This window comes from Pseudomonas boreofloridensis, assembly GCF_030580795.1.
GTDB lineage: Bacteria > Pseudomonadota > Gammaproteobacteria > Pseudomonadales > Pseudomonadaceae > Aquipseudomonas > Aquipseudomonas boreofloridensis.
The window spans coordinates 114,822-171,398 of sequence record NZ_JAUQOQ010000005.1 but is presented as its reverse complement, the minus strand read 5'-3'; the positions used below and the strand labels follow the sequence as shown (position 1 = coordinate 171,398).

Sequence of the window (56,577 nt, the reverse complement as noted above, 5' to 3'; positions counted from 1 at the left end):
CTCGAGCATCTGCCGCGCACCATGCAGCAGGATCTGCTCATGGGCGCGCACCAGTTCGGCCAGACGCGGACACAGCAGCGCCTCCTGGCGAAACGCCTGTTCGGCCAGCAGGAAGTCGCGGCGGTTGAGCAATTGGCGGCTCACATAATCAGCGGTCATGCGCGCCACTTCGTCGGCCAGACGCGCCCGTGACAAGGCGCTGCAATCGCCCTGGGCGAGCAGATGACGCAACACCCCTTCGGTGTTGGCCCACAGCTTGGCCATGTAGGCGGCGCTGCGCTCGACGTACTGGGCGAAGCTGTCGGTGAGCAGGTCTTCGATGTCCTTGAAGTAATAGGTGGTGGCCGACAGGGGCACACCAGCCTCGGCGGCCACGGCGCGATGCCGCACGCCGCGCACGCCGTCACGCACGACGATGCGCATGGCGGCGTCGAGGATCTGCTGGCGGCGCTGCTCGCTGCCCTGGCGACTGGCCTTGCGGCCTTGATACTGGACGCTCTCGGCGACGGCATTGGCCACGCCGGCAGCCCCTTGCTGGGCAGTTGCGGGTGTCACGGGAAGTACCTCACGAAATGCAAGAAAAAGCCGCCTCGGGAGGCGGCTTGATCAGTGGGCTCAGGCTTGCGGGCGCATGTGCGGGAAGAGGATCACATCGCGAATCGACGGCGAGTTGGTCAGCAGCATCACCAGGCGGTCGATACCGATCCCCTCACCGGCGGTCGGCGGCATGCCGTACTCCAGGGCGCGCACGAAGTCGGCGTCGTAGTGCATGGCTTCGTCGTCACCTGCATCTTTCTCGGCCACCTGGGCCAGGAAGCGCTCGGCCTGGTCCTCGGCGTCGTTGAGCTCGGAATAGGCGTTGGCGATTTCACGGCCGCCGATGAACAGCTCGAAACGGTCGGTGACGGCCGGGTTGTCATCGTTGCGGCGAGCCAGCGGCGAGACCTCGAACGGGTACTCGGTGATGAAGTGCGGCTGTTCCAGCTTGTGCTCGACCAGCTCTTCGAAAATCATCACCTGCAGCTTGCCCAGGCCCTCGTGGCCGAGCACCTTGGCGCCAGCCTTCTTGGCGATGTCACGGGCCTTGTCGACATCCTGCAGGTCGGCCGCGGTCAGCTCCGGGTTGTACTTGAGGATCGAGTCGAACACGCTCAGGCGAGCGAATGGCTCACCGAAGTGGAAAACCTTGTCGCCATAGGGCACGTCGGTGCTGCCCAGGACCAACTGTGCCAGCTCGCGGAACAGCTCTTCGGTCAGGTCCATGTTGTCGCGGTAATCGGCATAGGCCTGGTAGAACTCGAGCATGGTGAACTCGGGGTTGTGCCGGGTCGAGACGCCTTCGTTGCGGAAGTTGCGGTTGATCTCGAAGACTTTCTCGAAGCCGCCGACCACCAGACGCTTGAGGTACAGCTCAGGCGCGATACGCAGGAACATGGCCATGTCCAGCGCATTGTGGTGGGTTTCGAAGGGCTTGGCGGCGGCGCCACCGGGAATGGTCTGCAGCATCGGCGTTTCGACTTCGAGGAAGTCGCGCTCGGCGAGGAACTTGCGGATGTGCGAGATCACCTGGGAGCGCACACGGAAGGTGTGGCGAGTGTCCTCGTTGACCATCAGGTCGACGTAGCGCTGGCGATAGCGCTGTTCGGTGTCGGTCAGGCCATGGTGCTTGTCCGGCAGCGGACGCAGCGACTTGGTCAGCAGGCGCACGTCGGTCATCTCGACGTACAGGTCGCCCTTGCCGGAACGCGCCAGGGTCCCTTCAGCGCTGATGATGTCGCCCAGGTCCCAGGTCTTGACCGCTGCCAGGGTCTGCTCGGGCAGGGTCTTGCGGTTGACGTAGACCTGGATGCGCCCGGTCATGTCCTGGATGACCATGAACGCGCCACGGTTGAGCATGATGCGGCCGGCGACCTTGACCGGAATCGCGGCTGCTTCCAGTTCTTCCTTGGTCTTGTCCACGTACTGCTTCTGCAGGTCGTTGCAGTAGCTGTCGCGACGGAAGTCATTGGGGAAGGCATTGCCCTTGGCCCGCTCGGCGGCAAGTTTGTCCTTGCGCAGGGCGATCAGGGTGTTTTCTTCCTGTTGCAGGTCTTGCGATTCGGTCTTCAGGTCGCTCATGTCGTCATTGGTTCCATCAGGTGTTCGTTGCCCCTGTCGGGCAGGCCACGCGATACCGGACCCAGGCCAGGTATCGCGGCGGTGGTGTGCGGTTTACAGGCCCTGCTTGAGGCTCGCTTCGAGGTACTGGTCGAGGTCGCCGTCGAGGACTTTCTGGCAATCGCTGCGCTCGACGCCGGTGCGCAGGTCTTTGATCCGCGAGTCGTCAAGCACGTAGGAGCGGATCTGGTGACCCCAGCCGATGTCCGACTTGCTGTCCTCCAGCGCCTGGGAAGCGGCATTGCGCTTCTGCATTTCCAGCTCGTACAACTTGGCCCGCAGCATTTTCATGGCGGTGTCCTTGTTGGCGTGCTGGGAGCGTTCGTTCTGGCACGCCACCACGGTATTGGTCGGCACGTGGGTGATACGCACCGCCGAGTCGGTGGTGTTGACGTGCTGACCGCCCGCACCGGAGGAGCGGTAGGTGTCGACGCGCAGGTCGGACGGATTGATCTCGATCTCGACCTTGTCGTCGATTTCCGGCGAAACGAACACCGCCGAGAAGGAGGTGTGGCGACGGGCGCCGGAGTCGAACGGGCTCTTGCGTACCAGACGGTGCACACCGATCTCGGTGCGCAACCAGCCGAAGGCATATTCGCCCTTGATGTGCACGGTGGCGCCCTTGATGCCGGCGACCTCGCCTTCGGACAGCTCGATGATGGTGGCATCGAAACCGCGCTTGTCGGCCCAGCGCAGGTACATGCGCAGCAGGATGTTGGCCCAGTCCTGCGCCTCGGTGCCGCCCGAACCTGCCTGGATGTCGAGGTAGGCGTTGTTCATGTCCATCTCGCCGCTGAACATGCGGCGGAACTCCAGTTGGGCGAGGGATTCCTCGAGCCCTTCGAGTTCGCCGATCACATCGCTGACGGCTGCGTCGTCACCCTCTTCCACGGCCATGTCGAGCAAGTCCTTGCAATCGGCCAGGCCGCCGGACAGCTTGTCCAGGGTCTCGACCACCTGCGCCAGCATGGCCCGCTCGCGGCCCAGGCTCTGGGCATACTCAGGCTTGTTCCAGACGGCCGGGTCTTCCAGTTCGCGGTTGACTTCGATCAGACGATCACTTTTGTGATCGTAGTCAAAGATACCCCCGAATTGACTGGGAACGCTCGGTAAGGTCCTTGATGGTATTGAGGATCGGTTGGATTTCCATGGGCGGGCAGCTCTCGCGCGAATTCGGTGAAAAGCCCGCGAGTATATCGCAGTCCGTAGCGGTACGGCAGTGCGGGAGCGGCCATGTGTCGCGAAAGGGCGACACGTCGACCTGGGCACTCAAGCCACCGCCCCGTTCCCGCAGACGCTGCTTTCAGGCGATACCCACCTGATTGCGACCGCTGTTCTTGGCCTGGTACAGGCCTTTGTCCGCCGCCGAGATCAGTTGCCGGCAATGGCTGCCGATCGCCGGGGTCTGGGTGGCCAGGCCGATGCTCACGGTCAGGCTCGAGTCCGCCTGCGGTGCGCTGTGGGGAATCTTCAGCGCCAGGACGGTCTGGCGCAGCTTTTCCGCGATCAGGCGCGCGCCACCCGGTGAGGTGTTGGGCAGCACCAGGGCGAACTCCTCGCCGCCGTAGCGCGCCGGCAGGTCACTGGGCCGCGAACAGGAACCGCGAATGGCCTCGGCCACCTGGCGCAAGGCCTCGTCGCCGGCCAGATGGCCAAAGCTGTCGTTGTAGGCCTTGAAGTAGTCCACGTCGATCATCAGCAACGACAATTGCTGCTGCTCGCGCATGGCCCGGCGCCACTCGAGCTCCAGGTACTCGTCGAAGTGGCGGCGGTTCGACAGCCCGGTCAGGCCATCGGAGTTCATCAGCCGCTGCAGCATCAGATTGGTGTCGAGCAACTGCTGCTGGCTCACCCGCAAGGCCCGGTAGGCCTCGTCGCGCTGCAACAGGGTCAGGTAGGAGCGCGAGTGATAGCGGATGCGCGCCACCAACTCGATGGTGTCCGGCAGCTTGACCAGGTAATCGTTGGCTCCGGCGGCGAAGGCGGCGCTCTTGACCAGCGGATCCTCCTTGGTCGAGAGGACGATGATCGGAATATCCTGGGTGGCGGGGTTGTTGCGGTATTCGCGCACCAGGGTCAGACCGTCCAGGCCCGGCATGATCAAGTCCTGCAGGATCACCGTAGGCTTGATGCGCATCGCCTGGGCCACCGCCTGATGCGGGTCGGCGCAGAAGTGGAAGTCGATGTTCTCTTCATGGGACAGCCCGCGACGCACCGCCTCGCCGATCATCGCCTGGTCGTCGACCAGCAGGACCATGGCGGCACCTTCGTTGATCGTCGTGAAACCTTCGATCGGTAGATCATTCATCTGTATTCACCAGATCACCACCGACCACTCGGCGTGACTCAACACATGTCGTCATTTCGGAAAGATTTCCACTAGTCGCCCGGCAATCCGTTCCAGCGGCCGAATCTCGACGGCCGCCTGGATCGCCGCGGCCGCTTTGGGCATGCCATATACCGCACTGCTCTGCTGGTCCTGGGCAATGGTCAGAAAGCCCTGTTCGCGCATCAGCTTCAAACCCTGGGCGCCGTCACGGCCCATGCCGGTGAGCAGCACACCCACCGCCTCGCTGCGCCAGAAGCGCGCCACACTCTCGAAGAACACGTCGATCGAGGGTCGATAGATTTCGTTGACCGGCTCGGCGGTGTACGCCAATTGGCCGTTCTGCAACAGCCGGATATGGTGGTTGGTGCCGGCCAGCAGCACCTGGCCCGGCTGCGGCGGCTCGCCCTCGCGCGCCAGGCGCACCGGCAGCCCGGACACCCCGCTGAGCCACTCGGCCATCCCGGCGGCGAACACCTGATCGACATGCTGGACCAGCACGATGGCGGCGGGAAAATCCCGCGGCAACGCCTTGAGCAGCACTTCCAGAGCCGCCGGACCACCGGCTGAGGAGCCGATGGCCACCAACGCACAGCGCGACGCCGGCGTACGCGCCGGTGCATCCAGCGAACGTGCCGCACTGGAGCGTTGCTGACCGATCAGCCAGCCGATATTGAGGATCTTGCGCAGCAACGGCGCGGCAGCCTCACGGGCATCGCCCGCGCCCAGCGCCGGCGTATCGACCACATCGAGCGCGCCGTGGCCCATGGCCTCGAACACGCGGTGCACGTTCTGCTTGCGATCCACCGTGACGATGACGATCGCGCAGGGCGTTTCGGCCATGATGCGTCGCGTCGCCTCGACGCCGTCCATCACCGGCATGATCAGGTCCATGAGAATCAGGTCGGGCGTGAGTTCGGCGCACTTGCGCACGGCCTCCTCACCGTTACCCGCGACCCACACCACTTCATGGGCAGGCTCGAAGGCCAGCGCACGGCGCAAGGCTTCCACGGCCATGGGCATGTCATTGACGATGGCGATTTTCATCCTTGTGCCCCTCCGATCAGCTCCACCACGGCGTCCAGCAACGCATCGTCATGGAAGCTGGCCTTGGCCAGATAATAGTCGGCACCGGCGTCCAGACCACGTCGTCGGTCTTCTTCCCGGTCTTTGTATGACACCACCATCACCGGTAATGACTGCAATCGATTGTCGCGGCGAACCAAAGTCACCAGTTCGATGCCATCCATGCGCGGCATGTCGATGTCGGTGATCAACAAGTCGAAGTCCTCGCCCCGAAGCGCATTCCAGCCATCCATGCCATCGACCGCCACGGCCACCTCGTAGCCGCGCGTGCTGAGTAGCTTGCGCTGCAGTTCGCGCACGGTGAGCGAATCGTCGACCACCAGCACGCGCTTGCGCGGTACGCCTCGACCAGCGCCCGCGCTGCGCTCGATGCGCTCCAGGCGACCGGTGCTGAGCAGCTTGTCCACCGAGCGCAGCAAGTCTTCGACATCGATGATCAGCACCACCGAGCCGTCGTCGAGCAACGCCCCGGAAGAAATGTCCTGCACCTTGCCCAGGCGCGGATCCAGCGGCATCACCACCAGCACCCGCTCGCCGATCAGGCGCTCGACCGCCACCCCATAGAGCTGCTCGCGCTCACGGATGACCACTACGCGCAGACTGTCCGCATCATCCTGCGCGGGCGGACGGTTGAGCAACTGGCTGGCGGCGACCAGGCCGATATGGCGGTCTTCGTGCCAAAAGTGCTGGCGCCCCTCGATCTGCACGATGGACTGCGCGGGCACGTCGAGGGTGCGCTCGATGTGCGCCAGCGGGAAGGCGTAGGCTTCGCTCCCGACCTCGACCACCAGGCTGCGCACCACCGACAGGGTCAGCGGTACTTCCATGTGGAAGCAGCAGCCGTGGCCCGGCGACTGGGTCAACTCGATCGAGCCGCGTAATTCGCGAACCATGTGCTGCACCGCATCCAGGCCCACCCCGCGTCCTGACACCTCGGTGACCTGCTCGCGCAGGCTGAAACCCGGCAGAAACAGGAAGGTGAGCAGTTCTGCTTCACTCATCTGTGCGACGGTTTCGGCCGGCGACAAGGCGCGCTCGACGATGCTGCGGCGCAGGCGCTCCAGGTCGATACCGGCGCCATCGTCGGTCAGCTCGAGGATCAACAAGCCGGCCTGATGGGACGCGCGCAAGCGCAAGGTGCCATCGGCCGGTTTGCCCGCCAGCAAGCGCTGCTCCGGCGACTCGATGCCGTGGTCGACGGCGTTGCGCAGCAAATGGGTGAGCGGTGCATCCAGGCGCTCCAGCACATCACGGTCGACCTGCGTCTTGTCGCCCTCGATCAGCAACTGCACCTGCTTGCCGAGCGACCGGCCGAGGTCGCGGACCATGCGGCTCTGCCCGGTGAGTACATCGGCGAACGGCCGCATGCGGCACGCCAGCGCCGTGTCATACAGCAATTGAGCGCGTTGACTGGCCTGCCAGCCGAACTCGTCGAGGTCGGCGGCCTGCTGCTGGAGGATCTGCTGGGTTTCGGCCAGCAGGCGTTGGGTCTGGGCCAGGGCCTCGAGCACCTCGACGTTCTGAGCGCTGCCCTCGAGCTGGCCCCTGAGCCCGTCCAGCGCACGCATGCCCTGGCCATGCATGCGCTTGAGGCGCTGCAGGGTGGCCAGGTAAGGCTTCAGACGTTGGGTTTCCACCAGGGATTTGCTCGACAGGTCAAGCAAGCTGTTCAAGCGATCGGCGGTGACCCGCAATACCCGCTCGCCGCCCTCACCGCCTCGCCTGCTGGTCTTGGTAACCGTCGCTGCTTCGGATTCGGGTTCGCGCTCGACCGTGGCCACCGGCAACGCCGGCGGATACGCTGGGGGCGGGGCGGGCGCAGGCTCGGCGGGCAGGCTCGGGCGCGGCACGATGGGCGCGGTGGGATCGAGCAGCGCCGCCATCTGCACCAGGAACGCCGGTACCGCTGCCTCGCCTTGCAGATCGCCCGGGGTGGCGATTCGCATGAGCAGATCGGTGCCCTGCAACAGGGCGTCGATGTGCTCCGGGCGCAGCAGCAGTCGCTGTTCCTGAGCCGCCACCAGGCAGTCTTCCATGACATGGGCCACGCTGACGCCCGCATCGATCCCGACGATTCGCGCGGCGCCCTTGAGCGAGTGCGCGGCACGCATGCAGGCCTCGAGCTGATCGGCCTGGGCCGGATTGCGCTCCAATGCCAGCAGGCCGGCACTGAGCACCTGGGTCTGGGCCTCGGCCTCCAGGCTGAACAGTTCGAGCAGCGAAGCGTCGCGCATTTGCTCCGGGGTCATGACAGGCTCCGCTTCACGGCAGACAGAAGTTGGCGCTCATCCAGCACGCGCACGCTGCGGGCACGCCACTGCAGTACCGCCAGGGTGAAGGTCGCGGCGTCGCGCTCGTCCTGCGCCTGCGCGAGGTCCAGACGATGGATGCCGTCGACCTCGTCCACCGGCAACACCACCGGCCCGCCCTCGGCGGCAAGGATCAGCATGCGCGGCATGATTCGGCCCGGGCGCTCAGCGCCTGAGACTGCGGCCACGCCCAGCAGGTCGGCGAAGGACAGGCACGGCACCAGCGCACCGCGCACGTTGGCCACCCCCTGCAGGACTCGCGAGCGTTGGTGCGGTAGCGAATGCACCGGCAGCAACGGTTCGATCTCCGCCAGGCAGGCTGTGGCCAGCGCCAGCCACTCCTCGCCCAGCCGGAACAGCAGCATGGAGCGTCCCGCAGCCCTCGGCTCGACGCTGACGGCCTCGACCTGCTCGTCCTGTTGCAGCGCGTAGCGGTCCAGTAGTCGGGTGGCCGCAGCGGCGTGCACTTCGCAGTTGCGACAGTGGATATGCCGTTCAAGCAACGGGCATTGCTTGTCGCCGTGAACACCGATGCGGTTCCAGCAGTCATCGATATCGTCGTCGGCCCGGGCGATCAGTGGCAGGCCCTGTTGCTCGCTCATCGTTCAGACTCCCGGTCCGCCTTCGCCGCACGCGCCTGCAGGCGCCGTGCGCCGGCACTGTCGCCCTGGGAGGCTAACAACGCGGCCAGGTGCATCAGTGCCTCGGCATGCTGCGGCTCCAGATACAGTGCCTTGCGGTAATGCTTGAGCGCCTCGCCGGCGTCGCCCTGGGTATCGCTGAGCAAGCCCAGCCAGTAATACACCTGGGCCTTGGGCGCGAACTGGCGCAAGTAACGCTCGCAACTGGCGCGGGCCTGATCGCTGGCACCGCTGTTGGCCAAGCGCGCAATGCTCGCCAGCAGTTCGGGCTCACCCTCGCTCGCCGCCGGTTCTGGCAGCGGCCTGATCGGCGCTGGCGGAGTGCGGGTAGCCTGCAGCGCATTCGGCGCCCAGGCAGTCGCTCGCGGTGGCGGTGCGGGCGTCGCCGCCACACGCACGACAGGTGCGGGACTGGGCGGCGCAGTGACGCTGGCGGGATCCTGGCGCACATAGGCGAACGACTGCGCGATACCGACCGGGCGCATGCCCAGGCGTGCCAGCAGGCTGCCCTCGGCCGGACCGATGAACAATACGCCGTCGTCGTGCAGCAACCGCTTCAATACCTCGAACACGCGCTGCTGAGTCGGGATGTCGAAATAGATCAGCAGGTTGCGGCAGAACACGATGTCATACAGTCCACTGCGCGCGCGTAACGCCGGGTCGAGCACGTTGGCCGCTTCCAGGCTGACCTGCCGGCGGACCCGCTCGGACAACTGGTAGCTGTCGTTGACGCCTTCGAAGTGCCGGTCACGGAAGGCCAGATCGCTGCCGCGAAACGAATTGCGTCCATACACCGCGAGTTCGGCGCGCGCGATGGAGCTGGGGCTGATGTCCATGGCGTCGACGCGGAAGGCACAGGGCGCAAAGCCCGCGTCGAGCAACGCCATGGAAATCGAATAGGGCTCTTCGCCGGTCGAGCACGGCAGGCTGAGCAGGCGCAAGGGCCGGGCACCGGCCAGTTCGGCCAGGCGCTTACGGGCCAAGGTGGCCAGCGCGGTGAACGACTCGGGGTATCGGAAAAACCAGGTCTCCGGCACGATCACCGCCTCGATCAGCGCCTGCTGCTCGACGGTCGATTGCTGCAGGCACAGCCAGTAGTGGTCGAGGTCGCCGGCCGCCGACGCCGCACAGCGTTGGCGCAAGGCGCGCTCCACCATCGAGGCGCCCACCGACTCCACGTCCAGCCCGATGCGCTCCTGGAGGAAGCGGAAAAAGCGCTGCTCGCTCATTCAGCCTCCGCTTCAGAGACTTCGGGGAACAGCAGCCGGCGCACATCCTCGTCGAGCAAATCATCGACCTGAATGCGCTGCAGCAGGCCATGTTCGTCCTGTCGTACCGGGCCGAGGTAGCGTGCTTCGCGGTTATCCACGCCATACGGCAGGAACTCATCGGGTTGGCAACGCAGGGTGTGGGTGGCCTGTTCCAGCACCAGGCCCAGGCGAAGCGGCGCGCGCAGGGGATCGCCTTGATAGTGCACCAACACCAGACGCGTACTGGTGCGGCGCGGCGCAGGTGCGCCGAAGCTCAGCGCCGACAGGTCGATGACCGGCACCAGCGCACCGCGATGACCAAGAATTCCGGCCACCCAATGCGGTGCCTGGGCGATGGGCTTGAGCGGGCGCAGCGGCAGCACCTCGATCACCTCGCGCACGTCCAGGGCGAAGCGCTGCTGGCCAATGCTGAACTGCAGGTACAACACGCCCTTGTTCGCGGTCTGGCGCTGCTCGTGCGATTGCGGCTCGGCCATCGTCGTCAGACTTTGAAGCGCGAGACGCCGCCGCGCAGTCCGGTTGCCACCTGACTCAATTCGTCGATGGCGAAGCTGGCCTGACGCAGCGACTCGACCGTTTGCGTGCTGGCATCGCTCAACTGAGCCAGCGCCTGGTTGATCTGCTCGGCACCGGTGGCTTGCGCCTGCATGCCTTCGTTGACCATCAGCACGCGCGGCGCCAGGGCCTGCACCTGATGGATGATCTGGGTGAGCTGCTCGCCCACCTGCTGCACCTCGAACATGCCGCGGCGCACTTCTTCGGAGAACTTGTCCATGCCCATGACCCCAGCCGACACCGCAGACTGGATCTCGCGCACCATCTGCTCGATGTCGTAGGTGGCCACCGCGGTCTGATCGGCCAGGCGACGCACCTCAGTGGCCACCACGGCGAAGCCACGGCCATACTCACCGGCCTTCTCGGCTTCGATGGCGGCGTTGAGCGACAGCAGGTTGGTCTGGTCGGCCACCTTGACGATGGTCACCACCACCTGATTGATGTTGCCGGCCTTCTCGTTGAGGATGCCCAGCTTGGCGTTGACCAGGTCGGCCGCGCCCATCACCTGGTGCATGGTTTCCTCCATCCGCGCCAGGCCTTGCTGACCGGAGCCGGCCAGGCTGGAGGCCTGATCGGCGGCGCTGGTGACCTCGGTCATGGTGCGCACCAGGTCGCGAGAGGTCGCGGCGATCTCGCGCGAGGTCGCGCCGATTTCAGTGGTGGTGGCTGCGGTTTCGGTGGCGGTGGCCTGTTGCTGCTTGGAGGTGGCAGCAATCTCGGTGACCGAAGTCGTGACCTGGACCGACGAGCGCTGGGCCTGGGCGACCAGGTTGGCCAATGCCTCGGCCATGTCGTTGAAGCCGGTCTCGATGGCGCCGAACTCATCCTTGCGCGCCATGCTCAGGCGCACGCTGAGGTCGCCAGAGCTGAGTTTGTCCAGAGCCTGCACGATGCTGCGCATGGGCGCGCTGATGACCCGCATCAGCAACAGACCGCAGATGCCGGCGGCGAGAATCGCCAGGATCAGCGACACCACCATGCTCACCTTGGCCGTGGCCACCGCATCGACGATGTCCCGCGTGGCGGCATTGGCTGCTTCGGTGTTGCGGTCGATGACCGTGTTCAGGTGCTTGCGGCCAGCGGTCCAGGCCGGCGTCAGCACCTCGATGATCAGGCGCTCGGCTTCGGCATAGTTCTCTGCTCGATAGGCACCCAGTACCTGATCGATGGCCTTCTCGTACGCTTGTTCAAGCCCCACGAAGGTATCGAAGGAGGCTTGATCCTGGGCATCCTGGATGGTGCCCTGGTAGTTGGCCATCTGTTCTTTGAGCCGGTCGTGGAAGCCCTTGAACAACTCGGCGTCGGCCGAGCTCAGCTCGCGGTGCTCGGACAGGCCGACCAACTGCTGGGTCGCGACGTAGCTGTCGACCCAGGCGCTGCGGATCATCGAGCTGTAGTAGATGCCGGGAATGCTGTCGGACCCCACCGCTTCCTCGCTGGACTCGATGGTCACCAAACGCGAGTAGGCGGCCACGATCATCAACAGCATGATGGCGATGATCACGGCAAAGCTTGCCAGGATCCGTTGGCGCAAGGTCCAGTTCTTCACAATCAGCCCTCAGGAAAGCTTCACGAGCGGGAAAATCGTCGAAGTATAGCCCAGGCGCCTGACGCTTTATCGGGAGAATTGAAGGCTTACCGGGCTTGCGTGCCCGATGGGTAGCTAAAAGCCATCTCAGGATGTCGATACCTGCCTGACCTGCAGTTCAAGTTCCTCGCGCAATGCGGGTTCCAGGCGCAGTTGGCGAGCCAATTCGTCGAGGTAAGCACGTTCCATGAAGTGCTCCTGATCGACCATCATCACGCTGGCCAGATACATCTCGGCGGCCATCTCCGGCGTTTGCGCCGCACGCGCCACCTCTGCCGGATCGAGCGGCTTGTTCAGTTCGCCCTGCAACCAGCGCTGCAGCTCTGGGTCGCTGTCCAGGCGCGTGAACTCGCCCTCGATCAGCTCACGCTCACGCGCATCGATATGGCCATCAGCCTTGGCGGCGGCCACCAGGGCCTTGAGTACGGCCTGGCTGTGTTGCTCGGCCTGGGCTGGCGGCAGTCGGTCGAGCGTCTGCGGCTCGCCAGCGTCGCCCTGCCCCTGGCGCGCCTGCCAGTTGCCGTAGGCCTTGTAGGCCAGCACGCCCAGTGCGGCGAGGCCACCGTAGGTCAGCACCTTGCCACCGACCTTGCGCACCTTCTTGTTGCCCATCAGCAGGCCCATGGCGCCGGCCGCCAAGGCGCCGCCACCGGCGCCGGAAACCAGGCCTCCCAGGCCGCCGGCCTTGCCGCCGAGCAGATCGCCGAGCCCCGGCACCTTGCCTGTACCGGGCTTGCCCGACGAATTCTGCAGCAGCGATTGACCGGATTTGAGCAATTGATCGAGCAGACCACGGGTATTCATCTGGCGAACCCTCAAGGACAGTAAAGCGCCAGATTACGACCGCAGTCTGAATCCAGGCTTAATCGCGCAAATCCGACTCGTGAATCGGGTTGGCGCGATGAGTGGCGCGTTGGTACTGGGCAGGCCAGGTCGCCTTGTTGCCGCCCAGGTCATCGTCGGCATGCAGCGGCCAGTAAGGGTCGCGCAGCAGCTCGCGGGCCAGGAAGATCAGGTCGGCCTGACCGGTGCGCAGGATGTGCTCGGCCTGGGCCGGTTCGGTGATCATGCCGACGGTGCCGGTGGCGATTTCCGACTCCTTGCGCACCCGTTCGGCGAAGCGCGTCTGATAACCGGGCCCGGTGGGAATCTCGGCGTTGACCGAGGTACCGCCAGAGGACACATCGATCAGGTCCACGCCCAGCGCCCGCAACCGGCGCGCCAGCTCCACCGTCTCGTCAGGGTTCCAGCCATCCTCGACCCAATCGGTGGCCGACACCCGTACGAACAGCGGCAGTTCCTTGGGCCAGACCTCGCGCACCGCTTCGGTCACCTGCAAGGTCAGACGGATGCGGTTGTCGAAGGAACTGCCATAGTCGTCACAGCGCTGATTGCTCAATGGCGAGAGGAATTGATGCAGCAGGTAGCCGTGGGCGGCGTGCAACTCCACCACTTTGAAGCCCGCGGCCAGGGCGCGCCGCGCGGCCTCCACGAACGCCTCGACGACCTCCTGGATATCATCGTGGCTCAGTTCGCGCGGCGCGGTGTGCTGGGGGTCGAAGGCGATCTTCGACGGCCCCACCGGCTGCCATCCACCCTCCTGCGGCGCGACGCTGCCGTGCTTGCCGAGCCAGGGCCGATGGGTACTGGCCTTGCGCCCGGCGTGGGCCAACTGGATACCTGGAACCGCGCCCTGGGCGGTGATGAAACGGGTGATGCGTTGCAGCGCAGCGATCTGTTCGTCGTTCCACAACCCAAGGTCTTCTGCGGTGATGCGTCCGTCGGCGGTCACCGCGACGGCCTCCGTGATCACCAGGCCAGCGCCGCCGACAGCGCGACTGCCCAGGTGGACCAGATGCCAGTCGTTAGCCAGGCCATCGACGCTCGAGTACTGGCACATCGGTGAAACGGCGATGCGATTGGGCAACGTCAGCTGACGCAGGGTGTAGGGCTCAAGCAGCATGCTCATGGGAGGGCCTCCGAAGGTCTGCAATGACGGTCCGACCCAGGCGCTGTGGTGCGATCCTGGACCATTACCGGCGTTCCTTGAGACTAGACCAGATTACCCTGGGGATCGGTTCCCGAAAATTCAGGCCATGGCACCTGCACGGTCATCGGTCGCGGCCTGGCGCCGCCATCCCGAGCGAATGCGCCGAGCCCTCAGCGCGGCTCCATATGCGCAATCATCAACTGCACACTTTCGTTGCCGCGAAACTCGTTCACATCCAGTTTGTAGGCCAGCTCCACCCAGCGCACCGTCGGGTTGGGCCATACCTCGCGATCGACGCTGAAAGCGATGCCATCAAGACGCAGCGAACCGCACTCGCTCTTGAGCACCACTTTCAGATGGCGCTCGCCGACCACCCGTTGCTCCACCAACTCGAACACGCCGTGGAACAACGGCTCGGGAAAATGCTGCCCCCAGGGGCCGGCATTACGCAGGGCGCGGGCAAGGTCGAGGTGGAACTCCTCGACCGCCAGGCTGCCGTCGGACAGCAACCGACCGGTCAGATCGTCCTCATCCAATTGGCGTCGCACCTCCTGGTCGAACGCCTCGGCGAACACCGGGAAGTGCTCAGCCGGCAGCGACAAGCCTGCCGCCATGGCATGTCCGCCGAACTTGCTGATCAACTGGGGGTGCCGCGCCGCCACCGCGTCCAGGGCATCGCGAATGTGAAACCCCGGTACCGAGCGCGCCGAGCCCTTGAGCATGCCTTCGCCGGCGTCGGCGAAGGCGATGGTCGGACGGTGATAGCGCTCCTTCAAGCGCGAAGCGAGGATGCCGATCACGCCCTGGTGCCATTCGGCGTCGAACAGGCACAACCCATAGGGCATGGCGTCGAGCGGCAGGTCCTTGAGCTGGGCCAACGCTTCGCGCTGCATGCCTTGTTCGATGGACTTGCGGTCCTGGTTGAGCCCATCCAGTTGCGCTGCCATGTCCAACGCCGTGGCGGGGTCTTCGCAGAGCAGGCATTCGATGCCCAGGCTCATGTCGTCCAGACGCCCTGCTGCATTGAGCCGAGGCCCGAGAATGAAGCCCAGGTCGGTTGAGGTGATGCGCCGATGATCGCGCCGCGCGACTTCAAGGATGGCCTTCAGGCCAGGTCTCGCGCGGCCCGCACGGATGCGCTCGAGTCCCTGGTGAACCAGGATGCGGTTGTTGGCATCCAGCGGCACCACATCGGCGACGCTGCCCAGGGCCACCAGATCGAGTAACTCCCCTATGTTCGGTTGCGCCTGGGTCTCGTAGCGGCCCAGGCTGCGCAAGCGCGCGCGCAGCGCCATGAGCACGTAGAAGATCACCCCCACCCCGGCCAGCGATTTGCTGGGGAAGGTGCAACCGGGCTGGTTCGGGTTGACGATGGCATCGGCCTGCGGCAACTGCTCGCCCGGCAAGTGGTGGTCGGTGACCAGCACCTTGAGCCCGGCCGCCTTCGCCGCAGCGACGCCTTCGACGCTGGAGATCCCGTTGTCCACCGTCACCAGCAGGTGCGGCTCGCGCTGCAGCGCCACCTCGACAATTTCCGGCGTCAGGCCGTAACCGTACTCGAAGCGATTAGGCACCAGGTAATCGACCTGGGCTGCACCGAGCAGACGCAGGCCGAGCACGCCGACGGTGCTGGCTGTAGCGCCATCAGCGTCGAAGTCGCCGACGATGAGGATGCGCTGGCGCCGGTCCAGGGCCTCCACCAGCAGGTCCACGGCAGCGTCGATGCCCTTGAGCTGCTGATAGGGCAGCAAGCGCGCCAGGCTCTTGTCCAGTTCCAGCTCACTCTGCACGCCACGGGCGGCGTACAGACGGGTCAGCAGGGGCGGCAGTTGGCCGAGAAACGGCAGGGTTGCAGGCAGGGGGCGGGGCTCGATGCGCATGGGGCTCTTCAGTCAGGTCGAATCAGGTCAGCCGCGCTCGCCGAGCAGCCACTGCAGTTGGACTTCGTGCTGACCCCGGTCGTCGGTCACGAAGAGCGTGCCTTCACTGATCATCACGTCCCACTTGATGGTGCGCGGCATGTCGGTGGCCAGCACGTCCAGCACCTCTTGCGGCACCGCCGCGATGCTCAGGTTCTTCAGGCCCTTGACCGCCGGCACCACCTTGCCCTCCCACACCCGCAGGCTGCCGTAGGCCAGCAGGCTGGTGCGCTCGGTGCGACGCGAGCACCAGGTCAGGCGATCAGCATCCGGCTGGCCCACTTCGATCCAATGCAGGATCCGATCATCCAGGCTCTTTTCCCACACCGCAGCCTCATCGACGTCCGACAGACCGCGTCCGAAGGCCAACTGTTCGTTGTACCAGAGCGCGTAGGCCAGCAAGCGAACAGCCATGCGCTCCTCGGTCTCGGACGGATGACGGGCGATGGTCCGGCGTACGTTTTCGTACACGCCACGGTCGAGGTCGGTGAGATTGAGTTCGAACTTGTAGGTGGTGGACGGCTGGGCCATGGGGCAGAGGCTTCTTCGAAGAAAGTCGGAGAGTTTACCCGATCCGCGTGCGCAGAGGGGCTCGTGTCGTCCGTCAGTGCGCACAGGCACGCAACCGCTGTCGCGAGCCATTACCTGCATCGAGCCAGCTGTGATAAAACCAAGCCCTCTTTTCAGCCGTCACGGATCCACCATGTCCAGTCCTGCCAAACCCCTCGCCGGCCTCAAGGTGATCGAGCTCGGTACCCTGATCGCCGGACCCTTCGCCTCGCGCATCTGCGCCGAGTTCGGTGCCGAGGTGATCAAGGTCGAATCGCCGGACGGTGGCGATCCGCTGCGCAAGTGGCGCAAGCTCTACGAGGGCACGTCGTTGTGGTGGTTCGTGCAGGCGCGCAACAAACAGTCGCTCACCCTGAATCTCAAAGACCCGGAGGGTCGCGAGGTGCTCAAGCGGCTGCTGGCCGAGGCCGACATCCTGATCGAGAACTTCCGCCCCGGCGTGCTGGAAAAGCTCGGCCTGGGCTGGGACGTGCTGCACGCCCTCAACCCGCAGCTGGTGATGGTCCGCCTTTCCGGCTTCGGCCAGAGCGGGCCGATGAAGGACCAGCCCGGCTTCGGTGCGGTCGGCGAATCCATGGGCGGCCTGCGCTACATCACCGGCTTCGACGACCGGCCACCGGTGCGTACGGGCATCTCCATCGGCGACTCGATCGCCGCCTTATGGGGCGTGATCGGTGCGCTGATGGCCTTGCGTCATCGGGAGGTCAACGGTGGCCAGGGACAGGTGGTGGACGTGGCCTTGTACGAAGCGATCTTCGCCATGATGGAAAGCATGGTGCCGGAATTTGACGTGTTCGGTTTCATCCGCGAACGCACCGGCAACATCATGCCGGGCATCACCCCGTCGTGTATCCACACCAGTGCCGACGGCCGCCATGTGCAGATCGGCGCCAATGGCGATGCGATCTTCAAGCGCTTCATGCAGGCCATCGGCCGCAACGACCTTGCCGACGACCCCACTCTTTCCAGCAATGACGGTCGCGACCTGCGCCGCGACGAGTTGTATGGCGTGATCGACCGTTGGGTCAACGGTTTGCCGCTGGATCAGGTGATGCAGGTGCTGAACGACGCCAGTGTGCCCGCCAGTCGTATCTATTCAGCCGAAGACATGTTCCACGACCCGCAGTTTCTCGCTCGGGAAATGTTCGTCCAGGCTCGGCTGCCAGACGGCAAGCCGTTCAAGATGCCAGGCATCGTTCCCAAGCTTTCGGACACGCCCGGCTCTACCGAATGGGTGGGGCCGGCCCTTGGCGAGCACACCGCCACGTTGCTGACCCGCCTGGGCTACAGCGAGGCCGACATTGCCCGACTGCGCGAACAGGGGGCCATCTGATTCAACTTCAAAGGGCCGCGCAGCGCCTGCTGCTGTGCATCCTGCCGCTACTGGCGCTGCAACCTGCGAAGGCGGGTGAGCGCCTGACCTGGCTGGTACGTGACCTACCGCCGTTCACCATTTACGAAGGCACGGAAAAAGGTCAGGGTGTGATCGACAGCCTGCTACCCCAGTTGATCGAGCAGTTGCCGGAGTACCAACACAGCATCGTGCGCGTCAACCGCCCGCGTGGCATCCAGATGCTGCAGGACCCTACCCTCACCTGCGATCCGACGCTGCTGTGGACGCCGGAGCGGGCCAGCTTCGCGAAATTTTCCCAGCCTTTGCTACCGATCGTGAGCAGTGGCGTGATCGTGCGTAGACAGGACCTGGCAGCACTGAACCTGTCCGCAGGCCAGACCTCCGTGGACCTCACGCAATTGCTCGGCACGCCGGGTCTGAAACTGGGCGTCGTCGCCGGCCGCAGTTACGGGCAAGAAACCGATGCGATCCTCAGCCAGTTGCCTGACTCGGCGTTGAGTCGGCACTACGGCAACGATGCCACCGCCAATCTATTGCAGATGCAGCAGTTAGGGCGGTTGCACGTGGTATTGGGTTACTGGCCTGAAGCACGCTATCTGCTTCAACAGCAAGGCAACGCGTTGGACGCGTATGCGTTTCTCTCGATCAAGGGCGCCAAACGCTATCAACTGATCCACGTCGGTTGCTCCGACACCCCAGCAGGTCGAGAGGCCATCGCCAAGATCGACCGACTTGTGCCCCATCTGCGCTCAGCGGAGCTGCTTGAGCGCTATGCCCGATGGCTGGATCCCGAACTGCGCGAACACTACCTGAAACAGGCGCAGCGGCTGTTGCAAGCAGAGCAGCCACCGGACGCCGCCCACAGCGCTGATCGCTAAAAAGAAACCCCGCAGGCTGTCGCACAGCCAACGGGGTCAAGCAAAGGCCTTGCGGGCCTCGCGCCCTGGGTCGATACCACCGGAGCAAAGCAGTATCACCACAGGGTCAAGAAATGTGACGGGGCGCTTACGCGAAGGTTCCCTGAGTTTGCACGGGCTGCCGCAGTGCCGCGATCACGCACGGCTGCAAGCGGCCTTCGACGATCTGCAGGTCGCGGTGCAGACCGTCCACCAGATCCACCAGCAGCCGCTGATCCTGCAACTGCAACTGGCTGACCGAGCGCCGCAGCACGGATGTGCCTCGCATATCGACGACGCTCAACTGGCGGTGGCCGCTGGCGTCCACGGCATCGAGCTGGACCTGATAGGGGGACAGGGCATCATTGAGCAGGGTGCAGATTCTTTCCATCCGGCGTACTCGCTTTGTCGGTAACCTAACGAAACTGACCCCCAAGCGAAGCGGAAAGTTCGCTTGACGGTCGCCGCGTCATCGAGCATGGAGGCTGGAGGTGACAGTTTCGATATCCCGCGTCTGCAGCCCACCGATCGCCGGACGCAAGCGCAATAGCGCAGCGTGCAAGGCCGGCATCGAGAGCGGCCAGGAAAGGTTGGCGACCACCCACAACCCTCTGCGCCAGGCTTCCACGGACAGGTTCGGTGCCCCCGCCGGTGGCGCGCCGATGAACAGCACCGCACGCACTTGCCCTTGACGTACGATGCTTTTCAATAGCGCCTGAACGGCCAGGGTGGGCATGCCATGGTCGATGAGCACCGCGTCCGGCGCTTGGGCCAGACTCGCCTTGGCGTTGTGCAGGTCGTTGACCACCCGCACCTTGAACACGCCCAGCGCGTTGCAGGCTTGGTGGAGGGTGATCTGGTGAGAGGGACGGGACTGGACGACGAGAAGATCGAGGCGCTGCATGAGCCGCTCCTGAGGGCTGCTGGCCCTGGTGGACAGGGCGCCCACTCTAGAAAGGCGATACAGAAACTCCTATAGGAAGAAACTGATAGTGCAGGATGAATCTTCGCAGAAACCCTCCACTCGAACGAAAACGGGGCAAGCCGGATGACCGACTTGCCCCGCTTGGCCTCGCGACCAGAACGCCTTACAGCGGCTTGCCGCGATTACCGTGCTGGCTGACGAACGCCTGGACCGCTTTCAGATCGTTGGCCAGCACCGTGCAACGCTCCTCACGGCTGAACAGGTCGCTCAGGTGCACCGGCAACTCCAGCGCCTTGCCGACGCCCGCCTGCTCGACCGCCTCGGGGAACTTCACCGGGTGTGCAGTGCCCAGCACCACCATCGGCGTATCCAGGCTACGGCGGCACTCGCGAGCAGCCTTGACACCGATTGCGGTGTGCGGATCGAGCACCTCGCCGGTGGCCTTGAACACCTCGGCAATGGTGTCGCACGTCTGCTCGTCGCTCACCGCCAGTGAGTCGAACAGCTTGCGCGCCTCGGTCCAGCGGTCCTGCTCGACGCTGAAACCGCCGCCTTGCTTGAAGTTGGCCATCAACTCGGCAATCGCCGCGCCATTGCGACCGTGCAGGTCGAACAGCAGGCGCTCGAAGTTCGACGAGACCATGATGTCCATCGACGGCGACAGGGTCGGGTGCAGAGCGTCCTTGACGTACTGATTGCCGCTCATGAAGCGGTGCAGGATGTCATTGCGGTTGGTCGCCACGACCAACTGGCTGATCGGCAGGCCCATGTTGCGCGCCAGGTAACCGGCGAAGATGTCGCCGAAGTTGCCGGTCGGCACCGAGAACGCCACGGAACGGGCCGGGCCACCCAGCTGCAGCGCCGCATGGAAGTAGTAGACGATCTGGGCCATGATCCGCGCCCAGTTGATCGAATTGACCGCCACCAGCCGGGTGCCTTTGAGGAAGGACTGGTCGGCGAAACTCGCCTTGACCATCTCCTGGCAGTCGTCGAAGTTGCCCTCGATGGCGATGTTGTGGATGTTGTCGCCCAGGATGGTGGTCATCTGACGGCGCTGGACTTCCGACACACGCTGGTGCGGGTGCAGGATGAAGATATCGACGTTGTCGCAGCGTCGGCAGCCTTCGATGGCAGCCGAGCCGGTGTCGCCGCTGGTGGCGCCGACGATCACCACACGCTCGCCACGCTTGAGCAAGACGTGGTCGAGCAGACGACCCAGCAGTTGCAGGGCGAAATCCTTGAACGCCAGGGTCGGGCCGTGGAACAGCTCCATCACCCACTCATTGCCATTGAGCTGGCGCAGCGGCGCCACCGCAGCGTGGGCGAAGACGCCGTAGGTTTCCTCGAGAATCTTCTTGAAATCGGCATCGGCGATGCTGCCCGCCACGAAGGGACGCATAACGCGGAACGCCAGCTCGTGATACGGCAGGCCGGCCCAGGAAGCGATCTCTTCCTGGGTGAAGCGCGGCAGGTTTTCCGGTACGTACAGGCCGCCGTCGCTGGCAAGGCCCGCCAGCAGAACGTCTTCGAAATTCAACGCCGGAGCCTGGCCCCGAGTACTGATATAGCGCATGGGTGCAAACCTTTCATTTGAGCTGCAAGCTGTAAGCGCCAAGCCACGAGAAAAAGCCGATTGGCGTTGCTCTCGCGCTGTGCTTCTCACCTTGCCGCGAATGGACTCGATTGAAAGCCTCAACACCGCGCCGCTTTTACTGGCAGCTCGCAGCGTGAGGCTTGCCGCTTAATTGAGCTGTTCGACGCGGATGCGTACCACGCTGCCGACCACGTCCTGCAGCGCTTCCAAGGCGACGATGGCGTCGTCGATGCGCTGTTCGATGACCCGGTGAGTGAGCAGGATCATCGGCACCAGGCCATCCTGCTCCTCGGCTTCCTTCTGCATGATCGACTCTATGTTGATGCCACGCTCGGAAAGGATGCTCGCCACCTGGGCCAACACGCCCGGGTGATCCTTGGCCTGGATGCGCAGGTAGTAGGCGCTTTCGCAGGCCTCGATCGGCAGGATCGGATGCGCCGACAGCGAGTCGGGCTGGAACGCCAGGTGCGGGACGCGGTTCTCCGGGTCGGCGGTCATGGCGCGCACCACATCGACCAGGTCGGCGACCACCGAAGAGGCGGTCGGCTCCATGCCGGCACCGGCGCCGTAGTACAAGGTCGAGCCGGCGGCATCGCCGTTGACCATCACCGCGTTCATCACGCCGTTGACGTTGGCGATCAGGCGGTCGCTGGGAATCAGGGTCGGGTGGACGCGCAGCTCGATGCCATCGGCGGTACGGCGCGCCACGCCCAGGTGCTTGATGCGATAGCCCAGGGCCTCGGCGTAGTTGACGTCGGCGGTGGTCAGACGGGTGATGCCTTCGGTATAGGCCTTGTCGAACTGCAGCGGAATGCCAAAGGCGATGGACGCCAGGATGGTCAGCTTGTGCGCAGCATCGATGCCCTCGACATCGAAGGTCGGATCGGCCTCGGCATAGCCCAGCGCCTGGGCCTCGGCCAGCACATCAGGGAAGGCACGGCCCTTCTCGCGCATTTCGGTGAGGATGAAGTTGCCGGTGCCGTTGATGATGCCGGCCAGCCAATTGATACGGTTGGCCGACAGCCCCTCGCGAATGGCCTTGATCACCGGGATGCCACCAGCGACCGCGGCTTCGAAGGCGACGATCACGCCCTTTTCGCGGGCTTTGGCAAAGATCTCGTTGCCGTGCACGGCAATCAGCGCCTTGTTGGCCGTGACCACGTGCTTGCCGTTTTCGATGGCCTTGAGCACCAGATCGCGGGCAATGGTATAGCCACCGATCAGCTCGATGACGATGTCGATCTCGGGGTTGGTCGCAACGTCGAACACATCAGCGGTAATGGGGGTACCGGTAATCTGGCAGTTCGGGTTCTGCGAGCGCATGGCGATCTGGGCCACTTCAATACCGCGCCCGGCACGGCGGGCAATCTCCTCGGCGTTGCGCTGAAGCACATTGAAGGTACCGCCACCGACGGTCCCCAACCCACAGATGCCTACTTTGACCGGTTTCACTGTGAACTCCCCATAGAACGACCGGCACTGTGCCGACCGTGAAACATGCCGTCACCCCATGACGACGGCGTACTGAATGAATTACTTGGCCGCTTGCGCCTGGCCGGCCAACGCCAGCTTGGCCACTTGCGGTGCCGGCTGGTAGCCCGGAATCACCTGACCGCTTTCGAGCACGATCGCTGGCGTACCGTTGACGCCGATCGACTGGCCGAGGTGGAACTGTTTGCTGACCGGGTTGGCGCACTTGGCCGCCTTGATTTCCTTGCCATCGACCATCTTGTCCATCGCCGCGACGCGATCGCTGGAGCACCAGACGGCCTGCAACTGCTCGTCACCCGGCGAGCCCAGGCCTTGGCGCGGGAAGGCCACGTACCGCACCTCGATACCGCGCTTGTTCAGCTCCGGTACTTCAGCATGCAGCTTGTGGCAGTACGGGCACGTGGTGTCGGTGAAGACGGTGATGTGCGAGCGGGTTTCGCCCTTGGCCGGGTAAACGACCATTTCAGCCTTGGGAATGCCGTTGATCAGCTTGGCGATGCCTTGGCGCTCGGTCTTCTCGGTGAGATTGACCGGCTTGCCGTCCTGCAGTTGATACAGGTAACCCTGCATGACGTACTGGCCGTCACCACTGGCATAGAGCACACGACCGCCTTGCAGCTTGACTTCGTACAGACCACCGACCGGGCTGTTGGAAACGCTCTCGATCGGCACTTCCAGTTCAAGGGTCTTGAGCGTGTTGCGAATGGCCTGCTCGGCGCCTGCATTGGCACCGGCACTGGCCTCGGTGGCCGCGGCGGCGGCAAAGGTACTGGCCAACGCCAGAGCGGCGGCGGCAAAAATCTGGGTCACGCGCATGGGGTACTCCTGAAGACGGACGGGACCGGAGGACATCGCCTGCGGGAAAAGCGCGGCGACTAGAGCGGTCCCTGATGCAAACCGCCCAAGACTACCACATCAGGCGGGGACGCAATCAGTGTCTGGAAAGCCGCCGAGCGGAACATGAGGATCATTCATCCACGCGGGTGGTGCTGGGCGTGCAACTGCTGCAAGCGCGCCTTGGCCACATGGGTGTAGATCTGCGTGGTGGACAGGTCGCTGTGGCCCAGCAGCATCTGCACCACGCGCAGGTCGGCGCCGTGGTTGAGCAAATGCGTGGCGAAGGCATGGCGCAAGGTGTGCGGCGACAGCGGCTTGTCGATCCCGGCCACGCGCGCATGGTGCTTGATACGGTGCCAGAAGGTCTGCCGGGTCATTTCCTCCCCGCGCAGGCTGGGGAACAGCACGTCGCTGGGACGACCGTTGAGCAGATCGGCGCGGCCACCGCGCAGGTAGCGCTCGATCCACAGCACCGCTTCCTCACCCATCGGCACCAAGCGCTCCTTGCTGCCCTTGCCCATCACCCGCAAGACGCCTTGCCTCAGGTTGACCTGGTCCAAGGTCAGGCTGACCAACTCAGTCACCCGCAGACCGCAGGCATACAGCACCTCGAGCATGGCGCGGTCACGCTGACCGATGGCCTCACCCAGATCCGGCGCCTTGAGCAAGGCCTCGACGTCCGCTTCCGACAGCGACTTGGGCAACGGTCGGCCCAGTTGCGGCATGTCCACCTGCAAGGTGGGATCGAGGGCAATCAGCTTCTCGCGCAGCAGATAGCGATAGAACCCCCGCACTCCGGACAGAAAGCGGGCGGTGGAGCGTGGCTTGTAACCCTGGTCCAGACGCCAGGCAAGGTGATCGAGGATGGCGGCGCGGCCCGCCTCGGGCAAGGCCAGGCCCTGCTCCTGCAGCCAACCGTTGAACAGGGCCAGATCGCTGCGATAGGAAACACGGGTATTGTCCGACAGCCCCTTTTCCAGCCAGAGGGCATCGAGGAACTGGTCGATCAGCGGATGGTCCAGAGCAGGCATTTAACGGGTCTGTGGCGAAAAAGTGCGCCTAGTCTTCCACACGGGACAACGCTTGTCTGCAATGGCCTGGCGACGCATCTTTTCACGGACGCAGAACGCAAAAAAGCAGCCCGAAGGCTGCTCTTTCTCTCGCAAGGTGGCCGAGGCCACCGGTCAAACTGCACTCAGGACAGTTTTTCCTTGATGCGAGCGGCTTTGCCGGACAGGTCGCGCAGGTAGTACAGCTTGGCTTTACGCACGTCACCACGACGTTTCACGGCCAGGCTGTCGATCTGCGGGCTGTAGGTCTGGAAGGTACGCTCGACGCCAACGCCGCTGGAGATCTTGCGCACGGTGAAGGCGCTGTTCAGACCGCGGTTACGCTTGGCGATGACGACGCCTTCGAACGCCTGCAGACGGGAACGCTCACCTTCCTTCACTTTGACCTGGACGACAATGGTGTCGCCGGGTGCGAAGGCTGGGATTTCCTTGCTCATCTGCTCGGCTTCGAGCTGCTGGATGATCTTGTTGGTCATGCTGTGCTCCTAAGATGGATACGCGATCCACCATCGATACGTTTAACTATCGTCCCGCTCGCGGAGGTATTCCTCGAGCAGCTTCTTCTCTTCTCCAGAAAGCGAGCGACTTTCCAGAAGATCGGCGCGTCGTTCGAAGGTCCTACCAAGGGACTGCTTCATTCTCCAACGCCGGATGTGTGCATGGTTGCCACTGAGCAACACGTCGGGTACACGCTGATCCGCATACACCTCAGGTCGGGTGTAGTGCGGGCAATCGAGCAGACCGTCGGTGAAGGAGTCTTCCTCCGCCGAGTCCACATGCCCTAAAGCTCCGGGCAGCAGCCGTGTAACCGCATCGATCAACACCATGGCCGGCAGCTCGCCACCGGAAAGCACATAGTCGCCAATCGACCACTCCTCATCGACATGAGCCTCGATAAAGCGCTCGTCGATGCCTTCGTAACGGCCCGCGATCAGGATCAACGATTCCTGTTCGGCCAGACCTTTGACCGCCTGCTGAGTCAGCTTGCGGCCTTGTGGCGAGAGGTAGATCACCTTCGCCGCTGCTCCGGTCGCTTGCCTGGCACTGGCCAGGGCGTCTTCCAGAGGCTTGATTTTCATCACCATGCCCGGACCACCGCCAAAAGGCCGATCATCCACCGTATGGTGACGATCCGTGGTGTAGTCCCGCGGATTCCAGCAGGTCACCTGAAGCAACCCCTGTTTCACCGCGCGGCTGGTAATGCCGTACTCCGTGATGGCCGAGAACATCTCCGGGAACAACGTGACGACTTCTACGCGAAGGTTACCCATCGTCTAGAAATCCGCGTCCCATTCGACTCGCATCACGCCTGCTTCCAGGTCGATGGCCAGCACGCATTGCGCCGTATAGGGCAACAAACGCTCGCGATCGTCCAGGCTGCCAGCGCAAGGCTTGACCACCATGACATCGTTCGCACCGGTCTCCAACAGGTGATCGACCTTGCCGAACAGCTGTTCGTCCTGGTTGATGACCTTCAGACCCACCAACTGGTACCAGTAGTACTCGTCAGCGGCCAGGTTGGGCAAAAGGCTCCGCGGTATGCAGATTTCGTAACCGCTCAGAAGACGGGCTTCATCGCGATCCTCGAGACCTTTCAACTTCACGACCAGGCCCTTCTGGGAGCCACGACCGTTGACCAGCTCGACCTGTTTTACCTTGCCTTCGTGCCTGAGCGTCCAGCGCGGATAATCCAACAGGTTTTCAATCGGATCGGTAAAGGAATACACCTTCACCTCGCCGCGAACGCCGTGAACCGAAAAAATCTTGCCGACGACGATGAGATCGTCAGGCTTTTCTGGCGTCGCGTTCATACTGCTCAGGCGGCGGCCTTGGCAGCGTCCTTCAGCAGCTGAGCAACACGCTCAGACGGCTGCGCGCCCTGGCTCAGCCAGTAGGTGACGCGTTCCTGGTTGACAGACAGCTTGACTTCGGCGCCCGATGCGATCGGGTTGAAGAAGCCTACGCGCTCAACGAAACGGCCGTCACGGGCGTTACGCGAGTTGGTCACGGTCAGGTGGTAGAAGGGGCGCTTTTTCGAGCCGCCACGGGCCAGACGAATGGTTACCATGTGAACATCGTTCCTATAGTCGGTACTGCAGTCGGTGCTGCAAATCTGAATGCCAAATAGGCACACGGGTGCCCAAAAGGCCGCATATTCTCGGGGAATACACGGACATTTGCAAATGGCTTTTTCGCAAAAGCCTTGCAATGCCGGCCAGACCTGCCGGTTAAGCCGCGCTGAGGCGGCCGGTTTTCCCGCCGAAGCGGGGTCGGATCGGCTGCCGCGCGAGGCGAGCAGCCGATCGGATTCCTTACAGTTTCGGCATGCCGCCACCGGGCAGCATCCCGCCCAGGCCGCGCATCATCTTGGCCATGCCGCCTTTGGCGGAGAATTTCTTCATCATCTTCTGCATCTGCTTGTGCTGCTTGATCAGCCGACCGATGTCCTGCACCTGGGTGCCGGAACCCATGGCGATGCGACGCTTGCGCGACCCGCTGATCAGGTCGGGATCGCGGCGCTCGGCCGGGGTCATGGAGTTGATGATCGCTTCCATCTGCTTGAACTGCTTCTCGGCCGCGCCCTGGGCATTGCCCATCTGCGACAGATTGACCCCGCCGATGCTCGGCAGCTTGTCCATCAAGCCGCCCAGGCCGCCCATGTTCTTCATCTGCTGCAGCTGGTCGCGGAAGTCTTCGAGGTCGAAGCCCTTGCCCTTCTTCAGCTTCTTGGCGAGTTTGTCGGCCTTGGCCTTGTCGATGTTCTGCTCGGCCTGCTCGATCAGGCTAAGCACATCGCCCATACCGAGGATGCGCGAAGCGATGCGGTCGGGGTGGAACGGCTCGAGCGCTTCGCTCTTCTCGCCCATGCCGATGAACTTGATCGGCTTGCCGGTAATGGCGCGCACCGACAGCGCGGCACCGCCGCGGGCGTCACCGTCGACCTTGGTCAGCACCACGCCGGTCAGCGGTAGCGCTTCGCCGAACGCCTTGGCGGTGTTGGCGGCGTCCTGGCCGGTCATGGCGTCGACCACGAACAGGGTTTCCACCGGCTTGACCGCGGCATGCAGGGCCTTGATCTCATCCATCATGTCGGCGTCGATGTGCAGACGACCGGCGGTGTCGAGAATGACCACGTCGATGAACTTGATCTTGGCTTCGCGAATCGCCGCCTCGGCGATATCCACCGGCTTCTGGCTGATATCGGACGGGAAGAAGGTCACGCCGATGTCGTTGGCCAGGGTTTCGAGCTGCTTGATCGCCGCGGGACGGTAGACGTCGGCGGACACCACCATCACGCTCTTCTTCTTGCGCTCCTTGAGAAAGCGCGCCAGCTTGCCGGCAGTAGTGGTCTTGCCCGCACCTTGCAGACCGGCCATCAGCACCACGGCCGGCGGGGCTGCATTGAGCGCCAGGTCTTCGTTGGCCGCGCCCATCAGGCTTTCGAGCTCGGCCTGGACGATCTTCACGAAAGCCTGGCCCGGGGTGAGGCTGCGCGACACTTCGGTGCCGACTGCACGCTCCTTGATGCTGTTGACGAAGTCCTTGACCACCGGCAGGGCGACATCGGCCTCGAGCAGGGCCATGCGCACTTCGCGCAGGGTGTCCTTGATGTTCTCTTCGGTCAGCTTGGCCTTGCCGGTGACATGGCGCAGCGTCTGTGACAGACGGTCGGTCAGGTTTTCGAACATGGTGATCCTTTCAGGCCCAGTGAAGCCGAGGTTGTTCAGGCGCCCCGGCAAACATCGCACGCCGAGGGCACAGCAAGCCGGGCAGTATAACGGAGAGCGACGAAGGCGCGAAGCGGCAAGCGGCAAGCGGCAAGCGGCAAGCGGCAAGCGGCAAGCGGCAAGCGGCAAGCGAGTTTGGTGCGATCCGCTCCTGCTTGCCACTCCAAGCTCGAAGCCCGCGGCTTCTTGAAGCTTGCAGCTTGCGGCTTGACGGTGCGAAACTCCCCTCCTTTAAGGGCTCGCCTCCCAGGACCTATGCTCTCCTCACCCAGCCTCATCCCCAACCTGATCGCAGCCATTCTCTACATCGCAGCGACCGTCCATCAGGGCACGCGCCTGGCACAGGGCAACAAAGCGGACAAACGGCTGCTCGGCTTGCTGGGCGTGGTCGCCGTGCTTGCCCAAGGCAGCGCCTTGTTCTTCCAGTTGCTCACCCCGCTGGGGCTGAGCCTCGACTTCTTCAGTGCGGCCAGCCTGATCGCCACGGCGGTCATCGCACTCACCTTGCTGGCTTGCCTGAGCATTCCGGTGGAGAACCTGCTGGTCCTGCTGTTCCCGCTCGGCGCCATCACTGCGTTGCTGTCGCAGTTCGCGCCGGCCGGTACGGTGCCACTGGTCAACGAAGAGCCCGGCATCCTCGCGCACATCCTGTTGTCGATCCTCGCCTACGGCCTGTTCACCATCGCCGTGGTGCAGTCGCTGCTGTTGCTGTTGCAGGATCACCAGCTCAAGCACAAGCACCCCTCCGGACTGATCCGTAACTTCCCGCCGCTGCAGACCATGGAAAGCCTGCTGTTCGGCTTCCTCTGGGCCGGGTGGATCTTGCTGTCGCTGTCGCTGATTTCCGGCTGGCTGTTCCTGGACAACCTGTTCGCCCAGCACCTGGTGCACAAGACCTCGTTGTCGTGCCTGGCGTGGATCGTGTTCAGCGTGCTGCTGTGGGGACGCGCCCGCCTGGGCTGGCGCGGACACAAGGCAATCCGCTGGACGCTGGCCGGTTTCTGCCTGCTGATGCTGGCCTATTTCGGCAGCAAGCTGGTTCGCGAATTCATCCTGCACATCTGACGAGCGGTCATGAACACTCTGCCGTATGCCCCTCTGCTCGGCACCCTGACACTGGCGCTGCTGTGGTCGGCGCTGTTCAGCGCCGTCGACGCCGCCCGCCAGCACCTGCTTGGCCAGCCCCGCCACAACGACATGCCAGCCCCTGCCCTGCCCGCCCAGGCCTTGGTGCTATGCGCCAGCCTGGGCCGATTGCTGGTCCTGGGCCTGGCCTGCCTGATCGGCCAGCGCCATAGCGGCGAGCAAGGGTTTTGGCTGGGCGGACTCGGCGCCACGCTGGCGCTGCTGGTGCTGGCCGAGTACCTGCCGCGCCGCCTGGCCCGGCGTAACCCCCAAGCCTTCGTCAGCCTCGGCGCCAGCCTGCTGAAACTGCCACTGACGCTGCTGCAGCCACTGGCCTGCCTGCTAGACGGGATGGCCAAGCTCATTTTGCGCCCGTTCCGTGTACAGCCTGCCGCCGTCGCCCTGCACCCACAGGACGAGGAGCGTTTCGACGAACACGAGCCCCACGAAGCACCCCGCCAGGGCCTGGCCGAGGGCTTGCAAGCGTTGGACAAGATCACTGTCAACGACATCCTGGTGCCACGCAACGAAGTCGATGGCATCAACCTCGACGACCCGCTCGAACAGATCGTCCGGCAATTGATTGTCAGCCGCCACACGCGGCTGCCGGTCTATCACAACGACATCAATCAGGTCGAAGCCATCCTCAACACCAAGCTCATCAGTCACTTGCTGGCCAGCGCCGAGCTGACCCTGGAGAGCCTGAAGAGCGCCTGCTACGACCCCTATTTCGTCCCCGAAAGTACGCCCCTGCATCTGCAATTGCTGAATTTCCACAAGCAGCAACGGCGCATGGGTGTGGTGGTGGACGAATATGGCGAGGTGCTGGGCCTGGTGACGCTCGAAGACATCCTCGAAGAAATCGTCGGCGAGTTCGAGGAAGAGCAGGGCCTGGACAATCCGCACATTCACCCGCAGGTCGATGGCCGCTTCGTCATCGACGGCACCGCTTCGTTGCGCGAGCTCAACCGCAGTCTCGGCTGGCACCTGCCCTGCGACGGCGGCCCGAAAACCCTCAACGGCCTGGTCACCGAAGCCCTGGAAAGCATTCCCCCCAGCGCGGTCTGCCTGAAGATCGGTCGCTATCGCCTGGAGATCCTCGAAATCGAGGACAACTGTGCGAGCAAGGTGCTGGTCTGGGCCGTCACTCGCTAGCTATACTCGGCCCACGCTTACCCAGCCCTGCCGTCCCGCCCGCTATCCGCATCGGCGGCTCACGGCCAGTCCGCTGCTGACGAACCTGCGGCCCTGCCATCTACCCCGAACAGCATCCGCACCCTGCCATCCCTGGGTCTTCGTCAGCCTGGCGAACCACAATAATACGCGGTGGCCTGCGCATGCAGCCCCGCGAACGACTGCTCAGGGACTTTCGCATGACAACCAGCAGCACCTACGCCGAGCCTGCCTCGGCGACTCCGGTCAATTCACCTGCCCGCGTGGCGACCGCCAGCTTCATCGGCACCGCCATCGAGTTCTACGATTTCTACGTCTATGCGACTGCCGCGGCACTGGTCATCGGCCCGGTATTCTTCCCCTCAGGCTCAGGCACCGCGCAGATGCTGGCGGCCTTTCTCACCTTCGGCATCGCCTTTCTCGCCCGCCCGCTGGGCTCGGCCCTGTTCGGCCACTTCGGCGACCGTATCGGACGCAAGTCGACGCTGGTGGCCTCGCTACTGCTGATGGGTGTATCGACCACTCTGATCGGCGTGCTCCCCGGCTACGACAGCATCGGCGTGTGGGCACCGATCATCCTCTGTGTACTGCGCTTCGGCCAGGGCCTGGGGCTGGGCGGGGAATGGGGCGGGGCGGCGCTGCTGGCCACCGAGAATGCGCCGGAAGGCAAGCGCGCCTGGTTCGGCATGTTTCCCCAGCTCGGGCCGTCGATCGGTTTCCTGGCCGCCAATGGCCTGTTCCTGACACTGGCCTTGCTGCTCAGCGACGAGCAATTCCGTGAGTGGGGCTGGCGCATTCCCTTCCTGCTCAGCGCGGCGCTGGTGCTGGTCGGTCTCTATGTGCGACTCAAGCTCGAGGAAAGCCCGGTGTTCGCCAAGGCCGTGGCGCGTCACGAGCGGGTGAAGATGCCGGTGGTCGACCTGTTCGCCCACCACTGGCGCCCCACCCTGCTCGGCGCGGCGGCGATGGTGGTGTGCTACGCACTGTTCTACATCTCCACGGTGTTCTCGCTCAGCTATGGCGTCTCGACGCTGGGCTACAGCCGCGAGACCTTCCTCGGCCTGCTGTGCTTCGCCGTGGTGTTCATGGCCCTGGCCACGCCGCTGTCGGCCTGGCTCAGCGACCGCTACGGGCGCAAGCCGGTGCTGGTGGTCGGCGGACTGCTGGCGATCGCGTCGGGTTTCACCATGGAGCCGCTGCTGACCTCTGGCTCCACGACCGGCGTGGCGCTGTTCCTGGCCCTCGAGCTGTTCCTGATGGGCGTGACCTTCGCACCGATGGGGGCCTTGCTGCCAGAGCTGTTCCCCACCCACGTGCGCTACACCGGCGCCTCGGCGGCCTACAACCTGGGCGGCATCGTCGGCGCCTCGGCCGCCCCATTCTTCGCCCAGAAGCTGGTGAGCCTGGGTGGATTGAGTTGGGTAGGCGGGTATGTGTCGGCAGCCGCGCTCATCAGCGTGATCGCGGTACTGTGCCTGAAGGAGACCCGGCAGACGCAGCTTTAAGCCTGGGCCTGCGGCCAGTTGCAAGCGGCAAGCGGCAAGCGGCAAGCGGCAAGCGGCAAGCGGCAAGCGGCAAGCTACAAGCTACAAGCTACAAGCTGCAAGAGGATCCGCACCCGCCGCGGATCGCTCTTTCTTGCCGCTTGTAGCTTGCGGCTTGTAGCTTGCCGCTCGTGGTTTAAAAGTCGACGTGGACTGCCTGGGCGGCGCGGGTGGCCTTGGCGCGGGCGGCTTCGATCGACTCGTCGCGTGCCAGGCACACGCCCATGCGTCGGGTGCCGTTGATTTCCGGCTTGCCGAACAGGCGAATGGCGGTGTCGGGCTCGCTCAGCGCGGCGCCGAGGTTGGCGAACGCGGTCTGCTGCGACTGACCTTCCGGCAGGATCACCGCCGAGGCCGACGGGCCGAACTGGCGGACCACCGGAATTGGCAGGCCCAGGATAGCGCGAGCATGCAGGGCGAACTGCGACAAATCCTGGGAAATCAGAGTGACCAGGCCAGTGTCGTGAGGGCGCGGCGACACTTCGCTGAACCACACCTGATCGCCCTTGACGAACAGCTCGACCCCGAACAGACCACGACCGCCCAGCGCATCGGTGACCGCCTGCGCTACGCGCTGCGACTCGGCCAAGGCCTTCGGGCTCATGGCCTGGGGCTGCCAGGACTCCTGATAGTCGCCCTTCTCCTGACGGTGGCCGACCGGCGCGAGGAACGTGGTCCCGCCGACGTGTCGGACAGTCAGCAGGGTAATTTCATACTCGAAATCGATGAAGCCCTCGACAATCACACGGCCCTTGCCGGCACGGCCGCCCTCTTGGGCGTAATCCCAAGCTTTCTGCAGGTCGGCATCGCTGCGCAGCAAGCTCTGGCCTTTGCCCGACGAGCTCATGACCGGCTTGACCACGCACGGATAGCCCACATCGGCCACGCCCTTGGCGAAGTCTTCATAGGTGTCGGCGAAGTGATACGGCGAGGTCGGCAACTCCAGCTCTTCGGCGGCCAGGCGGCGGATGCCTTCGCGGTTCATGGTCAACTGGGTGGCGCGGGCCGTCGGCACCACGTTGAAGCCTTCGTTTTCCAGCTCCACCAGCGTGGCCGTGGCGATGGCTTCGATCTCCGGCACGATGTAGTGCGGTTTTTCCGCTTCGATCACGGCGCGCAGGGCGACGCCATCGAGCATGTTGATCACGTGGCTACGGTGGGCCACCTGCATGGCCGGCGCATTGGAGTAACGGTCCACGGCAATCACTTCGACGCCCAGGCGCTGCAGCTCGATCACCACTTCCTTGCCCAGCTCGCCGCAGCCACACAGCAGTACGCGGGTCGCGGTGGGCGACAATGGGGTTCCGATACGGGTCATTTCAGGTCCTCGTAGGCGTCCGGGGCGCGCCGGCAGGGGCTGCCCGCTGAAAAAGGACCGGTATTCTACATCAATCGCGTGCGCTTCAACCTGCTGCCAGCAAGCGGCGAGCACGCCACGCCATGATCAGCCAGACTGCGGTCACCCCGGCGAACTTGGAGGCCATGGCCGTGCCGATCACCGCTGGGGTAAGCGCACCGATCATGCCGAAGAAGATGAACGTGTCCACCGGAATGCTCAGGGCCGAGCTCAGCCACAGGCGATCGCGCAGCGGCCTGCGGGTGATGCTGAACACCAGCCAGTCGATCAGCTCGGACACGAAGAACGCCGTGGCACTGGCCAGGGCGATGGCCGGTTCGGAAGTGGCGTAGGACAGCACCAGCGCGGCCAACATGGCGATCAGAGCGCCATGGCCGAAGCGGGTCTGGACCATGTCGCGCAGGATGAACACCAGCCCGCCCCAGGCGGACCAGATCACGTCCAGGTGCGGCGCACTGGAGAAGGCGTAGTTGATCAGCACCACGCTGCTGATGTAGGCGATGAGATAGAACATGATTGGAGATTCTGTGGGCAAGCCGGACAGATTAGCGGGGAGTCAATCGCCGGTAAACCCGCTGCTGCGCAACCCCGCCCGAAGACACGCTCAACCGATGACCAGGCCCGCCGCCAGCGCCCGCTCGTGACAACGCACCAGCACTGCACGGCGCTGGTCGTTGTCCAGGCGTGTCCATTGGCTGATTTCCTCCACGGTACGCTGGCAACCCGTGCAAATGTCCTGCTCGTCCAGGGCGCAGACGTTGACGCAGGGTGAGCCGACCGGCCGCTCGTCAGTCTTCATCGAGCACCAACTCGCGCCCATAACGCTCGGCGTTGTGCACGTAATGCGCAGCGCTGGCCTCGAGCATGCGTTTCTGCTGCTCGGTGAGCTCGCGCACCACCTTGCCCGGCGAGCCCATCACCAGCGAGCCGTCGGGAATTTCCTTGCCCTCGGGGATGAGCGCATTGGCGCCGATGATGCAGTGTCGACCGATGCGCGCGCCATTAAGAATTACCGCGTTGATGCCGATCAGGCTGTAGTCGCCGACGCTGCAGCCATGCAGCATGGCGTTATGGCCGATGGTCACGCCCTTGCCCAGGGTCAGCGGCGAGCCCATGTCGGTATGCATCACCGTACCGTCCTGGACGTTGCTGTCCTCGCCGATGTCGATCAACTCGTTGTCGCCACGCAGCACGGCGCCGAACCAGACACTGGCCCGCGCCTGCAGGCGCACCTTGCCGATCAACGTGGCGGTGGGCGCGGCCCAACTGCTGGGATGGGCTTCGACGCGCAGGTCGCCCAGGCGGTATTTCATATGTGCTTCCTCACGGTTGGCTGCGGTTGGCGGGTGGACCCCGCTCAGTGCTCGATGAAACGCTCGGGCGGACGGTGCAAGCTGATGCCGGCGTCGAACAGCAGGTTGACCAGTTCGACGATCATGATCGCCGACAAGCCCCAGATCTTGTAGTCGCCATAGCGGTAGCTGGGCACGTACCAACTGCGGCCCTGGTAGTCGATACGGTGGGTGTGATCGCGAGGGTCCTGGCGAAAGAACGACAGCGGCACCGTGAACACCGCAGCGATCTCGGCATCGTTGGCGCGGTATTCGACGTAATCCGGGATCACGCCGACGAACGGCGTTACCTTCAAACCATGCAGGGAAACCAGCGGGCTCAGCGGACCGAGCACTTCCACCAAGCCGGGCGGCAGGCCGATTTCTTCTTCGGCCTCACGCAAGGCGGTGAAGACCAGGTCAGGATCCTCGGGGTCGCGCCTTCCACCCGGAAAGGCCACTTCGCCGCCATGGGTCGACAGGCCCTGGGCGCGCAGGGTCAGGACCAGCTCGGGCTCTTCGCTGCGGGTGATGGGCAACAGCACCGCCGCCTCCGGAAAACGGCGGTCCGCCTCCAGGGGCACGGGGATATGGTTGCTCATACGGCGAAGAAGCTCGTCCAGCATCGCGCACTCTCGATTCCAAAGCCTACCCGGCATGATGCACCAAAAGCCCGGGAGCACCCAAGCCCTGGCCGCTTGCGGCAACCCACCAGGCCGCGCCAAGATAGCCACCCACACAGGACGATCAGCATGAAATTCTGCAGTGCGTGCGGCAACCCGGTCATTCAACAGATTCCCGAGGGCGACAGCCGGCTGCGCTATGTTTGCCCGGCCTGTCACACCATTCATTACCAGAACCCCAACATCGTCGCCGGGGTGCTGCCGACCTGGGGCACGCAGGTGCTGCTGTGCCGCCGCGCCATCGAACCGCGTCGCGGCTTCTGGACCTTGCCGGCCGGCTTCATGGAAAACGGCGAGACGCTCGATCAGGCCGCCCGTCGCGAAACCGTCGAGGAAGCCTGCGCGCGGGTCGGCCCGGCTACCCTCTATCAGTTGTTCGACTTGCCGCACATCAACCAGGTGCATGTGTTCTTCCGCGCCGAACTGGCCGACCTGGATTTCGCCGTCGGCGTCGAGAGCCTGGAGGTGCGACTGTTCGAGGAACACGAAATCCCCTGGGACGCGCTGGCTTTTCGCACCGTGAGCAGGACACTAGAATGCTACTATCGCGACCGCATCAGGCAGCATTTCCCCTTGGGGCATGAATCACTGCCGCCGATGCTGGTGTCGTCGTCCAACTAGCTCTTTCAGGATACGTGTGATGCGTTGCTTGCTTGCCCTCTTCTGCCTGTGCGTGGCCTCGGTATCGCAGGCTGCGTTCACCGAAACCATCATCCGCAAGCCTGCGTCCGCGAACACGCCACCGGTTGCGCAGCCACACGTCTTGCCGCCGCGCAGTGCGAGCCAGCCGTTGATCGACAAGGTGCTGGTGCTCAAGTCCGAACGTCGCCTGCAACTGATCAGCCGCGGCGAGCCGCTCAAGACCTACCGCATCTCCCTGGGCAAGCAGCCCAAGGGCGCCAAGGAGCGCGAGGGCGACAAGCGCACCCCCGAAGGTTTCTACTGGCTCGACTGGCGCAAGGCCAGCGACCGTTACAACCTGGCGATGCACATTTCCTACCCGAACATCAGCGATGCCGCCAAGGCACGCCGTGACGGGGTGAACGCCGGCAGCATGATCATGATCCACGGCACGCCGATCAACGACGAGTACCCGGAGTGGTACTTCCATACCCTGGACTGGACCGAGGGCTGCATCGCCATGCGCAACGCCGACATGCGCGAAGTGTGGAGCATGGTCAAGGACGGCACCATGATCGAGATCCGTCCCTGACGGCCATCTGCGTCAGCCCTTGGCCCGCCGGGCCTTGAAGAATTCGCTGAGGATCGCCCCGCACGCCTCGGCCAGCACCCCGCCCTCGAACAGCACCCGGTGGTTGAGAAAACCCTGGGTGAAGAACTGGCCCTGGCTCTGCACCACGCCAGCCTTGGGTTCGAGCGCGCCGAACACCACCCGCTCGATGCGCGAATGGACGATCAGCCCAGCGCACATGCTGCACGGTTCGAGGGTCACGTACAGGGTGCTGCCCGGCAGCCGGTAGTTGTTCGCCGCCTGCGCCGCCGCGCGGATGGCGATCATCTCGGCATGGGCACTGGGATCGCTGTCGATGATCGGGCGATTGAAGCCCTGACCCAGCACCTCGCCGTGCTGCACCAGCACCGCCCCCACCGGCACCTCGCCCAGCGCCGCGCCCTGGGCCGCGAGCGTCAGCGCCAGGCGCATGAATTCCTCGTCGCGGCTGCGATCGATGATCTGCGGACGCATCACACCACCGCGATCGCGGCCATCAGGCCGGTTTCCATGTGGTCGATCACATGGCAATGGAACATCCAGGTGCCGGGGTTATCCGCCACCAAGGCCACTTGGGCACGTTCGTTGCGGCCCAGCAGGTAGGTATCGGTGAACCAGGGCTCGGTGATCTTGTGCCGATTGGAGGCGATCACCTTGAAGCTCATGCCGTGCAGATGGATCGGGTGCTGGTACTGGGTCATGTTCTTCAGCTCGAAGATATAGCTCTTGCCCTTTTTCAGCGTGGCGATGGGACGGTCGGCGCAGGTCTTGTCGGTGATGTCCCAGGCCTGCCCGTTGATCTGCCACAGGCTCGGTGGCCTGCCGTTGTCGGTGTCCACCGAGACCTTGCCTGCCCACTCGAAATTGAAGTTGAGCTTCTCGGCGTTTTCCAGATCCGGCTCGGCGATGGGATTGGGCGGCAGGGCCTCGGGCCAGTTGCCGGGGGCCTCACTGCTGGCCACCGAACGCAGCGTACCGAGACGCACGAAACCATCACGCAACGAGATTTCCTCGCCCGCCTCGGGAATGCGAATGGCCAGGCAGATGCGCATGCCGGGGCCGAGCCAGTACTCGTCCTCCAGCGGCCTCGGCGTGACCGGGTTGCCATCGAGGGCGTAGACCTTGGCCTCGCAATTACCCTTGAGGTTGATGCGATAGGTCCAGGTGTTGTCCAGGTTGAGCAGCCGCACGCGCACGACTTGGCCGGCCGGCAGCTCGGTGACCGCCTCGGCCTGGCCGTTGATGGTGATCAGCCGCCCGGCCGTGCCATTGCGCGCCGCCTCGCGCGGTACGCTGAAGGGCATGAAGGCGCCCTGCTCGTCCACGTGCCAGGTCTTCAAGCTCAGCGTGCGCTCGTGAAGAAAGCCGGTGGGCGCGCGTTCCTCGACGATCAACGGCCCCACCAGGCCGCGGCCCAGCTCTTCGGAACTGCTGACATGCGGGTGATACCAGTAGCTGCCGGCATCCGGCACGCGGAACTTGTAGTCGAAGAACTCACCCGGCTTGACCGGCAGTTGCGACACGTAGGGCACGCCATCCATTTCCAGCGGCAGACGAATGCCGTGCCAATGGATGGTGGTTTCCACCGGCAGGTGATTGATGAAGCGCACCCGCAGCCAGGTTCCCTGGCGCACCCGCAGTTCGGTGCCCGGCGCCGAAGGCCCGAACGCCCAGGCTTCAGTCTTGAAGCCCGGGACCAGTTCGACGTCCAGTGGGGCGGCGATCAGCTCGTAGTCGTGCCCGGCATTTTCATCTTCGACCTTGCCCAGCCAGTAACGCGCCGCACCTCCGGCGCCCAGGCCAACCACCACGAGACCGGTCAGGCCTTTGAGCATTTGTCGACGGGTAAAGGACATCGGTGCAGGTACCTCGTAGGCGCAATCAAATGGCCATTATCGGCCAGTGACGGAAGGGCGAATACGATACACCTGCAACTGAGAAAGATTAAGTGCGCGATTGTCGCGCGGTATCAGGGTCGAACGCTGCTGGCGCCCCACCTCAGTCGGACTTGGCCTGCTCCTGAACGATGGCGATGGTGAGGAACTCGGCCGGCCTCATCACCGCGACCTGGACGCTGATACGCAGGTAGCCGTCGAGCAAGTCTTCCGGGGTCATGGTCGACCCCAGCCCGACGCTCACGTGGAACGCCTCATCAGGGGTCGCTCCCCGCAGGCCACCCGCCTTCCAGATACCGGTGAGGAAGCTGGTGATCATGGCCTTCACGGCGCCCCAAGTGTCGGCGGTGTTGGGCTGGAACACATAGGGCTGCGCGGCCAGCTTGATCGACTGCTCAAGGAAGATCATGGTCCGGCGCACCGGGATATAGCGCCAGTCCTGGCTGTTGCCGTCGAGGGTACGTGCCCCCCAGATCAAAATGCCCGCGCCTTTGAATGAGCGGATGGCGTTGACCGACTTGCCCGAATCGGCATCGATGTTGAGATCCTCCTGCTGGGCGTCGGACAGCTGAATCGGCAAGCTGACGGCACCGACGATGCCCCTGTTGGCCGGGGCACTCCACACCCCTCCTGAGTTGTCGCTTGCCGCGTAGACCCCCGCCATCGCGCCGCTGGGGGGCAGCACGTTGGCGCATTCGAGCACTTTTTCGATGATTGTTCGGTAGCTCTGACTGGCGTTGAGCAGCCCGGCCTGCAACTGGCTGTTGCTCATCGCTTGGGCCGGCGGTGTCAGGATCATGTCCAGCAGTGCCGCGACCGCCACATTCGGTGCTGCCGGCGGATTGATCAACGCCGCCAGTTGCGCGGTATCGCCCCCGAACAGCTGGGTGAAATCCATCTCGGCCGGCTGCATCACGTGGGTGCCGATGAACGGGTAATAGCAGGCGCCATAGCTCAGCCCATTTTGACCGACGTTGCCACGGAAGGTCTGAATGTCCTGGGTGTAGTGGACCGGATCAGGTTTGTCTGCGCCAATGATGTCGAACACGCAGAGCGCAGTACCCATCTGCTCGGCCTGCTCCAGCATCCCCCGCATCAGTGTGCCGTTGTCGGCCACCGTCAGCAGGGTGGCCTCTGGACAGATGTACAAGGTCGGCTCCGCCTCCTTGAGCAGCACACTCAAGCCCCGTTGCAGATCGACCAAGTGCACGTTGGGGTTGACTACAGGTGCCGACGCATCGCTGGCCGGCCTGTGGCTGGGTGCACCATAGGCGCCGACCGCAACGACGTAGGCATCGCCGCCGCCGTTCTGATAGAACAGGCGAATGCTGTTGTAGAGGTAATAGACGGTGCTGGGGTCGGGGACTATCGAATAGTACGTGCCGCCGATCAGCACGAACTGACCCGAGTCAGGTTGCGCGTTCTGCGCTACCAGGTAGTACTCAGGACTGTATTGGCGCGCCGGCTCCGCTGGCGGCGGCGGATTGTCCAGCAGGAAATAGGCCTGGAACTCGGCGAACGAGGTGATCTTCACGGCCTTGTTGTAGTAGGACGCGCCTCGATAATCGGCGCGCGGCGTATAGCCGATGAACGCGGGCACAGCGGTCGCGATGGGCGCGACTGAGTTGGAAAACGCATTGAGCTCGGTGATGTACACGCCGGGCGTCTTGGGAGTGGAGATCATGGCGTGTCCTCGTGATGTGGGAGTGGGAAGCGAATCGACCGCCATGCAGGGAGCGAATGCGCCCCGCTGAACCAGAAATACGGGTAGGAGTGACGCTAGCACGATAGCGGCTTTTAGCCACTAACCGTTCGAATCGCTGCCAACCCTATCGAGGCATTTCAGCCAATCTTCACATTCGCTGTCGCGCGATGGCCCGCCCTCGCCTCGTCGCTGCTGGGCTATGGCATCGCTGAAATCGCTCGAACGATTTCCGATTAAACATTAGAGAAAGTCCAGACCTGAGAGGCACCTGTCGCATTTCTGAAATATCTGGCCGCGCGCTGAATGGATAGTGGTGAATTGCCATCTTCATTCGTGTAAATTCACGCGCGCTTGATTCAGCACTCCACTGAAAAGCTGGCAGGGATGCCAACAGTAGACGCCAATGCGGATCGTTCCCTGCCAGTCTCTGCCTGTAAGGATACTGCTTTGACTATTTCCCCTCTGCGCCGCTCACTGTTGGCGCTCTCCGTGGCGGCTGTCGTTGCCCCACTCCAAGCTGCAACCCTGAACAATCTGAATCACGATCTGAGTACTGGGGGCTACCTTAGTACCGGTGAAGTTTTCAATAATGCCACCTTCACCGGCACCTCCCAGAACGCAGGGGTTAGGTTTAATGACGTCACCCTGGCAGGTAACGTAATAAACCGAGGCACAATCAACCGAGCAGATAGCTCAAAAGGATTCGCAGCAGGAATCTCGATCGACGGCTTGTACGCCAACATCGCTGGCGACGTGATCAACCAGGGTGACATCACGGTGAGCGGTGATCTCGGCGGCGGTCTGCAAATGTATCGGACCAAGATCGCAGGCGAGGTGAATAACTCCGGCAATATCACCGTCACGGGTGAAGAGGCCGAAGGCATGTGGATCAGCTCGACTCAAGCGCGCATCAACAACACCGGCACCATAACGGCACGTGGCACCGACGCTGAGGGCATCGTGCTCGAGAAAGCCCAATTCACCGGTAACATGCCGGGCTCTCCTTATCAGTCCGACGTCAACAACAGTGGGACTATTTCAGCCGACGGTGTAGGTATCCACGTCATCGATGCCAGCACACCGGGGAACCTGCTCAGCATCACCCAGACCAGCGGCCTGATCGAAGGCGGCGTCGCAGCGATTCTGGCCGACGAGGATGCACCTAATACCTACTTTTACTGGCGCGGCGGCCAAGTGAAGGGAGACCTGCAGGGCCTGGGCGGTGTCCTGGTCAAAGGCGATGCGCAGTTCGATGGCTCGACCATTCGCAGCGGCTTCGTCGATATTGACGGAGGCCGCCTGACGCTGCTGCGCCCACAGACCACGATCGTCGGCGACCTCGACCTGGACAGCGACACCGCACGCCTGCGCCTGTTGCTGGACAACGACACACAGCCCAACACGCCGATCCTGAAAGTCACCGGCAACACCTACTTCTCCAAAGGCAGCCAAGTCGAACTGCAAGCGCGCTCCGACGATTTCCGCACCTCCGCCCAAGGCACACGCTACACGCTGATCAATTCCGGCACCTGGGAAGAACAACAGAACCTCTCCGTGGTGTCTTCGTCGGCCCTGCTCGAAGTCAAGAACTTCGGTATCGAAGGCCAGGACGTCAAAGCATTGGTGACCACCCGCAGCGATGAGGAGGTCGCACAGAACGTGGTGGAGGCCAGCGGTTCGGACAACGCGGTCAACGCCGTGAATCCGCTGAAGAACACGATCATGGGCCAGATCGCCGAAAGCGACCCGGTCTTCCAGCGTTTCGCCAGCGCCGCCAGCAACGCCGAACTCGCCCAACTGGCCGAAACCCTGACGCCGGACGTCAGCCGTGGCGTGATCAATGCCGCCACCGACAGCCTGAATCTGGTGGCCAATGCCATTCACGCGCGCGCCGGCAAAGCGCGTAGCGGCCTGTCTTCCGGTGAAGTACTACCTGAGCAAGGCGTCTGGCTGCAAACGCTGTCCAGCGATGCCAACCAGGACAACCGCCACGGCGTCCAAGGCTACGACGCCAAGACCAAGGGCATCGCCCTGGGTGCCGATGGCAAGCTCAATGCCGACACCACCCTGGGACTGGCCTACAGCTACCTGACCAGCGACGTCAAATCCGACCTGGGCCACAAAACCGATGTCAGCGGCCATGCCCTGACCTTGTACGGTAACTGGACGCGCGGCAACGTCTTCGTCGATACCTCGCTGATGTATGGCTGGAACGACAACGCATCCAAACGCTACATTGCCGGCACCCGCGCCAAAGCCGATTACGACAGCGAGATCTTCGGCGTCAATGCATTGGCCGGCTACCGCTTCCAACTCGACAAGCAATGGCTTGTGGAACCGCAGGTCGGGGCACGCTATGCCAATGTGTCGATCGATTCGTACCGGGAAAAAGGCAGCTCGGCCGCCCTCAAGGTCGGCAGCCAACGCTATGAAATCGGCGAAATGGGCCTGGGCGCTCGCCTGGCGGCAGCCTTCGACATGGGCGTGGGCAGCCTGGAGCCGGAGGCCAAATTGATGGCTTGGCACGACTTCATCGGCGACAAGGCCAGCACCACCTCGACCTTCGTGCTCGGCGGCAACGCGTTCACCACCACCGGCGCCACACCGGCGCGTGACAGCTACGAACTGGGACTGGGCGCGACCTATCGCGTGGGCGCATGGAGCGTAGGTGGAAGTTACAACTACCTGGCCCGCAGTGGTTTCGATGCAAACAGTTTCATGGCCAATGTGCGTTATGACTTCTGATTGAACGTCTTTGCCTGAAACAACGAAGCCCGAATTTACGTTAATGCTGTTCGCTCAAAGAATGCTGGGGCCGCTTCGCGGCCCTTTCGCGGCACAAGGCCGCTCCCACCACGTCCGCGTGAACCCCGAAACATGGGGCTCAGCTCACTTCTAAGACAGGGCATAAAAAGCGAACGACGCTAGCCCACTAGCATGGCGCTACGGGTGCTTGCATTGTTCTTTTCTTGAATGCAATGACCCAGAGCATGATGAAAGCGGCTGGAGGTATCACAGCGGTCAAACACCACCATCCGCTGTAGCCAGACTTCTTGAGAATTACAAAGATTGAAAAGATCGGCATCACAAGGTGGAGCAGGACCAACGTGACGTTTTGAGGAACGGCCAGGAAGTACCTGTTGGGTAATTCATTCCTGGCAGGCCATGCCCTGAGGGCAAGAATCGGGAAGCCAATCCATGCGCCCAACGGTATACCGAATGGGACAATCATGAACATCAACGACCAATACGGAGAGAGCCCCGCCTTTTTAAGTAAAAAGGCATAGGGAATACCAAGCAAAACAAACACCAGCACAGCATCCTGCACATAAAACATGTTAGACATCCTTATACATCATCATGAGTACATCCCAGGCTGCGAGCACTGGCCGGACAAGCGTAGTGTAAATCACCTAAGGCTATCCGTGTTTTGGGGTTAGGCAGTTTAGCCATTCGCGGAAACTGCATTCGTGGTATTCAATACAGTCGGTGATTCTATAACGCGTCAAAAACGCTGCACAGCGTTACTTATTCCCAACTTCCAAAAACCCAAAGCCCGCAGGGACGCGGGCTTTGGGTGTCGCTTCTACTACTTGATACCGGTCTAAACCGAACGCGGGATCACTCCCACTCAATCGTCGCCGGCGGCTTGCTCGACACGTCGTAGGTCACTCGCGAGATGCCTTCGATCTCGTTGATGATGCGCCCGCTGACGGTCTCCAGCAGCTCGTAAGGCAGGTGCGCCCAGCGTGCGGTCATGAAGTCCACGGTCTCCACGGCGCGCAGGGCAACGACCCAGGCGTAGCGGCGGCCGTCGCCGACGACGCCTACCGACTTCACCGGCTGGAATACGACGAAGGCCTGGCTGGTCTTGTGATACCAGTCAGCCTTGCGCAGTTCTTCGATGAAGATGTGGTCGGCGCGGCGCAGGATGTCGGCGTAGTCCTTCTTCACTTCGCCGAGGATGCGCACGCCCAGGCCCGGGCCCGGGAACGGGTGGCGGTAGACCATGTCGTACGGCAGGCCCAACTCCAGGCCGATCTTGCGCACTTCATCCTTGAACAGCTCGCGCAGCGGCTCGACCAGCTTGAGGTTCATTTCCTCCGGCAGGCCGCCGACGTTGTGGTGCGACTTGATCACGTGGGCCTTGCCGCTCTTGGCGCCGGCCGACTCGATCACGTCGGGGTAGATGGTGCCTTGGGCGAGGAACTGGATGTTGGGCAGCTTGCTGGCCTCGGCATCGAACACGTCGATGAAGGTGCGGCCGATGATCTTGCGCTTCTTCTCCGGGTCGGCTTCGCCGGCCAGGTTGTCGAGGAACTGCTTCTCAGCGTCGGCGCGGATCACCTTGACGCCCATGTTCTCCTTGAACATGGCCATCACCTGGTCGCCCTCGTGCAGGCGCAGAAGGCCGTTGTCGACGAACACGCAGGTCAGTTGGTCGCCGATGGCGCGGTGCAGCAGCGCCGCGACCACCGAGCTGTCGACACCGCCGGACAGGCCCAGCAGGACGTTGGCCGAACCCACTTGCTCGCGCACTTGAGCGATGGCGTCTTCGACGATGTTGGAGGGCGTCCACAGGGCTTCGCAGCCGCAGATGTCCTGGACGAAACGCGACAGGATGCGACCGCCCTGCTTGGTGTGGGTCACTTCCGGGTGGAACTGCACGCCGTAGTAGCCGCGCGCGTCGTCGAACATGCCAGCAATCGGGCAGCTCGGGGTGCTGGCCAGCACGTGGAAGTCGGCCGGCATCTGGGTGACCTTGTCGCCGTGGCTCATCCACACGTCCAGCCCCAGCACGCCGTCGGCATCGACATGGTCTTCGATGCCGTCGAGCAGGCGGCTCTTGCCGACCACATCGACTCGGGCATAACCGAACTCACGCAGCTCGGAACCGGCGACCTTGCCGCCCATCTGCTCGGCCATGGTCTGCATGCCGTAGCAGATGCCCAGCACCGGCACCTTCAGGTCGAACACGGCCTGCGGCGCGCGTGGGCTGTTGGCTTCGTGAACCGACTCGGGACCACCGGCGAGGATGATGCCGCGTGGGTTGAATTCGCGAATCGCCTCATCGTCCATGTCGAACGGGTGCAGTTCGCAATACACGCCGATCTCGCGTACACGGCGGGCGATCAACTGGGTGTACTGGGAACCGAAATCGAGGATCAGGATGCGGTGAGCGTGAATGTCGAGGGCCATGGGGGAATCTCTGATTCAGCTGCGAGCTTGAAGCTGCAAGCTGCAAGTTGATCGGGGGAAAAACACGATGGCTGCATCGACGCAGCCATCGTTTGTCACATGTGGCGAAGCCGCTCGGCGCGGCTTCAGGGGTCAGCCGACCCGGTAGTTCGGCGCTTCCTTGGTGATCTGCACGTCGTGCACGTGGGACTCGGCCATGCCAGCGCCGGTGATGCGCACGAACTCAGGCTTGGTGCGCATCTCTTCGATGGTCGCGCTGCCGGTGTAGCCCATGGACGAACGCAGGCCGCCCATCAGTTGGTGGATGATCGCGGCCAGGGCGCCCTTGTACGGTACGCGGCCTTCGATACCTTCCGGCACCAGCTTTTCGGCGCCGGCCGAGGAGTCCTGGAAGTAGCGGTCGGACGAGCCTTGCGCCTGCGCCATGGCACCCAGTGAGCCCATGCCGCGGTAGGCCTTGTAGGAACGGCCCTGGAACAGCTCGACTTCGCCTGGAGCCTCTTCGGTACCGGCGAACATCGAACCCATCATGACGCAGGAAGCACCGGCAACGATGGCCTTGGACAGGTCACCGGAGAAGCGGATACCGCCGTCGGCGATCAGCGGCACGCCTGTGCCTTCCAGCGCAGCGGCAACGTTGGCGATGGCGCTGATCTGCGGCACGCCGACACCGGCGACGATACGGGTGGTGCAGATCGAGCCTGGGCCGATACCGACCTTGACCGCATCGGCGCCCGCTTCGGCCAGGGCCTTGGCGGCGGCGCCAGTGGCGATGTTGCCGCCGATCACCTGCACCTGCGGGTAGGTTTGCTTGACCCAGCGAACGCGTTCGATCACACCCTTGGAGTGGCCGTGGGCGGTGTCGACCACCACCACGTCGACGCCAGCGGCCACCAGCGCAGCAACACGCTCGCCGGTGTCCTTGCCGGTGCCGACCGCCGCGCCGACGCGCAGGCGACCCTGGTCGTCCTTGCTGGCCAGCGGGTAGGCCTTGGCTTTTTCGATGTCCTTGACGGTCATCATGCCCTTGAGGGCGAACTTGTCGTCGACGATCAGGACTTTTTCCAGACGATGCTTGTGCAGCAGCTCGCGGACTTCGTTCTTGTCGGCGCCTTCACGCACGGTGACCAGACGCTCTTTGGGCGTCATCACGTCGCGTACCTTGGCGTCCAGACGCGATTCGAAGCGCACGTCGCGGGAGGTGACGATACCCACCAGATCACCGTTTTCCAGCACCGGAACGCCGGAGATGTTGTTCAGACGGGTGAGGTCGAACAGGTCGCGCACGGTGGCGTCGGCCTCGATGGTGATCGGATCCTTGACCACGCCAGCCTCGAACTTCTTGACCTTGCGCACTTCGCCGGCCTGCTGCTCGATGGTCATGTTCTTGTGGATGATGCCGATGCCGCCTTCCTGGGCCATGGCGATGGCCAGGCGCGCTTCGGTGACGGTGTCCATGGCAGCGGACACCAGCGGGATGTTCAGCTCGATGCCGCGGGTCAATCGGGTCTTGAGGCTGACTTCATTGGGCAGTACCTCGGAATAACCGGGTACAAGGAGAATGTCGTCGAAGGTCAGGGCTTCTTGGCTGATACGCAGCATCGCGGGGGCTCCCGGGCGGGAAAAATGGAAGCGCGCCATTATACTCATGCAGGGCCCGGGGCTCAATGGGCAGCAGGCCTCACCGCTCAGCCCACCCTGACCACCGCCACCGGTTGATCCAGCCAGTCGGCGAAGTTGTCGAGAAAAGCCTGGGTGAACCCGGCCTCGCCCCAGTTGTTGAAGATGAAGCCCAGGTTGGAGAACGCGCACGGCTGCAGATACAGGAAGCCGTTGATGTCGTCCTCGAAGCCGCACAGCGGGCAGGTGAAGTTGTCACTCACCGCTGGCATCCACTCCTCCAGGCTTTCGAACAGCGGTTCGCCCACTTCGCGGCGACACTCAGGGCAGCCGGCTTCCTCCAGAAATCCGTCAGTCGGGGTATAGATGCAGCGCTTGAGCATCACTTCCAGACCATTGACCGGCTCGCCAAACGGCAGACGCTCCGGGTGCAGGGCCACCTTGCGTGCCCCCTCGGCCAATGCATGGCCCATGCGGTTGCCGGTGCGCCCGCAGGTGCTCAGGTGTTCCTCGACGATTTTCTCGCGTACCAGCCAGCGCACGATGGCCCGGGCGCGGGCCTCGTGCGCGGGTACGGTGGACAGTTTGGGGACAATGATGCTGTGGATGTTCATGAAGGGTCAGGCCTGAAACTGTAGCGATCGTGCAAGTCTACGCCCTGCTCAGCCCGTGAGGTAGCGACCGATCAGCGCCAGCCCACTGGCCAGCACCAACCAGGTGACCAGACGCACGAAGGCCTCGCGGGACAGGCGCAGGCTCAGGCGCCGCCCCAGCCACAAGCCGATCGCCATCACCGGCAGCAAGCACACCGCCAGCCACAGCAAGCGACTGTCGGCATACACGCCGGCCACCAGGAACAGCGCCAGCCGCACCAGGGTGCTGCAACTGATCAATGCGCTCTGCGTCGCCCGCACGTGCTCCTTGGCCGTCAGCCGCGCACTGAGGTAGATCGCATAGAGAAAGCCGCCACTGCCGAACAGTGCCCCGAACAGCCCGCCCACCGTCCCCATGGGCACCGCCCAGGCGGCGGCCAGACGCTGCGGGCGAGCCTTCACGCAGAGGCTGTAGAGCGCATAAGCGGTGACGAACAGCCCCATGAGCAAGAGCAGCAGGTCCGATTTCAGGTGCAGCAGGAACGCCACGCCCAAGGTGCAGCCCAGCGCCATGCACGGCAGCAGGCGCAGCAGTTCGCTGCGCACCACATCACGTCGCGACGGCAGCAGGTTGCCGAAAGCGGCGACGAAATCGAGCAACACCAGCAGCGGAATGATCCGCGACAACGGCATGAAATGGATCAACACCGGCCCGGCAATCAACGCGGTGCCGAAGCCGGCAATGCCAAAGACGACGTAAGCGGCAGCAATGCCTAATAGGATCGGCAGCCACTCCAAGCCTGTAAAAGGAAGCGCAATGAACATGTGCAGGTTTCCTGGAAAGACAGCACAAGATTAGCCACCCTTAAGCTATGCCGACTAATATGCCTTGACCTCTAAACCCATCTCGAAAAGGCATATCAAGAATGACCTCGCTCCGCCAACTGCGCTACTTCGTGGAAATCGCCGACAGCGGCAGCTTCACGGCGGCTGCCGAGCGGCTGTACGTCGCCCAATCGGCCTTGAGCCGCCAGATCAAGGAACTGGAGCAGCATCTCGGTACACCGCTGTTCGAGCGCACCGCACGCCAGCCTCGATTGACTCCGGCCGGCGAAGCGTTTCTCGGTCGGGCTCGGCAACTCCTGGCAGACCTGGATAGCGCACAGCGCCTGGCGCTGGAGGTCGGACAAGGTCTGCGCGGCAGCCTGCAGTTGAGTCATTCCAGCACCGTTCCCCTCACGGGCGAGCTGCTGACGCGCCTGAGCAGCTATCTGCGAAACCATCCAGAGGTCAACCTGGAAATCGCCCAGCAGTCATCGGAGGCGCAACTGCTGGACATCGCCGAAGGACGCCTGGACATCGGCTTGCTGCGCCTGCCCGTGCTGCGCCAGCACGAAGGCGTCGAACTGCACGAGCTGTTCAGCGAACCGCTGCTGCTGGCCGTCGCGGCCGAGCATCCGCTGGCTGGCGTGTCTGAAGCCGCGCTGGAGCACTTGAAGGACGAACGCTTCGTGTCCGTTCCCCACCGGCATCGAGGCGGACTGAGTTACTTGTCGGCTTCGCTGTGCCTGGACGCAGGATTCTTTCCCAAGGCCGCCCAGGTGGTGTCACGCAAGACCACCCAGCTTCAATTGATCGAGGCCGGTTTGGGCGTGGCGCTGTTGCCGGCCTGCATGCGCGACATTGCCCCGGTTTCGCTGAAGTTCATCACACTGAAACCACGCTGTGACAGCACGGTGGCCTTGGCCTGTCGCGCTGACGCGAGCGTGCTGGTGAGGCAGTTCGTGGCGGCGATGACGGCGTGAGGTCGGTTGATGGGGGGCACCACCCCTGCGTACCCCTCGCTGCCACCCAAGGAGCGGACACAGACAATCGCAAGCGTTGTCCTTTATGATGCCCGCCATGATCAGAGACCCTTTCGAACGACTCGGCCTGGACCGCGAGGTCCTCACCGTCACCCAGCTCAACGGCCGCGCCCGCGTGCTGCTCGAGGACGTGTTCCGCAGTGTCTGGGTGGAAGGCGAGATATCCAACCTCGCCCGCCCAGCCTCCGGCCACCTCTACTTCACCCTGAAAGACAGTGGTGCCCAGGTGCGCTGCGCGCTGTTCCGGCAGAACGCTGCGCGGGTTCGCCAGGCCCTGCGTGACGGTCTGGCGGTGAAGGTACGCGGCAAGGTGTCGCTGTTCGAGGGCCGTGGCGACTACCAGTTGATCGTCGACAGCGTCGAGCCGGCGGGCGATGGCGCCCTGCGCCTGGCCTTCGAAGCCCTGAAGGAAAAACTGGGCGAACAGGGCCTATTCGCCGCCGAGCGCAAACAGCCACTGCCGGCGCATCCGCGGCGCATTGGCATCGTCACCTCGCCCACCGGCGCGGTGATCCGCGACATCATCAGCGTCTTCGCTCGCCGCGCACCGCAGGTGGAACTCAACCTGATCCCCACGGCGGTGCAGGGGCGCGAAGCCGTCGGGCAGATCGTGCGCGCGCTGCAGCGGGCCGACAGCCTTGGCTTCGACGCGCTGATTCTGGCCCGTGGCGGTGGCTCGCTGGAAGACTTGTGGTGCTTCAACGAAGAACCGGTGGCGCGCGCCATCGCAGCCTGCGTCACGCCGATCGTCAGCGCGGTAGGGCATGAGACCGATGTGTCGATCAGCGACTTCGTCGCCGATGTGCGGGCCCCCACGCCCTCGGCGGCCGCCGAATTGCTGGCGCCCGACAGCAGCGGTCTGCTGCAACGCCTGGACAGCCTGCAACGCCGTCTGCTGTTGCGCATGAATGCCCGCTTGAGCCACGACCGTCTGCGCCTCGACGGCCTGGCCCGACGCCTGCGCCATCCACGCGAGCGACTGCGCCAGCAGGCCCAGCGCCTGGACGACCTGGACATGCGCCTGCGCCGCGCCTTCATGCTCGACCTGAACCAGCGCCAGCAGCGCCTGGGCCGTCTCGACACGCGCCTGGCCGCGCAGCATCCCGGGCGCACCCTGGCCCTGCTGGGACAGCGCCTGGACAGCCTGGGCGAACGTTTACCCAGGGCCATGCAGGCAGTGCTTCGTGACCGTCGCCAGCGCTTCCAGGCGCAGTTGCAAACGTTGCAGATCGTCAGCCCCCTGGCCACCCTGGCGCGCGGCTACAGCATCCTGCTCGACGACCGTGGCCAAGCGATCCGCAGCGCCGCCCAGACTCACAACGGCCAACGCCTGACCGCCCGCCTGGATCAGGGCGAGTTGCAGGTGCGGGTCGAAGACAACCATCAGACCCCGGTCACCCTCTCGCTTCTGGACTGACACATGCCCCGTCTGCTCGCCCCCCTGCTCGCCCTTTGCGCCCTGCTGCTGACCGCTACGGCCCAGGCCAGCTACATCACCCGCACCTTGAACAAACCCGTGCCTGGCGGCGTTGCGGTGGTCGATCTGGGCCCTGCCGCCAGCGCCCCGAGCGCTCGCTTCGAGGGCAAGCCGGTGCTGGTGGTCAAAGAGCAAGACCGCTGGCTGGCCATCGTCGGCCTCCCTCTCACCCAGAAGCCCGGTCCTGCCAGCCTCACCCAGGGCACGCGCACCTTGCCCTTCAGCGTCGGCAGCAAGAAATACCCAGAGCAACGCATCACCCTGAAGAACACACGCCAGGTCAATCCTGAGCCGGACGACCTCAAGCGCATCAACCGCGAATTGGCCGAACAGATCAAGGCGTACCGCAGCTTCAGCCCAGGCGTGCCCAGCAACCTGATCCTCGACAAGCCAGTCAATGGTCCCCTGTCGAGCAAGTTTGGTGTGCGCCGCTTCTTCAACGGCGAGGAGCGCAATCCCCACGCCGGTCTGGACTTCGCCGTGCCCGCCGGCACGCCGATCAAGACCCCGGCCAACGGCAAGGTGATTCTGGTGGGCGATTATTTCTTCAATGGCCGCACGGTGTTCGTCGACCATGGCCAGGGCTTCATCAGCATGTTCTGTCACATGTCCAAGGTGGACGTGCAGCCGGGGCAGGTAGTGCGCCGTGGCGACGTCGTCGGGCGGGTGGGCTCTACAGGACGGGCCACCGGGCCGCACATGCATTGGAACGTCAGCCTGAACGATGCGCGGGTGGACCCGGCGATTTTCATCGGTGCGTTTCAGCCTTGAGGGCAGTGGCGGCCGTTCGCAGGTGAATCCGCGAAAGGCCGCCCGGTCAACAAAACCGAGTTGCGCCATCCAAAAATACTGCGCAACAATTCAAAACCCTTTATTGGAATTCAGCTATTGAATCTCGCAAAAAAGGTTTATTTAAGCATTCCTCTCAATTTTTTCCCGCCGCTTGCCAACCCCCATGCCACTGGTTAGGGTTGAGGGCATGAAAACCGCCAACACCCTCATTCTGCTCCGCCAACACCGCAGCCTTTGCCTGGTCAGTGCACGACTACCTGGCTGAACCGCATCGTCCCGCCGCGTCATCTCGTCACCGCTTGGCAGGCCCGATCAGGCCGCACATTTAAAGGATTGCTCCAATGACCATGCTCAAAGACCCTTCCAAGAAATACCGCGCCTTCCCCACCATCGACCTGCCCGACCGCACCTGGCCTTCGCAAACCCTCACCCAGGCGCCAATCTGGTGCAGCTCCGACCTGCGTGACGGCAACCAGTCGCTGATCGAACCGATGGATGCGGAAAAGAAGCTGCGCTTCTGGAAGACCTTGGTGCAGGTCGGTGTGAAAGAAATCGAAGCGGCCTTCCCCTCGGCCTCGCAGACCGATTTCGACTTCGTGCGCACCCTGATTGAAGATGGCCACATCCCCGACGACACCACCATCCAGGTGCTCACCCAGGCCCGTGAAGACCTGATCGCACGTACCTTCGAGTCCCTGCGCGGGGCCAAGAAAGCCATCGTCCACCTGTATAACGCCACCTGCCCGTCATTCCGCCGCATCGTCTTCAACCAGGACAAGCAAGGCGTGAAGGACATCGCGGTAAACGCCGCCAAGCTGTTCGTCAAGTACGCCGCCCAGCAGCCAGACACCCAGTGGACCTTCCAGTATTCCCCGGAAACCTTCAGCGCCACTGAAATGGCGTTCGCCAAGGAAGTGTGCGATGCGGTGATCGAGGTATGGAACCCGACCCCGGAACACAAGATCATCCTCAACCTGCCAGCCACCGTCGAAGTGGCCACGCCGAACGTCTACGCCGACCAGATCGAATGGTTCTGCCGCCACGTCAACCGTCGCGACAGCGTCATCATCAGCCTGCACACCCATAACGATCGTGGCACCGGCATCGCCGCCACCGAGCTGGGCTTGATGGCCGGCGCCGACCGCGCCGAGGGCTGCCTGTTCGGCAACGGCGAGCGCACCGGCAACGTCGACTTGGTCACCCTGGCGCTGAACCTGTACACCCAGGGCATCGACCCGCAACTGGACTTCTCCGACATCGACGGCGTGCGCAAGGTCGTCGAAGAGTGCAACCAACTGCCCGTGCACCCACGTCATCCGTATGTGGGCGACCTCGTGCACACCGCCTTCTCCGGCTCTCACCAGGACGCCATCCGCAAGGGCTTCACCCAGCAGAAGGACGGTGAATTGTGGGAAGTGCCGTACCTGCCGATCGACCCGGCTGACATCGGCCGCAGCTACGAGGCGGTGATCCGCGTCAACAGCCAGTCCGGCAAAGGCGGTATCACCTACCTGCTGGAGCAGGAATACGGCATCAGCCTGCCGCGTCGCATGCAGATCGAATTCAGCCAAGTGGTGCAAGGCGAGACCGATCGCCTGGGCCTGGAAATGACCGCTCAGCAGATCTACAGCCTGCTGCACAAAGAGTACCTGCAAGCCAACGCACCCTACGCGCTGGTCAGCCATCGCCTGCAGGAAGAGAACGGCAGCAGCGCCGTGGAAGTGGAAGTGGCCGGTGAAGGCGAAACCACTCTGCACTGGCGCGGCAAGGGCAACGGCGCCCTGGAAGCCTTGGTCGCCGGCCTGCCGGTCGCGGTCGAGATCATGGACTACAACGAGCACGCCATCGGTGCCGGCACCAACGCCAAGGCCGCAGCCTACATCGAACTGCGCGTGGCCGGCGGTCGTCCGGTACATGGCGTGGGTATCGACGAGAACATCACCACGGCCAGCTTCAAGGCCCTGTTCAGCGCCCTGAACCGCTCGCTGAGCCAGCAGTCTGCCAAAGCGGCCTGATTGCCAGCGCACTACCCTGAGAGCCCGCCTCGCAAGACGCGGGCTTTTTGTTGTGCGCAGGACAGTCGCTCGTGCGCAGCAGACCGCCTCCCCCAGCAGAAACTGGCGTCACAGGTCTGAGCACGACAACGGCTGGTCTCGCAATTCAAGGTCGCCTGATCGTCGAATCACAGGCAAAAAAAGGGGCGCCGACCAAGCGCCCCACAAGCCGTACAGCACACAACGAAATTCGTATCAGCCCAGCAACGCCATGGCCTCGGCGCTGCACGCCTCGATCCGCGCCCAGTCGCCGCTCTTGACCCAACTGCTGTCGAGCATCCAGGTGCCGCCAACGCACATCACGTTCGGCAAGGCCATGTAGCTGCGGGCATTGGCCGGATTGACGCCGCCGGTAGGGCAAAAACGGATGTCGCCGAACGGGCCGCCATAGGCCTTGATCGCGGCGACGCCACCGACTACTTCTGCCGGGAACAGTTTGAAGCGGCGATAGCCCAGCGCGTAACCGGCCATGATTTCCGATGGCGTGCTGATGCCTGGCAGCAGCGGGATGTCGCTGCGAACACCGGCCTCGAGCACCTCAGCCGTGATGCCCGGCGTCACCACGAATTGCGCGCCCGCAGCTTCGACGGCGGCGAACATCGCCGGGTCGAGCACGGTGCCAGCGCCGATGCACAGCTCGGGGCGCTGTTCGCGCAGCACGCGGATGGCCTTCAAGCCGTGCTCGGAGCGCAAGGTCACCTCCAAGGTGCGAATGCCACCGGCGGCCAGCGCGTCGGCCAACGGCAGGATGTCCTGCTCGCGGGCGATGGTGATCACCGGCAGGATGCGCGCCTGAGCGCAAATCTGGTCGATGCGGGCGGCTTTTTCGGCCATCGAGCGCAGCGGTTGGGGGCGTTCAAGGGTGGTCATGACAGTGGATCCTTGGCTCATGGGCACCAGTAGATGTCCAGGGGGTCGTGAAGAAAGGCGCGAATCGGCATCTGCGCGGCATCATCGGCGGCCAGTGCCGCGCGTAGGGCGGCGAGCTTACCCGGGCCTTGCACCGACAAGACAGTGAAGGCGGCGCTGGACAGCAGCGCGCGGGTCATCGACAGGCGCTGGTGCGGCACGCTTGGCGCCAGCATCGGCAGGCAGCGACGGCTGGCGCCAGGGTCCAGCCCCTCAGCCAGGTGCGGACTGTCCGGGAACAGCGAAGCGGTATGGCCATCATCGCCCATGCCCAGGATCAGCACGTCGATGGGCGGCAACTCGGCCAGTGCCTGGTCCGCCGCTTCTGCTGCGGCCTCAAGGTTGTCGCCGCGCTGGTAAAGACCGAGGAAACGAGCCTTGGCCGCCGCGCCCTTGAACAGGTGGCGGGCCAGCAGCCCGGCATTGCTGTCGGCATGCTCGACCGGCACCCAGCGCTCGTCGGCCAGCGATACCGTGACCTTCGACCAATCCAGCGACGCGCTGGAAAGCTGCTCCAGGAATGCCACGGGGCTGCGCCCCCCGGACACCACCAGGCACGCCTGGCCCTTGGCGGCCACGGCCGCAGCCAGCCGCTCGGCCACATCGGCGGCCAACGCCGCGGCCAGCCGCTTGCTGTCGGCCAGTTCATGGACCTTCACGTTGCTCGGCAGTCGCAGTTCAGATATCGCCATACCAGGCTCTCCCATCGCGAGTGATCAGTGCAATCGAGCTCATCGGGCCCCAGGACCCTGCCGCATAAGGCTTGGGCGCATCGCCAGCGTTCTTCCAGCCGGCGATCAACTGGTCGCACCAGGTCCAGGCGTACTCGATCTCGTCCTTGCGCACGAACAGGTTCTGGTTGCCGCGCATCACTTCGAGCAACAAACGCTCGTAGGCATCCGGAATCCGCGCGCTGCGCCAGGTGTCGGAAAAATTCAGTTGAAGTGGGCCACTGCGCAGGTGCATGCCCTTGTCCAGCCCCTGCTCCTTGGTCATCACCCGCAGCGAGATGCCTTCGTCCGGTTGCAGGCGGATGATCAGCTTGTTGCCAATCTGCAGACGCTGCTCCGGAGCGAAGATGTAGTGCGGGGTTTCCTTGAAGTGGATGACGATCTGCGACAGTTTCTGCGGCATGCGCTTGCCGGTACGCAGATAGAACGGCACGCCGGACCAGCGCCAGTTGCGGATATCGGCACGCAGGGCGACGAAGGTTTCGGTGTCGCTCTGGGCATTGGCATTGTCTTCTTCCAGGTAACCAGGCACCGGCTTGCCGTCGCTGTAACCGGCAATGTACTGGCCGCGCACCACCCGGGTGCTGAGTCCGTCGCCGGTGATCGGCGCCAGCGCCTTGAGCACCTTGACCTTCTCGTCGCGGATGCTGTCGGCCGACAGGTCGCTGGGCGGGTCCATGGCGATCAGGCACAGCAGCTGCAACAGGTGATTCTGGATCATGTCGCGCAACTGGCCAGCCTTGTCGAAGTAGCCCCAGCGACCTTCGATACCGACTTTCTCGGCCACGGTGATCTCCACGTGGGAGATAGAGTTCTGGTTCCACTGGGTTTCAAACAGACTGTTGGCAAAACGCAGGGCGATCAGGTTCTGGACCGTTTCCTTGCCCAGGTAATGGTCGATGCGATAGACCCGGCTCTCGGGGAAGAAGCGCGCCACGGCGTCGTTGACCCGACGCGAGGACTCCAGGTCATGACCGATGGGTTTT

General features: G+C 63.7%; 53 protein-coding genes (2 of these 53 running past the window's edge). 12 read left to right on the top strand and 41 right to left on the bottom strand.

The window, feature by feature from the left end:
• The 14 genes from Q6A47_RS08295 to Q6A47_RS08230 form a co-directional block, all read right to left on the bottom strand.
• On the bottom strand, nt 1–555 hold the 5' portion of the coding sequence (locus Q6A47_RS08295) for a TetR/AcrR family transcriptional regulator (protein ID WP_039575798.1). The gene continues 162 nt to the left of window position 1, outside the view; 555 of the gene's 717 nt are visible here — the first part of the coding sequence; the start codon lies at nt 553–555; its stop codon lies off the left edge, out of view.
• A gap of 60 nt (nt 556–615) precedes the next feature.
• Nucleotides 616–2,118, bottom strand: coding sequence for a lysine--tRNA ligase (gene lysS, locus Q6A47_RS08290; protein ID WP_039575795.1), 1,503 nt, complete (start codon nt 2,116–2,118; stop codon nt 616–618).
• A gap of 93 nt (nt 2,119–2,211) precedes the next feature.
• Nucleotides 2,212–3,307 (bottom strand): peptide chain release factor 2 gene (gene prfB, locus Q6A47_RS08285; RefSeq protein WP_116887664.1). Its coding sequence is split into 2 segments (ribosomal slippage): nt 2,212–3,234 and nt 3,236–3,307, totalling 1,095 coding nucleotides; the frame shifts between segments, so codons are not numbered across the junction.
• A 153-nt stretch (nt 3,308–3,460) separates the two neighbouring features.
• Complete coding sequence (locus Q6A47_RS08280) at nt 3,461–4,465, bottom strand: response regulator (RefSeq protein ID WP_039575790.1); 1,005 nt, start codon at nt 4,463–4,465, stop codon at nt 3,461–3,463.
• Nucleotides 4,466–4,516: 51 nt separating this feature from the next.
• Entirely contained in the window at nt 4,517–5,530 is a 1,014-nt protein-coding gene (locus tag Q6A47_RS08275; RefSeq protein WP_039575787.1) for a chemotaxis response regulator protein-glutamate methylesterase, read from the bottom strand.
• Nucleotides 5,527–7,818: a hybrid sensor histidine kinase/response regulator gene (locus Q6A47_RS08270; protein WP_304483921.1), complete on the bottom strand. Its 2,292-nt coding sequence runs from the start codon at nt 7,816–7,818 to the stop codon at nt 5,527–5,529. The genes Q6A47_RS08275 and Q6A47_RS08270 overlap by 4 nt, the downstream gene beginning before the upstream one ends.
• Nucleotides 7,815–8,480, bottom strand: a complete 666-nt coding sequence (locus Q6A47_RS08265; protein WP_039575784.1) for a chemotaxis protein CheW — start codon at nt 8,478–8,480, stop codon at nt 7,815–7,817. Before Q6A47_RS08265 ends, Q6A47_RS08270 begins: the two co-directional genes overlap by 4 nt.
• Nucleotides 8,477–9,748, bottom strand: coding sequence for a CheR family methyltransferase (locus Q6A47_RS08260; RefSeq protein ID WP_304483918.1), 1,272 nt, complete (start codon nt 9,746–9,748; stop codon nt 8,477–8,479). Before Q6A47_RS08260 ends, Q6A47_RS08265 begins: the two co-directional genes overlap by 4 nt.
• Nucleotides 9,745–10,266, bottom strand: coding sequence for a chemotaxis protein CheW (locus tag Q6A47_RS08255; RefSeq protein ID WP_304483916.1), 522 nt, complete (start codon nt 10,264–10,266; stop codon nt 9,745–9,747). Before Q6A47_RS08255 ends, Q6A47_RS08260 begins: the two co-directional genes overlap by 4 nt.
• 5 nt (nt 10,267–10,271) lie before the next feature.
• The gene (locus tag Q6A47_RS08250; protein WP_039575781.1) at nt 10,272–11,894 is read right to left on the bottom strand and encodes a methyl-accepting chemotaxis protein; all 1,623 of its coding nucleotides are present in this window, start codon (nt 11,892–11,894) and stop codon (nt 10,272–10,274) included.
• 126 nt (nt 11,895–12,020) lie between these two features.
• Nucleotides 12,021–12,737 (bottom strand): tellurite resistance TerB family protein, encoded by a 717-nt coding sequence (locus Q6A47_RS08245; RefSeq protein ID WP_304483914.1) that lies wholly within the window; start codon nt 12,735–12,737, stop codon nt 12,021–12,023.
• Nucleotides 12,738–12,795: 58 nt separating this feature from the next.
• Nucleotides 12,796–13,902 (bottom strand): NADH:flavin oxidoreductase/NADH oxidase, encoded by a 1,107-nt coding sequence (locus Q6A47_RS08240; protein WP_304483913.1) that lies wholly within the window; start codon nt 13,900–13,902, stop codon nt 12,796–12,798.
• A 191-nt stretch (nt 13,903–14,093) separates the two neighbouring features.
• Nucleotides 14,094–15,803, bottom strand: coding sequence for a single-stranded-DNA-specific exonuclease RecJ (gene recJ, locus Q6A47_RS08235; RefSeq protein WP_029613340.1), 1,710 nt, complete (start codon nt 15,801–15,803; stop codon nt 14,094–14,096).
• 27 nt (nt 15,804–15,830) lie between these two features.
• The gene (locus tag Q6A47_RS08230; RefSeq protein WP_039575775.1) at nt 15,831–16,373 is read right to left on the bottom strand and encodes a YaeQ family protein; all 543 of its coding nucleotides are present in this window, start codon (nt 16,371–16,373) and stop codon (nt 15,831–15,833) included.
• 172 nt (nt 16,374–16,545) lie between these two features.
• Between Q6A47_RS08230 and Q6A47_RS08225 the strand changes: the two genes are divergently transcribed.
• Both Q6A47_RS08225 and Q6A47_RS08220 read left to right on the top strand, forming a co-directional pair.
• Nucleotides 16,546–17,745: a CaiB/BaiF CoA transferase family protein gene (locus Q6A47_RS08225; RefSeq protein ID WP_304483910.1), complete on the top strand. Its 1,200-nt coding sequence runs from the start codon at nt 16,546–16,548 to the stop codon at nt 17,743–17,745.
• Nucleotides 17,742–18,644, top strand: coding sequence for a TIGR02285 family protein (locus tag Q6A47_RS08220; RefSeq protein ID WP_369811447.1), 903 nt, complete (start codon nt 17,742–17,744; stop codon nt 18,642–18,644). The genes Q6A47_RS08225 and Q6A47_RS08220 overlap by 4 nt, the downstream gene beginning before the upstream one ends.
• 127 nt (nt 18,645–18,771) lie before the next feature.
• On the opposite strand, the gene Q6A47_RS08215 is transcribed toward Q6A47_RS08220, so the two are convergent.
• From Q6A47_RS08215 to ffh, 11 genes are all read right to left on the bottom strand, one after another.
• Nucleotides 18,772–19,053, bottom strand: coding sequence for a DUF3509 domain-containing protein (locus Q6A47_RS08215; RefSeq protein WP_304483909.1), 282 nt, complete (start codon nt 19,051–19,053; stop codon nt 18,772–18,774).
• A 78-nt stretch (nt 19,054–19,131) separates the two neighbouring features.
• On the bottom strand, nt 19,132–19,566 hold the full coding sequence (locus tag Q6A47_RS08210; RefSeq protein WP_029613343.1) for a response regulator: 435 nt from the start codon (nt 19,564–19,566) through the stop codon (nt 19,132–19,134).
• 184 nt (nt 19,567–19,750) lie between these two features.
• Nucleotides 19,751–21,160: a threonine synthase gene (gene thrC / locus Q6A47_RS08205; protein ID WP_039575767.1), complete on the bottom strand. Its 1,410-nt coding sequence runs from the start codon at nt 21,158–21,160 to the stop codon at nt 19,751–19,753.
• A gap of 168 nt (nt 21,161–21,328) precedes the next feature.
• A complete protein-coding gene (locus Q6A47_RS08200; RefSeq protein ID WP_039575764.1) occupies nt 21,329–22,633 on the bottom strand; it encodes a homoserine dehydrogenase in 1,305 nt (434 codons plus the stop codon).
• An 81-nt stretch (nt 22,634–22,714) separates the two neighbouring features.
• Complete coding sequence (locus Q6A47_RS08195; RefSeq protein WP_304483907.1) at nt 22,715–23,488, bottom strand: DsbC family protein; 774 nt, start codon at nt 23,486–23,488, stop codon at nt 22,715–22,717.
• A gap of 155 nt (nt 23,489–23,643) precedes the next feature.
• Nucleotides 23,644–24,540, bottom strand: coding sequence for a site-specific tyrosine recombinase XerD (gene xerD / locus Q6A47_RS08190; protein WP_039575759.1), 897 nt, complete (start codon nt 24,538–24,540; stop codon nt 23,644–23,646).
• 164 nt (nt 24,541–24,704) lie between these two features.
• Nucleotides 24,705–25,055 carry a 50S ribosomal protein L19 gene (gene rplS, locus Q6A47_RS08185; RefSeq protein WP_029613346.1) on the bottom strand — a complete coding sequence of 117 codons (351 nt, stop codon included), beginning with the start codon at nt 25,053–25,055 and terminating at the stop codon, nt 24,705–24,707.
• Nucleotides 25,056–25,097: 42 nt separating this feature from the next.
• On the bottom strand, nt 25,098–25,850 hold the full coding sequence (gene trmD / locus Q6A47_RS08180; protein WP_029613347.1) for a tRNA (guanosine(37)-N1)-methyltransferase TrmD: 753 nt from the start codon (nt 25,848–25,850) through the stop codon (nt 25,098–25,100).
• A gap of 3 nt (nt 25,851–25,853) precedes the next feature.
• A complete protein-coding gene (gene rimM, locus Q6A47_RS08175) occupies nt 25,854–26,390 on the bottom strand; it encodes a ribosome maturation factor RimM (RefSeq protein ID WP_029613348.1) in 537 nt (178 codons plus the stop codon).
• Nucleotides 26,391–26,395: 5 nt separating this feature from the next.
• A complete protein-coding gene (rpsP, locus tag Q6A47_RS08170; protein ID WP_008094480.1) occupies nt 26,396–26,647 on the bottom strand; it encodes a 30S ribosomal protein S16 in 252 nt (83 codons plus the stop codon).
• Nucleotides 26,648–26,891: 244 nt separating this feature from the next.
• Nucleotides 26,892–28,268, bottom strand: a complete 1,377-nt coding sequence (gene ffh / locus Q6A47_RS08165; RefSeq protein WP_029613349.1) for a signal recognition particle protein — start codon at nt 28,266–28,268, stop codon at nt 26,892–26,894.
• A 294-nt stretch (nt 28,269–28,562) separates the two neighbouring features.
• On the opposite strand from ffh, the gene Q6A47_RS08160 reads away from it, so the two are divergent.
• From Q6A47_RS08160 to Q6A47_RS08150, 3 genes are all read left to right on the top strand, one after another.
• Nucleotides 28,563–29,372 carry a cytochrome C assembly family protein gene (locus tag Q6A47_RS08160; protein WP_304483906.1) on the top strand — a complete coding sequence of 270 codons (810 nt, stop codon included), beginning with the start codon at nt 28,563–28,565 and terminating at the stop codon, nt 29,370–29,372.
• Between the two features lie 9 nt (nt 29,373–29,381).
• Nucleotides 29,382–30,587, top strand: a complete 1,206-nt coding sequence (locus Q6A47_RS08155) for a transporter associated domain-containing protein (protein WP_039575749.1) — start codon at nt 29,382–29,384, stop codon at nt 30,585–30,587.
• Nucleotides 30,588–30,805: 218 nt separating this feature from the next.
• On the top strand, nt 30,806–32,110 hold the full coding sequence (locus tag Q6A47_RS08150; protein ID WP_304483903.1) for an MFS transporter: 1,305 nt from the start codon (nt 30,806–30,808) through the stop codon (nt 32,108–32,110).
• A 175-nt stretch (nt 32,111–32,285) separates the two neighbouring features.
• Here the strand turns inward: Q6A47_RS08150 and purT are convergent, their stop codons facing one another.
• From purT to Q6A47_RS08125, 5 genes are all read right to left on the bottom strand, one after another.
• Nucleotides 32,286–33,467, bottom strand: a complete 1,182-nt coding sequence (gene purT, locus Q6A47_RS08145; protein ID WP_304483902.1) for a formate-dependent phosphoribosylglycinamide formyltransferase — start codon at nt 33,465–33,467, stop codon at nt 32,286–32,288.
• A gap of 85 nt (nt 33,468–33,552) precedes the next feature.
• Nucleotides 33,553–34,020: a 7-cyano-7-deazaguanine/7-aminomethyl-7-deazaguanine transporter gene (locus Q6A47_RS08140; RefSeq protein WP_029613352.1), complete on the bottom strand. Its 468-nt coding sequence runs from the start codon at nt 34,018–34,020 to the stop codon at nt 33,553–33,555.
• A gap of 90 nt (nt 34,021–34,110) precedes the next feature.
• A complete protein-coding gene (locus tag Q6A47_RS08135; protein WP_029613353.1) occupies nt 34,111–34,305 on the bottom strand; it encodes a DUF1289 domain-containing protein in 195 nt (64 codons plus the stop codon).
• The gene (locus tag Q6A47_RS08130) at nt 34,295–34,819 is read right to left on the bottom strand and encodes a gamma carbonic anhydrase family protein (RefSeq protein ID WP_295484221.1); all 525 of its coding nucleotides are present in this window, start codon (nt 34,817–34,819) and stop codon (nt 34,295–34,297) included. The genes Q6A47_RS08135 and Q6A47_RS08130 overlap by 11 nt, the downstream gene beginning before the upstream one ends.
• 44 nt (nt 34,820–34,863) lie before the next feature.
• Nucleotides 34,864–35,463 carry a CoA pyrophosphatase gene (locus Q6A47_RS08125; protein WP_029613355.1) on the bottom strand — a complete coding sequence of 200 codons (600 nt, stop codon included), beginning with the start codon at nt 35,461–35,463 and terminating at the stop codon, nt 34,864–34,866.
• Nucleotides 35,464–35,589: 126 nt separating this feature from the next.
• Between Q6A47_RS08125 and Q6A47_RS08120 the strand changes: the two genes are divergently transcribed.
• Together Q6A47_RS08120 and Q6A47_RS08115 are read left to right on the top strand one after the other, a co-directional pair.
• Nucleotides 35,590–36,141 (top strand): NUDIX hydrolase, encoded by a 552-nt coding sequence (locus Q6A47_RS08120; protein ID WP_039575740.1) that lies wholly within the window; start codon nt 35,590–35,592, stop codon nt 36,139–36,141.
• A 19-nt stretch (nt 36,142–36,160) separates the two neighbouring features.
• A complete protein-coding gene (locus Q6A47_RS08115) occupies nt 36,161–36,733 on the top strand; it encodes a L,D-transpeptidase family protein (protein ID WP_116887653.1) in 573 nt (190 codons plus the stop codon).
• A gap of 12 nt (nt 36,734–36,745) precedes the next feature.
• Here the strand turns inward: Q6A47_RS08115 and tadA are convergent, their stop codons facing one another.
• From tadA to Q6A47_RS08100, 3 genes are all read right to left on the bottom strand, one after another.
• Nucleotides 36,746–37,225, bottom strand: a complete 480-nt coding sequence (gene tadA / locus Q6A47_RS08110; protein ID WP_304483898.1) for a tRNA adenosine(34) deaminase TadA — start codon at nt 37,223–37,225, stop codon at nt 36,746–36,748.
• The gene (locus tag Q6A47_RS08105) at nt 37,225–38,607 is read right to left on the bottom strand and encodes a multicopper oxidase family protein (RefSeq protein WP_304483896.1); all 1,383 of its coding nucleotides are present in this window, start codon (nt 38,605–38,607) and stop codon (nt 37,225–37,227) included. Before Q6A47_RS08105 ends, tadA begins: the two co-directional genes overlap by 1 nt.
• 142 nt (nt 38,608–38,749) lie before the next feature.
• A complete protein-coding gene (locus Q6A47_RS08100; RefSeq protein ID WP_304483894.1) occupies nt 38,750–40,330 on the bottom strand; it encodes a phage tail sheath family protein in 1,581 nt (526 codons plus the stop codon).
• A 750-nt stretch (nt 40,331–41,080) separates the two neighbouring features.
• Here Q6A47_RS08100 and Q6A47_RS08095 point away from each other — a divergent pair.
• Nucleotides 41,081–43,096: an autotransporter family protein gene (locus Q6A47_RS08095; RefSeq protein ID WP_304483893.1), complete on the top strand. Its 2,016-nt coding sequence runs from the start codon at nt 41,081–41,083 to the stop codon at nt 43,094–43,096.
• A gap of 187 nt (nt 43,097–43,283) precedes the next feature.
• Here the strand turns inward: Q6A47_RS08095 and Q6A47_RS08090 are convergent, their stop codons facing one another.
• From Q6A47_RS08090 to Q6A47_RS08070, 5 genes are all read right to left on the bottom strand, one after another.
• The gene (locus tag Q6A47_RS08090; RefSeq protein WP_029613360.1) at nt 43,284–43,688 is read right to left on the bottom strand and encodes a hypothetical protein; all 405 of its coding nucleotides are present in this window, start codon (nt 43,686–43,688) and stop codon (nt 43,284–43,286) included.
• Between the two features lie 284 nt (nt 43,689–43,972).
• Entirely contained in the window at nt 43,973–45,550 is a 1,578-nt protein-coding gene (gene guaA / locus Q6A47_RS08085; protein WP_039575728.1) for a glutamine-hydrolyzing GMP synthase, read from the bottom strand.
• A gap of 132 nt (nt 45,551–45,682) precedes the next feature.
• Nucleotides 45,683–47,152: an IMP dehydrogenase gene (gene guaB / locus Q6A47_RS08080; RefSeq protein ID WP_039575726.1), complete on the bottom strand. Its 1,470-nt coding sequence runs from the start codon at nt 47,150–47,152 to the stop codon at nt 45,683–45,685.
• Between the two features lie 86 nt (nt 47,153–47,238).
• Nucleotides 47,239–47,784 (bottom strand): hypothetical protein, encoded by a 546-nt coding sequence (locus Q6A47_RS08075; RefSeq protein ID WP_039575723.1) that lies wholly within the window; start codon nt 47,782–47,784, stop codon nt 47,239–47,241.
• A 48-nt stretch (nt 47,785–47,832) separates the two neighbouring features.
• Nucleotides 47,833–48,588, bottom strand: coding sequence for a sulfite exporter TauE/SafE family protein (locus tag Q6A47_RS08070; RefSeq protein ID WP_116887649.1), 756 nt, complete (start codon nt 48,586–48,588; stop codon nt 47,833–47,835).
• A 101-nt stretch (nt 48,589–48,689) separates the two neighbouring features.
• Here Q6A47_RS08070 and Q6A47_RS08065 point away from each other — a divergent pair, with 101 nt between their 5' ends.
• From Q6A47_RS08065 to leuA, 4 genes are all read left to right on the top strand, one after another.
• Complete coding sequence (locus Q6A47_RS08065; RefSeq protein ID WP_304483890.1) at nt 48,690–49,568, top strand: LysR family transcriptional regulator; 879 nt, start codon at nt 48,690–48,692, stop codon at nt 49,566–49,568.
• Nucleotides 49,569–49,665: 97 nt separating this feature from the next.
• Nucleotides 49,666–51,045 carry an exodeoxyribonuclease VII large subunit gene (xseA, locus tag Q6A47_RS08060; protein ID WP_039583057.1) on the top strand — a complete coding sequence of 460 codons (1,380 nt, stop codon included), beginning with the start codon at nt 49,666–49,668 and terminating at the stop codon, nt 51,043–51,045.
• Nucleotides 51,046–51,048: 3 nt separating this feature from the next.
• Complete coding sequence (locus tag Q6A47_RS08055; RefSeq protein ID WP_304483888.1) at nt 51,049–51,876, top strand: peptidoglycan DD-metalloendopeptidase family protein; 828 nt, start codon at nt 51,049–51,051, stop codon at nt 51,874–51,876.
• Nucleotides 51,877–52,238: 362 nt separating this feature from the next.
• Entirely contained in the window at nt 52,239–53,912 is a 1,674-nt protein-coding gene (gene leuA / locus Q6A47_RS08050) for a 2-isopropylmalate synthase (RefSeq protein WP_029613363.1), read from the top strand.
• 234 nt (nt 53,913–54,146) lie between these two features.
• On the opposite strand, the gene Q6A47_RS08045 is transcribed toward leuA, so the two are convergent.
• The 3 genes in view from Q6A47_RS08045 to zwf are tightly spaced (at most 17 nt apart) and all read right to left on the bottom strand, a layout consistent with a single transcriptional unit that may run on beyond the window.
• Nucleotides 54,147–54,821, bottom strand: a complete 675-nt coding sequence (locus Q6A47_RS08045; RefSeq protein WP_039575714.1) for a bifunctional 4-hydroxy-2-oxoglutarate aldolase/2-dehydro-3-deoxy-phosphogluconate aldolase — start codon at nt 54,819–54,821, stop codon at nt 54,147–54,149.
• A gap of 17 nt (nt 54,822–54,838) precedes the next feature.
• Nucleotides 54,839–55,552: a 6-phosphogluconolactonase gene (gene pgl, locus Q6A47_RS08040; protein ID WP_304483884.1), complete on the bottom strand. Its 714-nt coding sequence runs from the start codon at nt 55,550–55,552 to the stop codon at nt 54,839–54,841.
• Nucleotides 55,539–56,577: the 3' portion of a glucose-6-phosphate dehydrogenase gene (gene zwf, locus Q6A47_RS08035; RefSeq protein ID WP_029613366.1), read on the bottom strand. 431 nt of this gene lie beyond the right edge of the window; only the last 1,039 of its 1,470 coding nucleotides appear in the window; the start codon falls outside the window, past its right edge; its stop codon occupies nt 55,539–55,541. The genes pgl and zwf overlap by 14 nt, the downstream gene beginning before the upstream one ends.

Excerpts from the sequence above, each read along its gene's own strand:
- xseA (WP_039583057.1), top strand. The coding sequence starts at position 49,666 with ATGATCAGAGACCCTTTCGAACGACTCGGCCTGGACCGCGAGGTCCTC.
- Q6A47_RS08125 (WP_029613355.1), bottom strand. The coding sequence starts at position 35,463 with ATGCTGGACGAGCTTCTTCGCCGTATGAGCAACCATATCCCCGTGCCC.
- Q6A47_RS08065 (WP_304483890.1), top strand. The coding sequence starts at position 48,690 with ATGACCTCGCTCCGCCAACTGCGCTACTTCGTGGAAATCGCCGACAGC.
- Q6A47_RS08230 (WP_039575775.1), bottom strand. The coding sequence starts at position 16,373 with ATGGCCCAGCCGTCCACCACCTACAAGTTCGAACTCAATCTCACCGAC.
- thrC (WP_039575767.1), bottom strand. The coding sequence starts at position 21,160 with ATGCGCTATATCAGTACTCGGGGCCAGGCTCCGGCGTTGAATTTCGAA.
- Q6A47_RS08090 (WP_029613360.1), bottom strand. The coding sequence starts at position 43,688 with ATGTTTTATGTGCAGGATGCTGTGCTGGTGTTTGTTTTGCTTGGTATT.
- Q6A47_RS08270 (WP_304483921.1), bottom strand. The coding sequence starts at position 7,818 with ATGACCCCGGAGCAAATGCGCGACGCTTCGCTGCTCGAACTGTTCAGC.
- Q6A47_RS08160 (WP_304483906.1), top strand. The coding sequence starts at position 28,563 with ATGCTCTCCTCACCCAGCCTCATCCCCAACCTGATCGCAGCCATTCTC.
- rimM (WP_029613348.1), bottom strand. The coding sequence starts at position 26,390 with ATGAACGCGACGCCAGAAAAGCCTGACGATCTCATCGTCGTCGGCAAG.
- Q6A47_RS08140 (WP_029613352.1), bottom strand. The coding sequence starts at position 34,020 with ATGTTCTATCTCATCGCCTACATCAGCAGCGTGGTGCTGATCAACTAC.
- Q6A47_RS08075 (WP_039575723.1), bottom strand. The coding sequence starts at position 47,784 with ATGAACATCCACAGCATCATTGTCCCCAAACTGTCCACCGTACCCGCG.
- Q6A47_RS08105 (WP_304483896.1), bottom strand. The coding sequence starts at position 38,607 with ATGTCCTTTACCCGTCGACAAATGCTCAAAGGCCTGACCGGTCTCGTG.
- rplS (WP_029613346.1), bottom strand. The coding sequence starts at position 25,055 with ATGACCAACAAGATCATCCAGCAGCTCGAAGCCGAGCAGATGAGCAAG.
- Q6A47_RS08225 (WP_304483910.1), top strand. The coding sequence starts at position 16,546 with ATGTCCAGTCCTGCCAAACCCCTCGCCGGCCTCAAGGTGATCGAGCTC.
- Q6A47_RS08130 (WP_295484221.1), bottom strand. The coding sequence starts at position 34,819 with ATGAAATACCGCCTGGGCGACCTGCGCGTCGAAGCCCATCCCAGCAGT.
- purT (WP_304483902.1), bottom strand. The coding sequence starts at position 33,467 with ATGACCCGTATCGGAACCCCATTGTCGCCCACCGCGACCCGCGTACTG.
- Q6A47_RS08135 (WP_029613353.1), bottom strand. The coding sequence starts at position 34,305 with ATGAAGACTGACGAGCGGCCGGTCGGCTCACCCTGCGTCAACGTCTGC.
- Q6A47_RS08210 (WP_029613343.1), bottom strand. The coding sequence starts at position 19,566 with ATGCAGCGCCTCGATCTTCTCGTCGTCCAGTCCCGTCCCTCTCACCAG.
- Q6A47_RS08150 (WP_304483903.1), top strand. The coding sequence starts at position 30,806 with ATGACAACCAGCAGCACCTACGCCGAGCCTGCCTCGGCGACTCCGGTC.
- Q6A47_RS08155 (WP_039575749.1), top strand. The coding sequence starts at position 29,382 with ATGAACACTCTGCCGTATGCCCCTCTGCTCGGCACCCTGACACTGGCG.
- tadA (WP_304483898.1), bottom strand. The coding sequence starts at position 37,225 with ATGCGTCCGCAGATCATCGATCGCAGCCGCGACGAGGAATTCATGCGC.
- ffh (WP_029613349.1), bottom strand. The coding sequence starts at position 28,268 with ATGTTCGAAAACCTGACCGACCGTCTGTCACAGACGCTGCGCCATGTC.
- Q6A47_RS08240 (WP_304483913.1), bottom strand. The coding sequence starts at position 13,902 with ATGAGCATGCTGCTTGAGCCCTACACCCTGCGTCAGCTGACGTTGCCC.
- Q6A47_RS08265 (WP_039575784.1), bottom strand. The coding sequence starts at position 8,480 with ATGAGCGAGCAACAGGGCCTGCCACTGATCGCCCGGGCCGACGACGAT.
- Q6A47_RS08255 (WP_304483916.1), bottom strand. The coding sequence starts at position 10,266 with ATGGCCGAGCCGCAATCGCACGAGCAGCGCCAGACCGCGAACAAGGGC.
- Q6A47_RS08055 (WP_304483888.1), top strand. The coding sequence starts at position 51,049 with ATGCCCCGTCTGCTCGCCCCCCTGCTCGCCCTTTGCGCCCTGCTGCTG.
- Q6A47_RS08195 (WP_304483907.1), bottom strand. The coding sequence starts at position 23,488 with ATGCGCGTGACCCAGATTTTTGCCGCCGCCGCTCTGGCGTTGGCCAGT.
- trmD (WP_029613347.1), bottom strand. The coding sequence starts at position 25,850 with ATGGGTAACCTTCGCGTAGAAGTCGTCACGTTGTTCCCGGAGATGTTC.
- Q6A47_RS08260 (WP_304483918.1), bottom strand. The coding sequence starts at position 9,748 with ATGAGCGAGCAGCGCTTTTTCCGCTTCCTCCAGGAGCGCATCGGGCTG.
- lysS (WP_039575795.1), bottom strand. The coding sequence starts at position 2,118 with ATGAGCGACCTGAAGACCGAATCGCAAGACCTGCAACAGGAAGAAAAC.
- rpsP (WP_008094480.1), bottom strand. The coding sequence starts at position 26,647 with ATGGTAACCATTCGTCTGGCCCGTGGCGGCTCGAAAAAGCGCCCCTTC.
- Q6A47_RS08245 (WP_304483914.1), bottom strand. The coding sequence starts at position 12,737 with ATGAATACCCGTGGTCTGCTCGATCAATTGCTCAAATCCGGTCAATCG.
- Q6A47_RS08100 (WP_304483894.1), bottom strand. The coding sequence starts at position 40,330 with ATGATCTCCACTCCCAAGACGCCCGGCGTGTACATCACCGAGCTCAAT.
- Q6A47_RS08215 (WP_304483909.1), bottom strand. The coding sequence starts at position 19,053 with ATGGAAAGAATCTGCACCCTGCTCAATGATGCCCTGTCCCCCTATCAG.
- xerD (WP_039575759.1), bottom strand. The coding sequence starts at position 24,540 with ATGCCTGCTCTGGACCATCCGCTGATCGACCAGTTCCTCGATGCCCTC.
- Q6A47_RS08070 (WP_116887649.1), bottom strand. The coding sequence starts at position 48,588 with ATGTTCATTGCGCTTCCTTTTACAGGCTTGGAGTGGCTGCCGATCCTA.
- leuA (WP_029613363.1), top strand. The coding sequence starts at position 52,239 with ATGACCATGCTCAAAGACCCTTCCAAGAAATACCGCGCCTTCCCCACC.
- Q6A47_RS08120 (WP_039575740.1), top strand. The coding sequence starts at position 35,590 with ATGAAATTCTGCAGTGCGTGCGGCAACCCGGTCATTCAACAGATTCCC.
- Q6A47_RS08280 (WP_039575790.1), bottom strand. The coding sequence starts at position 4,465 with ATGAATGATCTACCGATCGAAGGTTTCACGACGATCAACGAAGGTGCC.
- Q6A47_RS08045 (WP_039575714.1), bottom strand. The coding sequence starts at position 54,821 with ATGACCACCCTTGAACGCCCCCAACCGCTGCGCTCGATGGCCGAAAAA.
- recJ (WP_029613340.1), bottom strand. The coding sequence starts at position 15,803 with ATGCGCATCGAGCCCCGCCCCCTGCCTGCAACCCTGCCGTTTCTCGGC.
- guaB (WP_039575726.1), bottom strand. The coding sequence starts at position 47,152 with ATGCTGCGTATCAGCCAAGAAGCCCTGACCTTCGACGACATTCTCCTT.
- Q6A47_RS08275 (WP_039575787.1), bottom strand. The coding sequence starts at position 5,530 with ATGAAAATCGCCATCGTCAATGACATGCCCATGGCCGTGGAAGCCTTG.
- guaA (WP_039575728.1), bottom strand. The coding sequence starts at position 45,550 with ATGGCCCTCGACATTCACGCTCACCGCATCCTGATCCTCGATTTCGGT.
- pgl (WP_304483884.1), bottom strand. The coding sequence starts at position 55,552 with ATGGCGATATCTGAACTGCGACTGCCGAGCAACGTGAAGGTCCATGAA.
- Q6A47_RS08115 (WP_116887653.1), top strand. The coding sequence starts at position 36,161 with ATGCGTTGCTTGCTTGCCCTCTTCTGCCTGTGCGTGGCCTCGGTATCG.